This window comes from Veillonella sp. AS16 (genome assembly GCF_000517785.1).
Lineage (GTDB): Bacteria > Bacillota > Negativicutes > Veillonellales > Veillonellaceae > Veillonella > Veillonella denticariosi.
Genome location: NZ_AZYX01000021.1, coordinates 1 through 57,671 on the forward strand (window position 1 = coordinate 1; position 57,671 = coordinate 57,671).

The window sequence follows — 57,671 nt, forward strand, 5'->3', positions numbered from 1 at the left end:
GTTGGCAGGGGTGGCTGGGATCGAACCAGCGCATAACGGAGTCAAAGTCCGTTGCCTTACCACTTGGCGACACCCCTACATTGATTATGATGTGTAGGTTATGGGGTGAGTAGTGGGGATCGAACCCACGCGTAACGGAGCCACAATCCGCCGTGTTAACCGCTTCACCATACCCACCACCTTGTAGGTATCAAAGGCATGTTGCCTTTGTAACAAAAAGAATTATATCGGTTTTAGAGAGTAGTGTCAACACCTTTTTATAACTTTCTCATATTTTCCGGGCGCACAAGGAGTTGACCTTTTATACATAGAAAATCCTCTTTTATATATTTCCGCCTCTTACTATGAGAATTGTTTCATTTCAATACTCAAAGACTCGTACCAATATATAAAAGAGGATTTAACTATTTATAGGTTATCACTTCTTAGGCAAGTATGCTTTCACAAAATTAGGCAATGCAAAAGCCGCCTTTTGAATATCCTGATTATAATATTGAGTTTCAAAATTTTGTTCGCGATTAGGCGTCCACGTTAAAGGATCAAAGGTTTTAGATCCCAACGTAAAGCAATGCATGCCCGCCGGATAAATCGGAATAAACGCCATGTAGAGTCGCGCAATCGGAAAATGGCTGTTAACATATCCGAACACCTTTTTCACCAGCGGTTGATGCAACATAGGTGATTCTGTCTGTTGCACAAATAAACCGTCCTTTTTTAGCGCTTTCAGAGTATTCTTATAAAAATCTTCAGTAAACAGGCCTTCCCCCGGACCGATCGGGTCGGAGCAGTCCACGATAATAACATCATAGTAGTCTTCGGCTTCCGCCATGAATCCTATACCGTCACCGATTTTCACTGTCAGCTTAGGGTTGTTCTCAATCATAGCTTTAGCGATGGTTGGCAAATATTGTTTTGCCAATTCCACAACCTTGCCGTCGATTTCAACCATTGTTACTTCTTTCACACAGTCATGGCGCACACATTCCCGTGCCACACCGCCATCGCCGCCGCCGATAATCAACACGCGTTCCGGACTAGGATGTAAAAACAAAGGTACGTGACTCATCATTTCATGATAGATAAATTCTTCGCGCTCGGATGTTTGGAATACACCGTCCAACGCGAGCATCATTCCATATTCTTTGGACTTAAATACTTCGATTTTCTGAAATTCAGACTCACCGGAATATACGACCTCTTCCGCCTCGGCACTGAGACGCAAATAAGGTGTCTGCTCCTCTGTAATCCATTGACTCACGATAAATACCTCCTACTGCTTACAACCTACTGTTAAAAACCTATTTGACTATAGAAAATTAATACAATTACATAATAGTGAACTTAACTATATATACTCGACTAATTAATAATATAACGCATCGCAGAAAGCTGCGATGCGTATAGAACAATATCGATAACCTTATACGCCCTATCCCTTGCGACTGATATAGCAGAAGCCGCCACCTAAAATGGTATCTTTCATCCAATTCGCTAATGAAAAGTCACGAATTTCACCTTCGTCAAAGATGCCGCAACGAATATCGTCACCAGCGTTAAAAATCTTATAAATAGGAACCCAATGCCATGTGTAAAGAGCTCGTTCCTTACCTTTATGACGATTCAAAAATGCTACGGGCACATCTTGCGCCAACGCATCACGGATAAATTTAGCTGCCGCTTCCACCTCTACACGAGAGGCACAGAACGGAGAGACAGTAAGCATATGTACCTCATAAGGTAAACTTTCATCACCTAAAAGGCGATCCAGGCCACGTTCCATCCATTGCGTTTTATATAAACCGCCACCAAAACGCGGTTTAACATAATTCCACACCAGATTCATGCGTTCTAATGCAAGCGCCTGATCAGATGTAGTCGCAACATCGAGCAACCCATCTCGAAACTGTGAATAGCTCAATACTTGTGTGGCCGTCGTCGGACCGCAACCGGCCAAACGTTGCCACTCGTCCTTAAACCATTCCTGATCATAACCATGTGATATCTTACCGTTCACATCGATATATAACCACTCAGGATGTTTAATCGATACATCAGTCATCTTACTAGCCTTCAATTACTTCTACGGTTTCCATAATATCTCCTTGATGGATACCGTCCACAACATCCATGCCTTCAATCACTTTACCGAATACGGTATGCACGCCATCTAAATGAGGTTGCGGTTCATATACGATAAAAAACTGACTGCCGCCCGTATTAGGACCGCGATGTGCCATGGACAAAGCGCCTCTTTCATGTTTATGAGGATTACCGATCAATTCGTCTTTAATTGTATAGCCGGGACCGCCTGTACCATTTCCCATAGGACAGCCGCCTTGTGCAACAAAGCCGGGAATAACACGATGAAATGTAAGGCCGTTGTAAAAGCCCTGCTTAATCAGCTCAACAAAATTTTCCACCGTACCAGGTGCTTCCTTATCAAATAGTTCAATTACAATATCGCCGCCATTAGCCATATGAATTTTTGCTTGTTTCATTGTTCAGGTACCTCCAAAATCGTACGCAACACATGGGCTGCTAATATAAAACCCGCCACAGGTGGCACAAAACTGCATGTACCGGGGCTCGTTTCATCGCCCCGAAACTGTGGCTTCGTCGGTTTTTCTGCAGAAAATAAAACTAACTGTTTTTTTATGCCTCGTTTTTTTAGTTCTCGCCGCATAACGCGTGCCAACGGACACGTATGGGATTTAGAAATATCGGCAATCATCAGTTTTTCAGGATAAAAACGGTTTCCCCCGCCCATGCAGGAAATTACGGGGATACTTTCACGTTGACACACCTCGATAATATTGATCTTTGCCGTCACCATATCAATGGCATCGATAACATAATCGACACGCAAACTTTCAATAAAACCGGGATGCGATTCCTCCGTATACATTATATCGTGTATTTCAACGACTGCATCAGGATTAATGGAAAGAGCGCGTTCCTTAGCGACCTCCACCTTGCGTCGACCTATGGATGCATAGGTCGTAATCATCTGACGATTTAAATTGCTGGGTGCAACCGAATCCCCGTCGATTAAAACTATACGCCCCACACCGGCACGAACAAGTGCCTCTAAAGCACCGCCTCCGACACCGCCTACCCCAAACAGGGCGACAGATGTATCTTTCAACGTGTCGATTTTATCCGCTCCCACTAACCATTCGAGACGCGTCAGCATATGTTCCATTAATATTTACCTGACGGAATAATCTCCGTCCAATACCCATCAGGATCCGCAATAAAATAAATACCCATATCCGTATTTTCATAAGCTACGACACCCATGTCTTTATGTTTTTTGAGCGCCGCCTCATAATCATCCACATAGAAGGCCAAATGGAATTCATTATCCCCTAAATTATAAGGGCGATCCCAATCGCGCAACCATGTGAGTTCAAGCTCATGTGCCGTATAAGGGCTCTTCAGATACACGAGGATGAAAGCACCGCTTGGATCCTCCAGCCGACGGGACTCCTCCAATAGTAATGCTTCTTTATAAAAAGCAAGACTCTTGTCTAAGTCCTTCACATTGATATTATTATGAGCAAAAGAAAACTTCATAGAAACTCCTTTATAAATACAGTATGTTTTTGTAGGAATTATCCTTCTATAATAGTATCACATTTAGCAATTCCATACCATATATTGTAAATCACGGTATCTGTCATATTCCACAACGGATATAACCATTTTTACATCAAATATATAATCCGCCTAATTAATAACGAACCGCGCCGTACTGCCAGCATCGCCACGAGTTACTTCAAGATGTGCCGGTATACGGGATTTCAACTCAGGCACATGGGATATAATGCCGATGAGGCGTCCCGACGATTGTAGTTGCACCAAGGTTTCCATCGCCAGTTCCAACGTATCCGGATCCAAAGTACCAAACCCTTCATCGATGAAAATCGTATCCATATGGATTCCGCCTGCATAACTTTGAATAACATCCGCCAAGCCTAAAGCTAGCGCCATAGATGCGAGAAATGTTTCTCCGCCGGATAATGTATTCGCCGGCCTCGACTGACCCGTGAAAGCATCCATCACGGCTAAATCAAGCCCCTGCTTACCTCGTCCGCCGCCGGTATAGTCGGACCGCTCTAATGAGTAACGGCTGCGACTCATTCTCTGCAATCGTAAATTCGCCGCGTATACCACTTCATCCAAGATAGCACCTAATACATAACGCTCAAAGGTAACATTTTTAAAGCCTTGTGCTCCGCCATTCGCTAAATCATTAAGACGTCCGAGGAATTCCACTTCATCACGAGCTTCACCCATAGCCGCATCAAGGACTTCTAATTTCCCGAGAGCATCCTCTATTTGTTTTGATTCCTTGTCCCATGTGGCAAGAGCGCCTACTATATCATCACGGGATTGTACCGCGGCTTCATACATTTCATCAGATACCATATCTTCAGGCTTTACTGTTGAATCCGATTTCTTTTGTGCCGATTCATATACGGCTTGTGCCTTCTGATAATCATCATCTAATATTTTTAACTTCTCACGATACGTATCGCATTGTTCATAGTCCGCCAATTGTTCTTCAAATTCAGACTCTACCAAGTCTATCGCCGCAAGAGACTGTTCGTACGCTTTACGAACAGTTGCTAAAGATTCTGCCTCCTGTTTAACCTGAGATGTGAACGTATCAACACGACCTTTATCACCGCTAACCGTTTGTCGTGCGCTTTCCAGTCGCGTTCGAGCCTTCGTGACATCCTCATCGTATGTGCTTAACTCCGCCTTCAAGTTCGTCAACTTTGTCCGCCAAGTATCGATATCATCTATACGCAAATTAACCGATAGCGTATCCGTCTTCGCCTGAACTGTTCCGATTTTCACATCTAATCGGTGAGCCTCTGATGCAACAGTATCCTTAGCCTTTTCTAAATCAGAAACCTCCTTCTCCGCAGCAACAAGTTCCTCTTCTTTGTGGCGAAGTGTATCCTGCAGTACCTCGGTATCCGTACGCAACGCTTCCAATCGAATCACATCAGCTTGCAAAGACGTATAGGTATCATCGAAAGCATCAGCAGAAAATCCGTCGATCATAGAAGCAATATCATCTTGTTGTTTATCAAGAGTTGCTTCAGTTTCAGCTATTCTCTGCACCAAAAACTCTTTCGCGCCCTGCTCCTTCGCCAACGTTTCTACCAAATCCTGATATAACTTCCGAGCCGCGTCCACTTCTTTCTTCGTAGGATATAACTCCGGCTTCTTCGCCAGCGCAGGATGTTCCAACGAACCGCACACAGGGCACGGTGCGTTATCTTTTACAAGGTCTGCCAGTTCATAAGCGCGCCCCTCCTGTAACAAATGTTCCAAGCGCTCCAACTGTACTTTAGCGGAATGCACCTCATTATCTAATTTAGACAATCTCTCGACTTTACTATCCATAGCATGTGAAAGTGTCTGCCATTCAGACTGTACTGTTTTAAAAGTATCCAGTACAGACATTCTGTCCTTTACGGTATGAATCCGATCAGTTTCTTTTATATCTGAACTTATCTTGTCCCGCAAAGTTTGTATCTCATGTTGTAGATTTTGAACGTTCTCCCGTCCGATCAAAGCGGCTTTCTCAGCTTGTACCACATCATACTCGGCACGTTTTTTTATTAAAGAATCAAGTTCCTTTTGAGTCGACTCTAATTCTATCAAGCTTTCAGCCTGCTGTTCCCAGTACGTCAACGTTACCCGATTTTCCTGCATCACATCCGACTGCGCCTGTAGCACCTCATAAGCTTTACAACATTGGGCCTCAACCGCTTGAGCTGTAACCAGTGACGTCTGTGCCTCCGCCAAGGTCTTCTCTAACGTATGTAAGTTGTCCGCCTTATTTTTATATTGTTTATATAATTCATATACAGGCGTTAAGGCCGTCAAGAACTGTACTTGCTGAGCCAGTTTACATCGCTCCGGTTCTTTCGCTTTCACCTTATCCAGAGCGGTTTGTGCATCAAGCAAAGACTGTTCTACCTGATTATATAAAGCCCATCTGTTACGCAATGCATCATGATCCGCAACAATGCGCACCGCCTCATCACGTTGTTTCTCAAGTACATCGCGTTGCGGTACGCGGGACGCCAATAATTGCCGTACATGCTCTATCGTCAATATCGGTGTATCTTCATCGTGGGGAATCGATTGCAAAACAATCTGCTGTTTAGTCAGATTTTCCTCAATTCCCTGCTTGGCCGATTCGTACGCCTCCTTTAAAGCCTCTTGTAATCTTCGGTACAACTCGGTTCTAAACAGCGTATGCAATAATTCTTCACGTTCACCCGTAGACGCGACCAGTAATTTTCGAAATTCTCCTTGCGGTAAAAGAACAACCTGTAAAAATTGGTCCTTCCGAAATCCGATAATGCTTTGAACGGATTCACGTACAGCTGCCGCCGCTGTGGCAATCACCTGCCATTCACCGTCCTTCATGGCATACACGGTCGCACTGGCACTCTGTTCACGCATACCGGTGCCCCGTTTCTTTGCCACCAACTGCTTCGGTAATCGCTCTATGCGATATTCTTTTTCTCCGATGGCAAAGGTGAATTCAACGCGCGTCATCGTATGAGGTTCCGCAAAATCGCTACGTATGGCATCCGTCTTGCGTACTTCTCCGCTGGGCTCGCCATATAACGTATATACGATGGCATCCAGAATAGATGTTTTCCCCGCCCCCGTAGGACCGGAAATGAGAAACATCGAATGACCTTCCAGTGTATTAAAGTCCAATGATATCGTATCGCGATACGGACCGAAGGCCTGCATAGTCAATGATATAGGCTTCATTTAGTCCTCCTTTACGATACGATCCCACAAAGAATTGATATAGGATGTTTCCCGCTCCGTCAACGGCTGTTGCCAGACAGACTCGGCGAATTGATTGAACAGCTCCCGCTCATTAAGCGATTTAAAAATAGGATCCGATATTTCCGCCGTCGGCATTGCAACTCGGCCGACCAGCTCAATAGTCATACACTGATGATACACTTGCCGCAACTTTGCCATTCCATCCATTATTGGCATCGTATCGAGCAGGCGAACCTGTACATAATCATCACGATGTGCATTTTGAAGAGCTGTACTATTCAACAAATCTTCAAAATATCCTTCAAGAATCACCACATCCCGCTTCGCCTCAACAGGAATGGTATCAACCTCAACACGTCCTTTCCCATCCATATCGACAATGGTGAAAGATTTTTTCTGCGCATGTTCATCAAAGGAATACTTTAATGGAGATCCGCTATAACGAATATAGTCCGCCCCCATGCGTTGCGGTCCATGCAAATGACCGAGAGCCGTATAGTGAAAGTCTTTAAATACAGCCGAATTAACCATCTCGCTGCCCCCAAGCGATAAGGTGCGCTCTGAACCGCCTACATCGCCACCCATCACAAAGGCATGACTAAGTGCGATAGAACGCATACCGTTCGGAACCTGACTCTGCAGATGTTCACTCCAGGCCTGATACATATGGTCATAACTATGAAGATTAGTAACCGGCTCCTCGGCAGGTATACTTTCACCAAGTCCTAGACTAGCCGCTATACGCCTCGGCTCGCTAAAAGGCATCGGACAGATTGCCACCGCCCCATCGGAAGCCTCGAAAACATAGGGTTCCAATGAACGTTGCGGAGCCCCCCAGATATGAATACCGGAACGGCCGAGCATCGAACGGCCGACCTCGAGCCGTTCCGCCCCATCGTGATTTCCGCTGACCACAAACAAGGGAATCTTATAATCCATGGCGAGGCGGGTAATGATGGAATCCCATAATTCAACAGCCTCCACAGGCGGTACCGCACGATCGAATACATCGCCCGCCAAAAGCACTCCATCTATTTTTTCATCACGAAGGATATGGAAAAACTGATGTTCTAACACATGGGCCTGATCATCTGTTAAGTATTGACCGTAAAAGATACGCCCCAAATGCCAATCCGCCGTATGTAACAAACGCATAACAAGCCGCCCTTCCCCAAACTAAAATAACAATCGATTCATTACCCTTATTATACAATGAACGCCATCACAATACATCTCGCTAAAATCATGACGTATACTCTATAGGCCTATATGGCCTGTAGACATTATATGACCTGTAAACATTATATGTACTTCTTAAATACTGTATCTGCTTTGTGTAACTCTTTTATCAAAACGTTAACCGCTACATATAAAATCAAGATTAAGCATTTTCAACGATGGAGCGAAGCATGCTGATTTCTCGTGCATATCCGTCCAATTCATTAGGCGTCTCCAAATAAAACGGCAAATTCGTCAACTTCGGATGGGTGACAATTCTTGCGATAGCATCGATGCCGATATGCCCTTCTCCGATTTTTTCATGACGATCCTTATGAGCACCGCGAGGATTTTTAGAATCATTGAGATGAATTGCCTTTAAACGGTCTAGTCCTACAAATCGGTCAAATTCATCAAGCACGCCGTCCAAATCATCTATAATGTCATAGCCTCCTTCGTGAATATGGCAGGTATCGACACAGACGCCCATATATTCTTTCAGTTTAACGCCATCGATGATGCGGGCAATTTCTTCAAAACGGGAACCCACTTCAGTACCTTTCCCCGCCATCACTTCCAGCAGAACCGTGGTCTTCATGCCGGGAAACAGCATTTCGTTCAAACAGTCGACGATATATTCAATTCCTTGATCCACGCCTTGCTTCACATGACTGCCCGGGTGAAAGTTATACATCTGCCCCGGCAGATATTCCATGCGCTCCAAATCCTCCATCATAGACTGTTTAGCAAAATTTCGTAAATTCTCCTTCGCCGCACACGGATTATATGTATACGGCGCATGTGCTAAAATCGTTCCGAAGTTATGTTCCTTCATATATGCATCAAGAGCGTTCATATCTTCAACATCTAATGCACGCATGCCGCCACCACGAGGGTTGCGGGTAAAATATTGGAACGTATTGCCACCGATAGCGGTCGCTTCTTTCCCCATATGTAAATAACCTTTACTGATTGATAAATGACTACCTATAACGAACATAAAACACCTCTAACCTGAAAAATTCTTAAAATCTTACAATCTATCAATAATACACCTAACATAAATCTATAAACCAAAATGAATCGTCCCTGTATTAAAACTATAAAACCCCTACCGTGAAGGCAGCCCTTCAACGACAGGGGTTATGTATTAATGACTTTCTTTTTTAGCACAGGCCGGGCAAACACCTTCAAAGGTAATGTGTTGACCTATAATTCGATAATCGCTGCCTTGATTAGCAATCTCCGAGATAGCTTTCAAATCGACGCCCATTAAATCCTCCACCTTGTTGCAGCGAATGCAACGGATGTGGCAATGGTCCTCCGTATCCCAATCGTAATGAGCCCGTTCATCACCGACCTCTAAAATTTTCACAAGACCGATTTTTTCAAAAATCTCCATTGTCTTGTATACGGTGGCTAAACTCATGCTTGGATGTTCCGGACGCAATGTATGATACAACATTTCTGCCGTCGGATGATCATGATGAGCACGCAAAGCATCATAAATCGCAATACGCTGTGGTGTTACCTTAAACCCCTGACTACGTAAAATCTGTGCGATATCCATAATAATCTACCTTTCTCCACTTGGAAATCTACAAGGTATTGGCCATTATCGGCCATTTACAAGAAATAATTGTTCTTTATTATAGCAAAATTCTCACCATTTATCAAGATAAACAGTAGCAAGTATTAGGTAATAAAAAATGTGGATTGCCCAAAAGCAATCCACATCATATCAATCTTTAAAGTACGGCTTAAAGCCTTCCCCTTGATGGCGTTGTTTCTTCTCACCGCGTGGACGATCAAACTTTCGATCATCACGGCGACGGTCACTTCTACGATCACCTTTGCGGTCATCACGACTGCGACGAGAACGATCTCCATCTCGACGACGATCACCGTCACGACGGCGACGGTCGCTGCGACCGCGACTGCTATCACGGCGACGACGTACGCGCAACGGTTTTTCCTCCGTAATATTAACAGGGGTCGTATCCGGTTCCTTTGTCAACAATTTAAGAGCCGCTGCTAACAGCGTTACGGAATCCGTATCGTTCAACAACTCCTCGGCACTCGTTTTAAACGGCGCCAATGCCTCTAAATTATCCGTCATTTCAACGAGGCTTTCAATTGCCAAACGTTGTTGACCTTCAAGGACTTCACCTAAGGAAGGTGCACGACGGCGTGCGATTTTACGTTTCGTTAAACGCTCGATAGCATGTAAATGCTCCATTTCACGAGGAATAACGAACGTGAAAGCTTGACCCGCCTTACCGGCACGGCCTGTACGACCTACGCGATGTGTATAGCTTTCAGGATCTTGAGGCATATCATAGTTATATACGTGAGACACGCCGGAAATATCAAGACCACGAGCCGCTACATCCGTAGCGACAAGAATATCGATAGTGCCTTCACGGAATTGGCGAATTACGCTGTCCCGTTTTTGCTGAGACAAATCGCCATGGATGCCTTCCGCCATGTAACCGCGTTTCTTAAGACCTTCCGTCACTTCATCAACACGGCGTTTCGTACGCGTGAAAATGATAGCGAGGTCAGGTGTCTGAATATCAAACAGACGGCAAAGAACATCAAATTTTTGACGGTCCTGTACTTCGATATAGTATTGTTCAATCAAGTCCATCGTCACTTGAGTCGGTTTCATGCGAATCAAGATCGGCTCTGTTAAATACGTTTCAGCCAATTGTTGAATGGCTTTCGGCATCGTAGCAGAGAACAACAATGTCTGATGATCTTCCGGGATAGCCCCTAAAATTTTATTGATGTCATCAACAAAGCCCATGTTTAACATTTCATCGGCTTCGTCCAATACGACAACTTTCACATGGTCAAAGTGGATGGAACCGCGATCCATATGGTCCATCAATCGGCCCGGTGTGGCAACGATGATTTGAGGGTTCTTTTTCAATGCACGGAACTGACGACCGATATCTTGACCGCCGTAAATAGGCAAGGCCGTGATATTCGTGTACTGAGCCATTTTGTTAAGCTCTTCAGCTACTTGAATAGCTAATTCTCGTGTAGGGGATAAAATCACTACTTGAACGTGACGCTCGTTCCCGTCTACGCGTTCCAATACAGGTAAGCCGAATGCGGCTGTCTTGCCGGTGCCTGTTTGAGCCTGACCGATCATATCTTTACCGCTCATGGCTACCGGGATAGCTTCCTGTTGAATTGGCGTAGGCTCTTCAAAGCCCATATCGTTTAACGCTCTTAGAACAGGTTCGCTAATCATTAATTGTTCAAATTTTTCTAACATCTAAATGTGTTTCCTCCTATCGCGCACGAACTATGCGCATTTGAATAGTATAACATATTTCGATGGTGAGCGCTATTAAATTAATAGCCATTTTGAAGTATACCTTTACTACTTGAAAAGTATATTCTTTAATGCATAAGCAGAACCAGCAATACCAAATAATATAGAAAAAATAGCAAAAAGGCCGCGTTTATAATACAAACTATTCCGCTTTTGATAAAAACCTGTACACATTGTAAAAAGCACGAATATGCCCCAAGCAACACCAAAGCGGGCCATAAACGCATAATCTTTGTCAATTAGAAATTTAAAATTTAATAGAACTATACTTATAATTGCAATTATTGCTAAATACTTGGTTAAATCGCCAAAAGCCCTATGCCTTTTGATATATTCATACTCTTCATCAATGACACGTTTACTGATCTCAAGTTTATATAACCCCATAGATAACATCATAGATGTGAAAATCCAAATATATCCTAACATTTCAAGTTTGCTCATTGTTTATCAACTCTCTTTTACAATACACATTTACATGGTCTAAATTATAACATACAGGGCTTTCCCATATATAAACCGACTTTTCTCTTATTAAAAGCAAAGAAGGCACCTCCTAAGTGGCGCCCCTTTATTATGTTTTATTGGAAAGTAGTGTAGTATTAGCCTAAGATAACAAAAACAATATACAGTTTCTATTTAGAATAGTACCTTCCTAAACGCATAAGCAAACACGATCATCCCCCATAATACAGAAAATATTGCAATAAGACTCCGTTTAAAATATACACTATCTTTCTTCTGACAAAGCCCTGTAAGCATTGTAAAAAAGAAGAAAAACAACCAAACACTGCCATAACTGACTATAAATTTATAATCTTTGTCGATTATAAATTTAAGATTTAATATTATTAAGCTTATAATAGAAGTTATAGATAAATACTTTGTTAGGTTACCAAAAACTCTATGCTTTTTTATATATTCAAACTCCTCATCAATGACAACTTTACTAATCTCAAGTTTATATAACCCTATAGATAACGACATAGACATAAAAACAAAAAAATATCCTAATGTTTCAAGTTTACTCATTTTCCCACCATCCACTATATAACTACTTACTCAAATACTGACGAAGTGTTTGATTTTCTAATGGCCCTAATTGTAACGCCTTCCGATTTTTAATTGCATTGATGGCTAATGCTTCAAAAGTATCTTTATCAAACTCAGAAAACTCGTTAAAGGAATTAAACACTATAAATCGTTGATTCAATAAATTAGGTAATACCTCCAAATCTTTCGTTCTTACTCTATCTAGCTCATTTCGTGCATAAGATTCATATCTCTCATCATCTGCATTATTCTTGCTAAACCGACCTATATCAAGCTTATCAGAATAATAGCTATATATAGCCTTCTGATAGAAATCAATTTTAGTCAATTTTCCGAATTCAAAATTATAATAAGCATTATTTCTTAAAATATGCTCACTACCATGCTCACCAATAATAGCCCCTGTAGAAAGATCTACTATATCATTATGCTTAATCTGATTTTCCTTTCTATACGATACATAGAAAGGTAGCTTTATAGGATGTCCAGCGTATAAACTTGTATATCGTTGTTTACTATCAAAAAAGATTTCATGCCATATATCTCTATCACTTTCATCAAGACTAGAAATATTAGGGTATAACTCATCAAGACTCACATTAAATTGCGTTTCTTTAGCATCTATCCGAGGAATGAAAGTGTTATATTTATTTATATCTTTATTCCAAGCATCTAGCAAACTTACATTTTCATCAAAAATACCAATACCGTCTAAAGTTATGTAATAGAGTTTATTATTCACCTCATGAACAGCAACTACATTATCAGCAATCTTACGATTTTCATTGCCATAGTATAATCCGCTCTCTTGAAGTTCACTTAAATGAATCAAACTATTTTTAAAGTCACCACCTACCAAGAAATATATCAATAATCCCCATATGAGGATATAAAGCACTACTATTATGGCAACAATATATCCGATCCATTTAATTACTCTCTTCAAATTCATAATAGCCCTCTATAAATAACACGATTTCATATGGCTACAATTATAACATACAGTATACTTTCACAGACAATAGACTTGTTACATACAAAATAGGCACCTCATTCGAGGTGCCTCTTTATTATAGTTCATCGGAGAAGTTTATATGTTATTAATCTAAATCATAGAATCCCGAAGGTTTATCGCTCAAGTTTACGATGATATTTTTCATTTGAGTATAGTGCTCAAGGATAACTTTGTGAGTTTCACGGCCGATACCGGATTGTTTATAGCCGCCGAACGGAGCGCCTGCAGGGATGGAATTATATGTATTTACCCACATACGACCTGTTTCGATACCGCGAGCTACGCGGATAGCACGGTTGATGTTTTGAGTGAATACGCCACCGCCAAGGCCGTATAAGCTGTCATTTGCTTGTTCGATAACTTCTTCTTCGCTGTGAAATTTGATGACAACGGCTACAGGTCCGAAGATTTCTTCGCGAGCTACGCGCATATCATTTGTAGCATCTGCGATAAGAGTAGGTCTTACGAAGCACCCTTTACCAAGTTCACCATCAGTAACACGCACACCACCGGCTACGACGCGAGCACCTTCTTCTTTTGCAAGGTCTACATAGCTAAGTACTTTGTTAACTTGATCTTCGTAGATCAAGGAACCGAGTTGAGTGGATGGATCCCATGGCAAACCGACTTTCACCTTATCGAATAGTGCGGCAAGTTCAGCTACGAATTTATCGTAAATTGTATCTTGTACGAAGATACGGGAACCGGCACAGCATACTTGACCTTGGTTGAAGAGGATGCCGAGCATTGCCCCATCAAGAGCTTGTTTCCAGTTCGCATCATCAAAGAAGATATTCGCAGATTTACCACCTAATTCCAATGTAGCAGGAATCAAGCGTTCAGATGCTGCTTTATATACATCTAGACCTACCTCTGTAGAGCCTGTGAAAGCAAGTTTGCTGAAACCAGGATGATCAAGGATATATTGACCGGATTTAGAACCTTTACCAGTGATGATGTTTACGACACCTGGTGGCAAGATTTCTTTCAAAATATCGCCTAATACTAAAAGGCTAAGAGATGTGTGGCTAGAAGGTTTGATAACAACTGTACAACCTGCTGCAAGAGCTGGTGCCAATTTCCAAGCGGCCATCAGGAATGGGAAGTTCCAAGGCACAACTTGACCTACAACGCCAATCGGTTCGCGAACAATAAGGCTTAATGTATTTTCATCAAATACTTGTGCAGAACCTTCTTCGGAACGAAGCACGCCAGCGAAGTAACGGAAATGGTCAGCCCCAAGTGGAATATCCACATTCAATGTTTCACGGATAGGTTTACCATTGTCGTATGTTTCAACTTGCGCCAAATGTTCTTTATGCACATCGATAGCATCCGCAATTTTTAACAAATAATCAGCGCGTTCTACTTGAGATACTTTTTTCCATGTTTTGAAAGCTTCTGTTGCAGCCTCTACAGCTCTATCAACATCATCATTCGTCGCCTCTGCACAGATAGCGAGTTGTTCGCCATTAGCAGGGTTATATACATTAAATTCAGCACCGTCAGATGCCTTTACCCATTCATTATTAATTAAAAGTCCATATCTTTCTTTAAGGTTCAAGCTCATTGCATTACCTCCTCTTTAGGAATATGATTTGGAAATTTCCCCTCTGTGATTTCATCATACTCCTTACATCTAAAATTTTCAATTAGATATATTGTTTTCGATATATCTGTTCTGCATTAACATGCATAATTTTTAGCTATATAGAGAAACCGCACCCTCTAAAACCATAGAGGGTGCGGTTTTTGGTATAATGACTTTTAGTCAAGAATGACTATCATTTAAAATCTGTTAATGTAGATTAACTAGATTTCTAATAAATTATGATTTACGACGATCCCCATTGTTACGAGAACCATTATTGCGATTATCATTTTGGCGTCCACCATTATTACGGTTATTATTACGGTTATTATTTCGGTTATTATTTCGGTTATCATTATTTCGACGCTGACCATTGTTATTTCTATGACGATTATTATCGTTATTCTTAGGCTTTTCCGGTTGCAATGCTTTTACAGATAAACCGATACGATTGCGTTTTACGTCAACAGAGATGATTTGCGCTTCGATAATATCACCTACGGCAAGCACATCAGATGGGTGTTGACGGCTGTTGCAAAGCTCGCTGCGATGTAATAAACCATTCGTTTTAAGACCAAAGTCCACGAAAGCTCCGAAATCAACTACATTATGAACGGTACCTTTTACAACTGTACCTACCTTGATATCCTCAAGGCTCACTACGTGTTTCCTGGTCAATGGAGCCGGTAAATCTTCCCGAGGGTCGCGACCCGGTTTAGCAAGAGCCGCTAAAATATCCCGAACAGTCGGCACACCTGCATCAAGTTTTTTAGCTAACCGCTCCGCATCAGCCAACGGAAGTTTCACTTGTAGCGCTTCCAGTTGTGATTTATCCTGAATATCTTTCAGCGTAAACCCCAATTCACCGATAATGCGTTCCGCCAATTCATAAGACTCTGGATGGACAGATGTATTATCTAACGGATTTTTACCATGCTGTAAGCGGAGAAAACCAGCACATTGTGTAAAGGCTGCAGGACCTAAACGAGGTACTTTTAACAATTCCTTACGGCTTTTAAATACGCCGTTCTCCTGACGGTATGCAACAATATTTTTAGCCACAGCACTAGAAATGCCTGCAACATGCTGCAAGATAGCCGGGGATGCCGTATTTAGTTCTACCCCGACGTGGTTTACCACGGTTTCCACCACTTGATCCAATGTATGGGTCAATTGCTTCTGATTTACATCATGTTGGTATTGACCGACGCCGATGGATTTCGGATCGATTTTAACGGATTCCGCCAATGGATCTTGTACACGGCGTGCAATAGATACGGCACCGCGAATGGTTACATCCAGATCCGGTAGTTCATCGATTGCCAATTTCGATGCGGAATACACGGATGCCCCCGCTTCATTGGTGATGATATAGTGACAATCCAGTTTTTCCTCTTCAATCATGGTAGATGCAAACTGTTCCGTCTCATACGACGCCGTTCCGTTACCGATAGACAAGAGCGTTACCTTGAACTTGCGAATCTTATCCGCTAACACTTTTTGCGCTTCTTTACGAAGCTTTTCACTGTTCGTTAAGTAGTAAGCACCATAGTCCAGCACATTACCCTGTTGATCGATGATGGCCATCTTGCAACCCGTGCGGTATCCCGGATCAAGTCCCATGATAACATGCCCTGCTAATGGCGGTTGAAGCAATAAGTTTTTAAGGTTTACGCCGAACACCTTAATAGCTTGTTCATCGGCATGCTCCGTCAATTCATTGCGTATATCACGTTCCAATGCCGGGAAAATAAGACGCTTATAGGCATCCGCTACGGCAGCCGCCTTATATTCACTAAATATGGACTTCGGATTTTTCTCTAACTTTTGAACCATGTAAGCAACATAGGTGTCTCCTGGTACAGTTAGAGCTAATTTCAAAGCACCTAATTTCTCACCGCGATTAACCGCCAAAATACGATGGGACGGCATTTGGCGTACAGGCTCGGCATAGTCCGCATACTGCAGAAATTGCTGCTGTATGTCCTCTCCACCGGATAATTCGGCCTGAATATAGCCTTCATTCCACATCTTTTTACGCAGATATGCACGAAAATCCGCACTGTCGCTGACGATTTCCGCTACGATATCCGATGCGCCTTGAAGAGCCTCTTCCGCGGTCGGTACCTCTTCCGTAATATAGTCCGCAGCAATTGCAAATGGGTCGCCGCTCGTTTCCGTATCCTCGAGCATCATCATCGCCAACGGCTCAAGGCCACGTTCTCGTGCAATCATAGCGCGAATCCGCTTTTTCGGACGATACGGCAGATACAAATCCTCTAACTCTTGTAATTTCGTAGCCGACTCCAAGGCTTTCATCAATTCATCAGTCATCTTCTCCTGATCCGTGACGGATGTGATGATTTCCTGACGGCGTATTTCCAGATTACGCAAATACTTTATGCGCTCCTCAATCGTGCGCAACTGCTCATCCTGCAGCTCTCCCGTCACCTCTTTACGATACCGCGCGATAAACGGCACCGTATTTCCTTCGTCCAACAACTCTACTGCCGCCTGTACCTGCTTCGGCTTAACATTTAATTCACTGCCGATGATGGCAAACATTCTTTCACTCATTTAGCTGCCTTTCTACGATACGTTACAAAACGATGAGGATATTGATTTTTCTCATCTACGATGCCATCCATAACGGATTCAACAAGGAAATCATCCTTTGAAAATTCCGGGAAAAATACATCCCCGTCAAAGTCGTGATCAACCTCGGTGATGTACATAATATCTACATATGGCAAAAACGCTTCATACACCTGGGCACCGCCGATGATATAAGCCGCATCAAGGGTCTTCGATGCTTCCACAACCGCTTCGACGCTATGGAATATATGAACGCCTTCCGGCGCATTAAAACCTTTATCACGAGTAATGACCCAATGCTCCCGATTTGGTAATAAGAACGGTAAGCTTTCAAATGTCTTACGTCCCATGATAATGACATGCCCCGTCGTTTTTTCCTTAAAAAATTTCAAATCATTCGGCAGATGCCAAATCAGTGAATTATCCTTGCCGATGACACGATTACGCGCTACGGCCACGATTAATGCTAACATAGTATTCCTCTTATACAGCCACAGTCATAGATAACTTACCTAAATGCTCATACCCTTCGAGCAAAATATCTTCCGGTGTGAAAGCGTAGAAATCCTTCACCTCCGGATTGATGATAATCTTAGGTGCAGGCAATGCCTGTTCTCGACGAGCCAGCTGTTCACGCAACGCATCCACATGGTTTTCGTAAACATGAGCATTATTAATGACATGAGTAAATTTTCCCGGTTTAAGTCCCGTCACCTGCGCAATCATAAACACAAGAGCCGCATATTGCGCCGTATTGAAAGGGACACCGAGGCCCATATCACCGCTCCGTTGAATGAGCATACAGTTCAAATAACCATTTCCTACATCCCACAGTGTTTCATACGCACAAGGCTGAAGCGCCATATCCGGCAGATCTTCGATATTCCAGAGCGTAACGATCATACGACGGCTGTCAGGATCCTCTTTAATCGTTTTAATAAGGTTATCCAGTTGCTTGTATTTCGCGATTTGATACCCATACGCCTTTCCGATAGTGCCATCTTCGCGCATCCATTCGTCCCACACGCGAACATTCATTTCCTGTAGTTTACGCACATCGTTGGATTGCATTTGCCAAATCCACAACAATTCTTTTACAGCCGTTTTGAAAGCGACGAATTTCGTCGTTAAAATCGGAAATTCCTCCTGCAAATCAAACTGCATGATCTGATGCGGTAATTTGTAAGTCGCCACACCGGTACGATTCTGACCGTAAATCCCATTATTCAAAATATTTTCAATAATACCGAGGTATTGTGTATCTGCTAAACTCATAAATCCCCCTTATATTCAGAAATGGCCTGCAAAAATGAAAGACCATATTTTTTAAGCTTCGCTTCCCCTACACCTTTTACATTAGCGAATTCCCCCAATGTAGTCGGTCTTAAATTAGCTAAATCGATGAGCACCGTATCGGGAAAAATAAGGTACGGTCTGAGGTTTTCCTCTTCAGACAACTTTTTGCGATGTTGCCGTAAATACTCAAAGAGCCCACCTGCAGCATTCCGTGTCCCCGCCGTTCCCGTACGCGTAGAAACTTTGCTGCGGCGAGATGGCACGGATACATGTTGTCTGATTTCCTCCACCTCTTTACGTCCCGCCAAGACCTCTTCAGCACCGGCCGTCAATGACAGAACCGGATATTTTCCACCGGAACTGTGCAGATAACCGGATGCTACAAATTGCTGGATAAGGCCTTTTAGAGATTTTTCATCCACATCGCTGAGAGCACCGAACACCGGCAATGCATCGTGTCCGGCACGTGTAATCCGCTCCGTCCGTTCGCCTCTGACAATGGCGACAATCATCGTCGCCCCGTAGTGTTCTTCCGTTCCCATAATAGCACGGAAAACGGCCTTCGCCTCTCGCGTCACGTTGACGCGCTCATTATCCCCCTTACAAGAACTGCAGTTATCACAAGATGTCCAGACAGTGCTTTCACCAAAATAGCTAAGCATATATTTACGCAGACAGGAACTGCAGAAACAGTAATCGATCATGGCCTGCAACTTACGCATCTCTATCTCTTGCCGGATCGGGGACTCAATGGACTGCTCAATCAGATATTTATGCACCTGCACGTCTTGACCGCTGTAGAGAAGAATACATTCCGCCGGCGCTCCGTCACGGCCGGCACGGCCCGCCTCTTGATAGTAGGATTCCATATTGCGCGGCATCTGGTAATGCAATACATAGCGCACATTACTCTTATCGATACCCATGCCGAAAGCGTTAGTCGCCACCATGACCTGTAACGTATCATCTGCATACGCATTTTGCATTTTATGACGCACCTCATCGGACAAACCGCCGTGATAGTAACCGGTCTTGATGCCGGCACGGGTCAAATTATCATAAACACGTTCCACATCCTTACGGGTGGAACAATAAATAATGCCGTTTTCACTCATATGTTGACGCACATAATGCACCACATAGTCCATGCGCTTCGGCGTGCGAATAACGGAAAATGACAAGTTCGGCCTGTCAAATCCCGTTACATACACATTCGCCTCCTGCAATCCCAGCAACTGCTTAATATCATTTTCTACGGACTTTGTCGCCGTCGCCGTGAAAGCGCCGATAACAGGTCGTTTCGGCAACGAACGCAACCATTCACCGATGAGTCGATATGACGGTCTGAAATCATGGCCCCACTCGGAGATACAATGCGCCTCATCCACGATGACCTGTGCAATCGGTAACGCCCGCAACACATTACAGAAAAAATTGGATCCCAATCGCTCCGGTGCAATGTACAGCAGTTTAATCTTACCGCTTCGCACCTCATACATGGTCTTATTGAACTCGGCCTGCGTCAAAGTACTGTTGATGAGAGCCGCCGGAATATTCTGCACCACCAGGCCGTCCACCTGATCTTTCATAAGTGAAATAAGCGGTGAAAACACAATAGTCAGCCCCGATTTGCAAAGGGCCGGTATCTGAAAGCAAATAGACTTCCCTGCACCTGTCGGCATGATACCGATGACGTCCTCATCGCGTAAAAGAGAAGCAACCGGTGCTTCCTGAGCCGGACGGAAAGAGGTATACCCGAAATATGTTTCCAACATGCGCAAGGCCTGTTTAGATATCATTTCGTTCATCCCCCCTTTCATCGCTATTTACGGTACATCGTCAGAACGAAAATAATTCAATATACCGTTATTTAAATCATCTCATTGTATTATTTTAGCATATTACAAGTAATTCTTTCAGCATATCCGGATAATTATCTTTCCTGAAATATTCTATCCGAATGCAAAGTAGCCAGCCCCTATCGATTGAGTACTTTCACAGTCATAAGAGTCAAAACGTTGCGGCAATATGCATTTTATCCACTGTAAAAGCTCATTATATGGTACAATAATAACTACGTATTAATACTATAGAATACAAAACACCTAAGGAGGTCTTATATAGGCATGACACAGGACAATTTAATGATCATAATCGCCTTTGCCTTGTATTTAGGACTCATGATGTATATCGGGGTCTATTATTATCGCAAATCGAACAGCATCGGGGATTACATTCTCGGGGGACGTCAGTTAGGACCATGGATTACCGCCCTCAGCGCAGAGGCATCGGATATGAGCGGATGGATGCTCATGGGGGTACCGGGACTGGCGTATACAACGGGGATTTCCGGTGTATGGATTGCCGTAGGGCTCACCTTAGGAACCTGGGCGAACTGGAATTTCGTATCGAGACGACTGCGCAATCACACCGAAGTGGCCAGCGACAGTTTAACCTTGCCGGATTATCTGAAGAACCGATTTCACGATCAATCTCATTCGGTAGCGGTTATTTCCGCACTATTCATCCTGATTTTCTTCTTGATTTATACATCATCCGGCTTTGTTGCGGGCGGCAAATTATTCAATACAATCTTCGGCCTGGACTACACCACGTCTCTATTTATTACCGCAGGCATCGTCGTATTCTATACATTCCTCGGCGGATTTCTCGCCGTATCCTGGACGGACTGCATTCAAGGGGCACTGATGTTCTTCGCCATTCTCGCCGTGCCGATTACAGCGGCTATGTACCTCGGCGGTCCGATAGAAACATTCCAGCTCATTCAACACGAATTTCCTCAAGGATTAAGCCTGTTCGGAGATACAACGGATTTGTTCGCTTGGGTAATCGGTCTGATTTCCGCTCTCGGCTGGGGGCTCGGATACTTCGGGCAGCCTCACATCTTAGTTCGCTTCATGGCCATCTCCGACGCGCGTGAACTCAAAAAATCTACAAACATCGCCATGGTATGGGTTATATTATCCCTCTTGGCGGCGATTTCCGTAGGTCTCATCGGCCATGTATATCTGTTGCCTGATAAATTAGTCGGCACCGATGCGGAAACGATTTTCCTCATCATGACGGAACGCTTATTTACACCATTTATAGCAGGTCTCATCTGGTCCGCCGTTCTCGCCGCCATCATGAGTACCGCATCCGCGCAGCTCTTGGTAACCGCTTCGGCTATCGCCAATGACTTTTATGCCAACCTCATTCATCCTAAAGCATCGGATAAAGAGCTCGTCCTGGTAAGTCGTGCAATCGTGCTCATCGTAGCACTCATCGCCATCTATATGGCGATGGATCCGAACAGCTACATCTTGACGATGGTCGCCTATGCATGGGCAGGCTTCGGCGCCGCCTTCGGTCCGGCCATTCTGTTCTCTCTATTCTGGAAACGCATGACTCGTCATGGCTGTCTTGCAGGCATCATCGTAGGCGGTCTGACGGTCCTTATTTGGAAACAATTTGAGCCCTTCGGCCTTTACGAAATCGTACCGGGCTTTATCTTCTCCTCCATCGCCATCTATGTGGTAAGCTTGATGGGCAAAATACCGCCGAGACCTGTTTTAAAGGATTACAAAGAGGCAGAAAAAATGCATGTTCTATAATTTAAAATAGCGATTTATTATACCTATAAAATATGCTGTATAACAAAAAAGATAGTCGATTCTCCGAACTGAATCTCCCATATCAGAAATATAAATCTGACATCGGACATTCAGTTCATCATGAATCAACTATCTCTTTTTATTTTATACAGTTTTTACAACCGAACCGCATCATATAGCCGGCAATCGGTGTCTACACAACACAACTTAACACAATACATATTCATATTCATATTCATATTCATTTACATATTCATGATAATGATAATGCAAATGGTATCGTTACAATGTATGTCATTCTACGAATATTGGTTAAGCCCTTCCTGAATGGCCTGCTTTATCTCGGTTACCAACGACTTAGGTGTAAGCACCTTCACACTTTGCATGTATTGAAGCGCCCAATACTTAAACGCCTCACGATTAACCCGCACATGACATACAACCTTTGACTTCGTCACTTTCGTGAAATTCACATTCCCGTCAAACCAGTCCAGGATCTGATTAACAATGTCTCGCTTTGCCTGAAAGCTGACTGAAATCGACTCTCCGCCGAACATATAAATATGCTCTTTCATATATTGAGTCACATTAAATACACGTAATTGTTCGTATCCTTTAATTTGACGTAACAGCTTCCGGTTCATAGGCAAAATCTTAACCTGACAGATACGATCCATACGCAATGTAGCCATGTCATCATGATTATCATGATTACCGACAAGATAATATTGTCCGTGGTTCATAACCAGTTGAAAAGGATTGAACACATACTTTTTCGGCTTGCCGTCGGAATCGAGATTTACATGTAATTTCTTATCCACATCAGGTTGGCAATAAGATAATGAAATTTTCCTCCCTGTTTGTATCGCCGTTTCTATGAGGTCAATATTAAGGAAAAGCTCCTGTCGTTTAGGCAGATACCCCGTAGGACTTTCAATATTGTTACCATGAGAAATAAAATGCGGACTGCCTAATTTCGATACGCGTTCAATCAGGTCCTTCCTCTGTGCCGCCGAAATATGACGCGATGCCAAAAGACCATCTACCAACAAACGCAATTCCGAATCCTCAAAAGGATGAATCATATAAAAATCGGTCCGTCTGACAGTACCGTCCGTCCCCATTGCAGACTCTTCACATTCGATACCGAAATCACCGGCTTCATAAAGATCATTTAGGTGACGGCCTAATGTTTTCCGATCCACAGATACTTCATACTTCGCGATCAGTTTATTGCGTATCTCCTCCTGAGACAACGTATGATTAGCATCTGTTTCACTTCTCAGGATTTCCAGTATATATACCAGAATAGCCTTCTTAGATGCCATAAAAACTCCTTTTACAAATATACAATTTATTGTATCATTCCCAACACGCGAATGATGTACACAAAAATACCCATACATAGTATACCATACGCTTCATGATTAATTCATCTATTTTTCATGAACTTTATCGATTGATTTATATTAATTTGTCATTCTATAATACCTAAATGTAATAATGATTTAAACCACGGGCAATACAAAACCCGCTATAGCGATAATTAACAGCTCATGCAACTATCACTATAGCGGGTTATTCCCTCTACTAAGGCCTTATACAGTTATATCAGGAAACGGATTCAGTCTGCTTATTTCTAACGTAACCTAATTGTTCCATACGCTTTGTCAGTTCCGTGTAAAAGGCCTCAGCCATGGCGGTCTGATTTTTTCCCGACTGCGCCTTATCCGCATTAAAAAGAACATCCTTAATTTGACGAATTACGGTAGACCTGGACTTCGGCCGACTCAACAATTCCATAAAGAGCAAGTCCTCCGAAGAAATGTCCCCGATAGCATCGTTAAACAGATTCGCCCCATATACATACTCATCGCCGCCGTCCACAATAGCTTTCACAAATCGCGTAAAACGTTCCGGGATGTATGAAAGTCCATCCATAAACTCCTGTTTCTGCGGGAAGGTCTTATAGAACCGGATACCTCCGCGCACCATGTGTTCTACAATGGCCTTATACAATGCGCATACTTCACCCTCCAATGTAGTATCATCATCATGTAAGGCATCATGTGCAGCTTTTAAAACGGCAAGTGCCTCGATCATAGTAAAGGTTCCTCCGTCCTTTATAAGGGCTTGGAATGTATCGCGCACAATGTCATTATCAAACATCGCCAATGCCTCTTCATCAAAAAGGATTTGAAATGTAAATCCATTAATGATGGTCCGCACAGGTACACTATTGACCTTCGACGGGTCGGACACATCATAGTTAAGATTCTTGGCGGCCTCAGCCTTACAGAGAATAGACTTGCGGAATGTGGTATCCAAAATGAAATCCAAATACTGTTCCTGTACCACATGATTTTCCGGCGCCAATTTCTCCAGCTGCTCCGCCATGCTTTCATCATAGGTACGAACCATGGACAGTGTCAAATCAGCATCACATACATAGGCGAGATTATGACGTTCCAAGTGATCATTGAATTGATAAAAATAACACGGATTGTTGTGCGGTTCCAAATGGTCATGCCCAACGTAATAATCGTCCTTTTGCATAACGGACTTTAGAGCGCCAAGAAACTTGATATTCCGCTCTGTTAAATTTTCGTAGTTAAGGATTTGAGATCCCACAAAACTGCCCACCGTTTTACCGCGCTTCACCTTCTCCTTATGAGTCAGTTGAGCCTGATCACGATTTGCAAACACCATCAACTGACGAACCTCGTCCATCGTATGCCATCCCGGATAAGCATTGTAAGATACATAAGCAAGACCGTCATCCGTCAAATGATTTTCGATAATTTCAAGAATCTTGTCCTTCATCGCGTCATCGACCCATGAATAGAGGCCATGCGCAATAATATAGTCAAAGGTGCCCATGGATTCATCAAAATTCATGATATCACCTTGAACCAATGACACATTATCAAGGCCTGCATCAGCTATAATCTTATTTCCTTTCTCCACCTGATCCTGTGAAAGCTCAACGCCTATAAAGGTTGCCTCAGGATTATGTAATGCTTGAGAAATAATATTTCCGCCATACGTAGCCCCCAGCTCCAACACGCGTGCAGTCTTTGCCGCCGGCACGGTAAGCCCTGTCAAGGTACCGTAAGCCTCTAAATAGGTCGGTGTCGTAAACGGAAACGGATATGATTTATATCCCAGTTCCTTATATATTGTTTGTTGTGTATCGGCCTTCACCTTCGCTGTATTCTTTGACATACCGCACCTCTATTTAATCAATACTATCATCAAATGTATCATCGCATATGGTTCTTATAAAATATCATTTCGATTTATAATTTATTTCATTATACCAAATTGCTTATGTAATACCTATGAGTAAAGATGGGAATTATACAAAAAAGAGGCACCCTCGAAAGGGTGCCTCATATAGGTTACGTCGTCAATAATGAATTATTTTACGTCGTCAAAACCTTTTTGTAAGCGAACATAGCTCAAGCGACGTTCTTTAGCGTCTTGTTCAGTTTTAGCGAACAATTCTTCTGCCACATCAGGAGCAGCTTTTGCCAAGGAAGCGTAACGTACTTCACCTTTAAGGAAGTCTTGGAAGCTTTCAGTCGGTTCTTTGGAATCCAAGGAGAATGGATTTTTACCTTCTTCTTTAAGTAGAGGATTGTATCTGTAAAGATCCCAGTAACCAGCTGCAACAGCTTTGCGTTGTTCTTCTTGAGCTTTACCCATACCGGCTTTGATACCATGGTTGATACATGGGCTGTAAGCGATGATTAGGGATGGACCTGGATAAGCTTCTGCCTCTGCCAATGCTTTCATCAATTGGTTTTTGTCAGCGCCCATAGCTACTTGTGCTACGTATACATAACCGTAGGACATAGCCATCATGCCAAGGTCTTTCTTCTTAGTACGTTTACCGGAAGCAGCGAATTGAGCTACTGCAGCAACGTGAGTGGATTTGGAAGCTTGACCGCCTGTGTTGGAGTAAACTTCTGTATCGAATACGAAGATGTTGATGTCTTCGCCGGAAGCTAATACATGGTCAACACCGCCGAAGCCGATATCGTAAGCCCAACCGTCACCACCGAAGATCCAGTGGGAACGTTTAACCAAGAATTGTTTCTTTTCAAGAAGTTCTTTAAGTTCAGGAGTTGTAGCACCTTCAGCTTCGATTGCCGCTACCAAACGAGCGGAACGTTCACGGCTGGAAGCGCCAAGGTTAGCAAATTCTAACCATTGTTCCAAAGCTTCTTTCAATTCGCCGGTTGCAGTTTCAGCAGCTTTTGCAGCTACTTCCGCCAACTGAGCGCGAATCTTTTTAACACCGATGTACATACCGTAACCGAACTCAGCATTGTCTTCGAACAAGGAGTTTGCCCAGGAAGGACCTTGACCAAGTTGGTTAGTAGTGTATGGAGATGCAGGCATGGAAGCACCCCAGATGGAGGAACAACCGGTAGCATTCGCAATCATCATACGATCACCGAACAATTGAGTAATCAATTTAGCGTAAGGAGTTTCACCGCAACCTGCGCAAGCGCCGGAGAATTCGAACAATGGTTGTTCAAATTGGGAGCCCTTAACAGTATCCTTCTTCATAGGATTTTCTTTTACAGGAAGGTTCACACCGTAATTCCAAGCTTCTGCTTGTTCGATTTCGGAATCGATGGAAGTCATTACGATAGCTTTGCCTTTTGGTGCAGGACAGATATCAACACAGTTACCGCAACCCAAGCAATCTAATGGGGATACGGCGATACGGAATTGAAGGTCTTTAGCACCAAGTGCAGGGATTGTATCGAAATGTTCAGGAGCCGCTGCCACTTCTGCTTCAGTTGCCAAGATTGGACGAATGGTAGCATGTGGACATACGAAAGAACATTGGTTACATTGGATACAGTTTTCAGGTAACCATTTCGGAACGAACAATGCAGGACCGCGTTTTTCGTATTTAGCAGTACCGGCAGGTAATGTACCGTCTTCGTAACCAGCAAATGTGGATACAGGAAGATCATAACCAGCTTGTGCATTGATTGGTTGTGCAATATTTTTAACGAAAGATGGGCAAGATTCGCAACCAGGTTTAACTTTTTCGTGACCTTCGTCAACAGCGTTTTTCCAGTCTGCAGGAACGTCTACTTTCACCAAAGCGCCAACGCCTTGATCGATAGCAGCATTGTTCATGTCGACGATGTTCTGACCTTTTTTACCATAGGAAGTTACTACGGATTCTTTAAGGTATTTAACAGCGTCATCTACAGGGATGATTTCAGTCAATTTGAAGAAAGCAGCTTGCGTTACCATGTTGATACGACCGCCCAAACCGATTTCGGAAGCGATTTTCGCAGCATTGATGATGTAGAAGTTCAATTCTTTTTCAGCGATTTCGCGACGTAATTTAGCTGGCAAGTGTTCGGACAATTCTTCTGGAGACCAAGTACAGTTCAATAAGAACGTACCGCCCTTTTTAATGCCACGGATAAGATCGTATTCATGTACATAGGATTGACGATGACATGCTACGAAATGTGGTTCAGTTACCAAGTATGGTTGGTTGATTGGGTTTTTACCAAAACGAAGGTGAGACATCGTTACGCCACCGGATTTTTTGGAGTCGTAATCGAAGTATGCTTGAGCATACATGTCAGTGTGGTCACCGATGATTTTGATAGCGGATTTATTCGCACCTACAGTACCGTCAGAACCGAAGCCCCAGAATTTACATTCAGTTAAGCCTTCAGTGTGAACGTCTACGTCTTTAGCGCGTTCCAAGGACAAGAATGTCACATCGTCATTGATGCCCAATGTGAAGAATTTCTTGCCGTTTTTATCTGCCAAGTTATCGAATACAGCAACGATGTCTGCAGGGATAACGTCTTTGGAGCTCAAACCATAACGACCAGCGATAACTTTGATGTTACGGCCACCGTCAACTACAGCTGCCTGTACGTCCAAGAACAATGGTTCAGCCAATGCGCCAGGTTCTTTAGTACGGTCAAGAACTGCAATGCGTTCAACAGTTTTAGGAAGTACTTTCAACAAACGATCTGTTGCGAATGGACGGAACAAGTGAACGTTGATGAAACCGACTTTACGGCCCAATTTGTTGAGGTATTCAACAGTGGATTCTACTACTTGAGCGGAGGAACCCATAGTTACAACAACGTCAGTCGCATCAGGAGCACCTACATAGTTGAACAATTGGTAATCAGTACCAGCCAACTTGTTGATTTCGTTCATGTAATGTTCTACAACGTCAGGAACGTTCAAGTAGAATTTGTTAGCTGCTTCGCGATGTTGGAAGTATACGTCAGGGTTTTCTGCAGTACCACGAGTTACAGGAGCATCAGGATTCAAAGCATTTTTACGGAATGCTTTTACAGCGTCCATGTCAACCAATGGTTTCAAATCTTCATAATCCCAGATTTGAATTTTTTGAATTTCATGGGATGTACGGAAACCGTCGAAGAAGTTGATGAAAGGTACACGAGTTTTAATAGCAGTCAAATGAGCAACTGCAGACAAGTCCATTACTTCTTGTACGGAGGATTCAGCAAGCATAGCGCAGCCAGCTGCACGAGCAGCCATTACGTCCTGATGGTCACCGAAGATAGCCAATGCATGTGCAGCCAAAGCACGAGCAGCTACTTGGAATACACCTGGAAGTAATTCACCTGCAACTTTATATAAGTTAGGAAGCATCAATAACAAACCTTGAGAAGATGTAAAAGTTGTTGTTAATGCGCCAGCTTGCAAGGAACCGTGGAATGCGGCAGCAGCACCTGCTTCAGATTGCATTTCTACAACTTGAACAGTGTTGCCGAAGATGTTTTTACGACCAGTTGCAGCCCATTCGTCAACGTGTTCCGGCATTGGAGAAGATGGCGTGATTGGATAGATCGCCGCTACTTCTGTAAAACCGTAAGAAACGTGAGCAGCCGCTTGGTTGCCGTCCATAGTTTTAAATTTACGACTCATGTGATTATTGCCTCCTTAAGCATTTAGCAAAAATAGAACACTTGCTTAATCTATCATTATGAATAGGAATAACAACCATTACAAACTTGCGTACATGAAAAAATAATGCAATAATATATATGTTATATATAATATGGCATTATGTGCGTGTGCATACTATATTGTAATGGGCACAACCATAATTCCTAATATCATAACTTGATATAGCCCTATAAATTCATTATAACGTGAGGGCCCTATCAAAGCAATACATACAGTGACTGTCGCTTTGCCAATATCGCTATCCATGCTTTACATAAAGTAATAGCTAATTGCATTTCAGTAATAACTATTCTCAGTTAGTCAAGTCACTTCCTATAGCTAAGTTTTCTAATTAGGGGGTTAATTATGGATTTTCATCATTTGAAATACTTCGTAGAAGTAGCTGATCAAAAAAGCTTCAGTAAAGCTGCGAGGAATTTACATATTTCTCAATCAGCAATTAGCCGCACCATTAAAGCTCTTGAGGATGAATTAGGCGTAGTGCTCTTCATGCGAAACGCCAAGTCCGTAGAGCTCACTGACGGGGGCACGATTTTCCTCACCCATGCTAAACGCGTTGTATTCATGTTTGAACATCTAAAAACAGATTTTGAAAACGAATTTCGTTTAGAACAGGGTTCCATTCGAATCGGTATTCCGCCTATTACAGACGCACCGATTTTTGCACAACTTTTAGGGGAATTTAAAAAAGTATATCCGCAAATCGAATTGGAACTCTACGAACAAGGTTCCAAAAAAGTGGAAATCAGTGTCCAGGAAGGTTTAATCGATATCGGGATTATCTGTACGAAACCTAATCCGAAGGAATTTGAATCGTTCTATTTAACCAGCGATCCCCTCTCCGTCATCATTCCAAAGTCCAGCCCTTTGGCTAAGGAAAAGGAAATCCGCTTGGAAATGCTGGCTGACGAATCTTTCGTACTGCACAAGGACGACTTCAACCTTCATGATGAAATTATCAAGGCATGTAAACATACAGGCTTCCAACCTCATATCGTATTCGAGACAAGCCAGCGGGATCTCATGTTGCAGACGGTCAGTGCCGATCTTGCGATTGCATTATTGCCGTCCCGTCTCTGCCCTGAGGTCGGTGAAAGCTCCGACGTCAGCTCCAAGGTTGTCGTAAGACCGCTAGTGCCTGAAATCATTCATACCCTCTACGTAATTTGGAAAAAAGGTCACTACCTCTCCCATGCATCTCGCTTGTGGTTAGACTTTGTAAATTCCAAACTACCATTACCAGGATTACAACTTGAGGAACGCCAATAATGAATAAACCATCTGGGCTCGCTACTAAATTGCGAGCCCTTTTGAAAGCTAAACAAACACCCATGTGGGCGGTTATCATCGTGCTGGTTACCGTCATCATCATGCAGCAGATTCAGATAGCGGAACTGCAATGGCGCGTCGACGAGGATCACGATGGCTCCACGATTGAAAGCGTGGCTGGACGCCTATATATTTTGGAAGGAATGGCGAACAAGCACAGCGATCAGATTGATGACATCCAGAAAGATATACGGTACCTGCAAAATGAAGGTGCCCGATACGACTGGGAACTGAAACAACTGCAATGGCTTCATCCGGACTTGAAAGTACAGCCGCCGGATGCCAATCCATACCAATTTAAATCGACGGATCTAAACCTCGATATGAATCCGGGAAAAGTACCGGATGTAACAAAACAAAATCAATAAAGAAATCAGGAATAAATAAAAGCACCTTATATACCTACAAAAGTCATCACGAATGACTCTTCTCATAGGATATAAGGTGCTTTTATCGTTATTCTATTATAGATTTAATTACTAGTTTTCCCATACGTCTCTGCAATGACAAGTTGCTTCTACTTGCGATACGCTTCTAATTTATATGCATATTCACTTAAAAGATCCTTTGAATAGATTTTTTCATTTTTTGAATCTCTAACTTCTTTCCAAATAATAGATGCTACTTTTAATTTATTCGAATAATTGCCACTACATTCGTCTGCACAAAAATCCTTAAAAAATTGATTCCATTGACAAACCGAGTCGTCATACTTTGCATAATCTGATTCACCATAATATACTTTCAGCAAATCTCCAATGGTAAAGCTTATATTTTTTTCACTTTTTACTTTTCTCCAAGCAGTAGCCATATCAGCATTAAATTTAAATCGTGAAACACCTATTAAATCAGAGAAATATTCTCTAAACTTCGAATTAAAGGAAAAATTACATTCAAGTAATGATGTATCTAAAGTAATATTTTCCACCTGTTTTTTTCTATTTTTTATTGATGATTTCTTAATTAAATTGCCGTTAAAGTACTGCTCAATAATATGATTAAGTTCTTGTTTTATTCCCCTATACTCTAATCCTAGTGATTTACATATTTGTGAAAGTTCATCACGATACCAATAATATTTTTTAAATTCATCAAATGATGTAATTTCATCAAACTTAGGTCTACACTCTTTCAATATTCTGTCTCCTCAAGTTTAAATAATACTATTTTGTAAATTGTAACATAAAATTGAACAGTATCCAAAATCACACTATTGAAGCATTCGTTAAATTTTTTCCTATGAAATTATCTATAATCTAGTTATCTATAATATAGCTCTACTTAATCCTCTTTATGCTCCATAGTTTTTGGAAGTGTCAAAATTAATAGACCCGCAAGGAACATGCAAGCCCCCATCACATAGTAGCCATAAGCAAAGCTACCAGTGTGACCATTGATGAATCCAAGCATATAAGGGCCTACCCAGCCCCCCATGTTACCTGAAGAGTTAATGAGTCCCATCGCCCCCGCTGCAGCAGCGCCAGATAAGAAGGTTGTTGGCATGGTCCACCATACACCCATACCACCGTAAACACCTACAGCAGTTAAGCATATAAAGAATAAGCTAACTTCTGGAGACGGACTGTGTGGTGTTGCTAAGAAGCCAACAGTACCAATGAATAATGTAGTAGCAACGTGCCAACGTTTTTCATTGCGCTTTTCAGACGAGTAGCCACAGTATACTTGTACAAGTAAGGCTGCTGTCATTGGGATAGCAATAGACCATGCTACCACACTTGGTGACCAACCAGATAAGCTTTTAAGAACTTGAGGCATCCAGAAACTAAAGCCCCAGAAGCCAATCACCCACAAGAAATAGATTAACGCTAAGCGCAATACCTTTGGGTCTTTCAACGCTTGCCAAGTAGTATATTTCTTTACAGCTTGCTTTTGTTGCTCTTCTTTTTCAAGCTCATCTTTAATATATACCTTTTCTGCACTGGTTACCCAAGATGCATGTTCAGGACGCTCTTTCATCCAGAATGCGAAAATGAACGCAAAGATCACCGCAGGAATGGCTTCAACAATAAAGAGTGTACGCCAACCATGTAGACCAAAGAATGTTGTATCCAGTAGAATACCTGCCAATGGTCCACCGATGATGTTAGAGAACAATAAAGACGTTAACATCAAGGAGATTGCTTTCGCGCGTTCCTTTGGCAAGAACCAATTTGGAATGAGTAATGAATAAATTACAGGATATAAAGAAGCCTCACATAGGCCAAGTAAAAATCGATAAACATAAAATTCCAACTCGGTGGTCATCGTCGTCATAAGAATACATACGAGACCCCAACTAAACATGATACGCGCCACCCAATGCATAGCATTACAACGAGCTGCAATTAAAGATGCAGGCACTTCAAACAAAACATAACCAATAAAGAAAATGCCTGCCCCCATACCAAATACTTCTGGCGTCAACCATGGTAAATTCTCCTTCATAGTCAAACCTGCATAAGCAATGTTAACACGATCCAAGAAAGCAATGATAGAAACAATAAACAATGGTAAGACTACGTGAAGCATACGACGCTTCGTAAAGTCTCTGAAATTGATATCCCCACTTTGAGGCTCTAGTGTAGATGAGTTCATATAATTCCTTTCTGCTTATTAAAATATTACATACTTCACCATATTAAAAGAACAAACGTCCTCTGTCAATAGAATTATATAAAATATAGAAAACAAAAGCACCTTATATAGTGTCAATACATCTCTATTAAGAGATCATAAACACTACATAAGGTGCTTTCATATTTAATAACAATTACCAAATTATACTACCGAGTTCCAGATGCGTATTCACCCATATTAATATCTAGAACCTCTCGAACGGGCTGGATTAAAGAATCCTCATATTGAACCTTCCATTGAATGTCTGGACTCATATCTCCATTTTCTAAGCCGGCAATCGTTTCCCCATCACCGATAGGATTGTCGTGCTCAAAAATATAATACAACACACTATACGCATGATTAACTACCTCATCAGGATTCATACCGTGAAAGTGATACTGAACATCAGGCAAGAATAAGGTACTCATACATAGAGAATCAACCATCATGTCTTCGGTACCTTGAATGCTAAAATAACGCACATTTACAGCATAATAAATAAACCGAGTTACCGCTTTATCTGAATGATTTTCTATCGATTCACGACTTAAAAACTTATGAGACGGTCCAAATACAACGGCTTTACAAGACGGATATAACTCTAGCAATGCATCTACATATTTTACAAGCATATCTGCACGTTCTTTGGCCTCTAAACCAGAGGCTAACATATCCGTAGCAAACACCCTGTATTGACACTCTACTAACAACTCATCCACATTAGGACAATCCCACACCTGACTACGTTCAAAATCATCTAATACAGGTTTATCAATTTTCTCACAATCCATCACCATTAACGTCGGTGAAATATCTGCATCAGTATCCTCGTAATGGACCTTATAATTCTGAGGGGAGAAACCAGCAGACTCACGACGGTGATCAAAACAATCAACAGGTCCTAGATGCTTCGTGAATATCTCTATCATTGTATCCCGGTCAGGCATATCACACTGCTTCGGCATTAATAACTCAACGAAAAAGATACCACCTGGTCGGACTGAAGTATCTGTTAAATCTTGTTTAAAAACTTGACTCATATGCTCTCTCCTATAGTTAAATCGTAATATAAAATGCATCCTTTACCTTATAGTATATCGGATGTTTATAAGTACTACAATTACGTAACCACCGTTTTATAAATACAAAAAGGCCCTCCCTATGAGTCCGAGGACCATAGGGAGGGCCTTTATAGTATCTAATCAGCATAGGATGATGAGTTGACAGCGGAACCCAAACGGATTCTACCGGACTCCAACCCTTACTCAATTATAGAGGTTTGCGAACCACGTCTATGATAGAACCGTCGCGGTATTCTACGATAGCGATGATATCTTCATCTTTATCAGATACAGGGATATCTTGTGGTTTACCTACTAAGTCGAATGCTAATTGTTGTAATTCTTCAATTGTGTAGATAGGCAAATTACTGTCTTTGAAGCGTTCAATCAAATCGGTACGGGCCGGATTGATGGCGATACCGTATTCGGTAACGAGTACGTCAACGGAGGAGCCCGGTGTAATAACAGTAGCGACTTTATCACGGATCATCGGCAAGCGGCCGCGGATCAACGGGCAAGTGATAACTGTGCATTTAGCACCTGCCGCTGTATCGGAGTGACCGCCGGAAGCGCCCATCAATACACCGTTGGAGTCTGTCATTACATTTACGTTGAAATCAAGGTCGATTTCAGTTGCACCGAGGAATACTACGTCGAGGTAGTTTGTAGTGCAGTCAGTCCATGGGTTAGCGTACATGGAAGCGGACATTTCGATGTGTGCAGGGTTTTTATCCAAGGAAGCCGCTGCAGTAGTATCGAATGTTTGAGTATCATAAATCGCTTTAATTAATCCATCTTCAAGCATACCGGTCAAGATACCTGTAGCGCCGCCGATAGCGAAACCGCCTACTTCACCGCGTTTACGAAGTTTTTCAGCGATGAATTTCGCAACGGTCAAAGGAGCACCGCCGGCGCCCAATTGGAATACGAAACCGTCTTTGATGATGCCCGCCTGATCAAGGAATTCACCGGCCAATTCAGCAATCTTAATCTGGATAGGGTTTTTAGTGAAACCTACCGCACCGGAAGCGATACCTTCCGGATCACCGATGCTTTCAACAGGAACAACATAATCTACGTCAGTTTGAGGAATTGCATAGTTATGTACGTAATCAACCAAGTTATCCGTAATGATAACGGTTGTATCTGCATAGTGAGAGTCAACCTTAGCATAACCGAGTGCGCCACATGCGGATTTACCCATACGACCGGTTGCATTACCGCGAGGGTCCGCTGTAGGTGCGCCCATGAAAGCTACGTCAATATGAACCTCCCCGGATTCGATAGCGCGTGCACGACCACCGTGGGAGCGAATCACTACAGGACGTTTCAATACGCCGGGGTTTTGAGTCAAGAATTTACCGAGGCGATCACGCAAACCGGATGTTTCGATAGCTGTTACAGTGCCGTCCTGAATCATTTCCACCAGGAATTCATGGCATGGGGACAAGGAAGAAGATGCGATGGTAATGTCTTTAATACCTTTCGCCTGAACGCGTTCCATAACCATTTTCATTACATAGTCACCGTTGCGCAAATGATGATGGAAGGACAATGTCATGCCATCTTTTACGCCGGCTTTTTCGATTGCTTCATCGATAGAAGCAAGTACTTTATTGGTACCCACGCGGCTCATATGTACAGGTTTGCCTGCGCGATGAGCTTTAGGTTCGATTGCGAATTCACCTTGATATACTTCGCGACCTTTTAATGCGGGAATATTTGTCGGGATATCGCGACCTACTTTATTTAACATCGTATTCTGCTCCTTCCTCTAATTCAACTTTAATGCCTGCAGCCCGTGCTTTATCGACTACGCGCTGCGCACGTACTACGATAGGTCCATCGATCATTTTACCATCTACGGAGATTACGCCTTTATTGTTGCGCAATGCATCGGCATAGCTGTTCAATACCTTAACGGAATGAGCAATTTCTTTTTCATCAGGAGTGAATACTTCGTGGATAATTTTGATTTGGCTTGGATGAATACAGGACTTGCCGTCATAGCCCAACGCTTTAATGAATTCAACTTCTTCGCGGAAACCTTGAGGATCTTTCACGTCGGAGAATACTGTATCGATTACGCGGATGCCTGCTTCACGCGCCGCATGAAGAATGGTTTGACGAGCGAACAACAATTCGACAGCAGGTTTATGTTTTCCCGTGCGAAGGTCAGCACGATAATCTTCAGCGCCGAGAGCGATAGCCACTACGCGAGGACCGTGACAGATTTCACGAACATTGTACAAGCCTCGAACGGATTCGATAGCCACGATAATGTTGATTGTGCCTTCCGGCCAGCCGTTAGCTTTTTCCACTTCTTCAATTTTCTTCGCTACGATTTCAACCTCGGATACATCTTCAGTTTTAGGTAAACGAATCATATCAGGTTTAGCAGGAACGATGACATCAAGATCATCATAACCATAAGGAGTCTGTGTAGGATGGTTGATACGCACGACCGTTTCAGCTCGGAATTTACGGGATTTTAATGCTTCTGCCGTCAAAAGACGAGCTGTGTCTTTTTCCGTAACAGGCACGGAATCTTCAATATCAATCATGATGGAGTCAGATCCGTGAATATCTGCACTGTTAATCATTTTAGGTGTATTACCCGGTACGAACATCATGGAACGGGACAAACGTTTTTTAGCCGCCTCCGTTAATGGGTTTGTTTTAACTTCTGGGAATGTTTTATCGTTAGCCATTATGCTTTGCTCCCCCTTTCCAATGCGCCCAACACGCGGGCTTTAATCGTGTAATCCCAAGCATTTTTATCTTGTACGATTACTTTTACGCCATCAAAACCGGCTTCTTTCACCGTGTTCAAGATAACGGATTTAATTTGGTCGCCGTATTGGCGAATAACTTTGGATGTTAATTCGATTTCGATACCGCTAGCAATCGGTTCCACCGTTACTAATGCATCATTTTTTTCGTCGAAACCCGCTTGCGCAGCTTTTACTAATTGTGCCATGTTGCATCCTTTCCACAAAAAATATATCAAATGGCAAAGACCAGACGTGTCGCGAATGTCTGGCCCCTACCGATAAAACAATGAGTATTATAAATTTATATGATTAACCGATCATACCGATGAAAGTCCACCAAGGTATACCAACAACGAAGAGTAGAATCCAGCTCAAAATAGCAAGGATCCCACCGGCAGTCCACCAGTCTTTCAAGTTGTTGTAACCTGCGGAGTAAATGATAGGTCCAGGAGATGCGCCGTAGTGAGTTACGAGACCGCCGAACGCATTTGTTGCAAGCAATACGAGACCGAACATAACCGGATCTACACCTGATGCCATACCTACCGTCAAGAATACAGGAAGCATGGATGCGATGTATGCGGTACTGGAGGCGAACAAGTAACGGATTACAACACTGATAGCGGACAGAATCAATACGACTACGAGTGGTGAAAAATCGAGCGCCAAGTTTGTTTGCATAAACGTTGCAAGCCAAGCGAAGAATTTAGCTTTGGTCAACGCTGTGGATAACCCGAGGATGGCACCGAACCAGATGAACGTATTCCAAACAGCTTTAGTTTGAACCATGTCATCCCAAGTGATGATGCCGCTCAAGAATACGATAGTCATAGCGACTAATGCTACTGCGGTCGCGCTTAAATCAACGCCGATGGAAGGCAATGCCCAACCGATAAGAGCAAGGATGAATACAACAGCCAAAATCTTTTCAGATACCTTCATAGGTCCCAATTTAGCAAGACCGTCAGCAGCCAATTTCTTGTTGTCGATTTCCACGCTTTCAGGGCGGTCAATCCAGTAACCGATAAGAGGAACAAAGATCAACATTACAAGGCCAGGAAGTGCCAAAGCTAATGCCCACTCGCCCCAAGTCATGCTGAGACCTGTAATCTTGGTAACGAAGTCCAGTGCCAACACATTCGGAGCCATAGCAGTTAAGAACATGAAGGATGTAATCTTTGTTACGAAGTAACCGTTCATCAAGATGAAGGAGCCGCCGCGTTTCGCCGTATCACCCGGATAAGAACCGATGGATTCGGCGATGGATAAGTTAATCGGATAAATAATACCGGCCGCACGTGCCGTGTTAGAAGGTGTTGCGGGAGATAGAATCAAATCAAGAAGTGCTGTTACATAACCCAAACGCAATACGGTAGAACCGAATGCACGAATCAGGTGATAAGCCACGCGGTGACCAAGGCCGGTCTTACCAAACGCTACGCTCAAGGAGAACGCCGCGATGATCATCCACAATGCCGTGGAGCCATAACCTACTAAAATTTCTTTCGCATTGTCCAAGAATAATGCGGAAGCGGATAATACAGCTAATAAAATAATTTGAATTGGATACGGTTTTAAAATCAAACCTAAGATACCTGCAATGTAGAAACCAAATAGGCGCCAAGCGGTATCTGAAAGTCCTTCCGGCGGAGTCGTGAACCAGAGGATAACCGGAATTAGCACGATAACGGCTAATTTTAGAATTCTTTCCATGTCGTTTCCTTTCTTACTAAACAAGGCATTAAAATCAATACTAACACTATCCAAGATATCCGTAACACGCGACTGTTATCTATGAACCCTGGTCTAAGTCTATCTTTATTATAAATGGACATAAGGATTATGAAAAATAGATTAGTTTTATAGGGGTTATAAAAACTTTTATACCTTCATCTCATACCTTTTATGCATTTTAATTATAGATTTTCATATCAAAATGAAAAAAATGCATGTATACATACACAATTTGATGTATACATGCACTTACATGATTTTATGCTTTATATTCTCTCAATATACTCTTATCTACTACCGTATGTTGCTTGTAATAATTACGTACGTATTCGATGAAAGTTTTCACCGCCACAAGGTTTGCCGCATCCTTCGTGTACACCATATTGGTATCGCGCGTAATATACTGCCCTTCCCTATTGCGCAACGGACTCACGTAGATATCTTTATCCTTACAGGACCCGAGGCCCATATAGGTCAAGATGGACCATCCCAGTCCGGCGCGCACAAAGTGACGACACGTACTCATGGAGTTGACCTCCATCGCAACCATTGGAGGCCCTTCAAAATGTTCGGCGCACCAGTTTTCGATAATATTGGCTACGGATGCGTCCGTCTGATACCGAATGAACGGTACTTTCTCAAGCGACTCCGGAGCCACCAGCTCCTTGTAAACCAGGCAATACGGCTCTTTCAGGAGCAGTTCCGATTCACCGGACACCTCGTAACCACCGCGGGCAAAGGCAACCATACAGTCACCGGTATTGAACATCTTCACCACCTGATGGCTGAAAGCCGTCTTAACCTGAATGTGAACATCAGGATATTGTTCACGGAATGATTGCAGCAGAGTCGGCAATTCGTAATCCGCAAAATTAATGGATGATGCGATTTTCAAGGTACCTTGAATCTTGCCGGATGCGGAATTCATCGCATTTTCCAAGGTCTCCTGTTCCTGCAGCATACGCTTACAATATTCATAAAAAATTTCACCTTGTGCCGTCAGAGCAATGCCGTCGGCATTACGCAATAATAGAGAATGGCCCAAAGCTTTTTCCATATGTCGCAACCGATAACTCAAAGCCGGCTGCGATAAAAATAATGTTTCGGCCGCTCTCGTAATGTTCCGCTCGTTGACGACAGTTACAAAAGTACGCCATTCTCTATCATCCATAATGACTCCTTTATATATTATCTTTTATTGCCGAAAATCCGCAGTAAGGAAAGGAATAGATTAATAAAATCCAGATATAAACTCAAGGCGCCTGCAATTTCAACGCGATCAAGAATGCTTTCATCCTCTGTTAAAGCCAACTCGGTCACGGTATTTTTGATGCGATTCACATCGATAGCCGTAAAGATGGAGAATACCACAACGCCGACATAGCCGAAGATAAGGCTTACCGTGTCGCTATATGCACTGAGAATTGCCACATTAAAATAACGACCGACCATCATCACAACGGATACGATGATCATCCCCAGTAAAGCAGCCAACACGTAAGGCGTAAGGGACGATAAATTGCGTTTCGTCATCGCCCCTACAACGGCAAAGGCGATAAAGAACGCCAACGTACCGATCAGCGCAGGAATAACCACCTCAAATATATTATAGCTCAATGATACTAAGGTTAAAGTAAGTCCGTTCAAAGCGCTATAGATAAAGAACATCGCTCTTAAAGTCATAACGTTGGCACTGTAAGCGCGAGCACTGAATAAAAACACCACGCCCAGTTCAACCAATAATATAATACTGAAATGTTCATAGGTGAATCGTAACCAGTTCGGCTGCATGAGAGATGCTAAGCCGACGCCTATAGTTGTAATCAGACCTACGATCATCCACAAGAAAGAACCTTTCAGACGTTGAGATACGATATATTCAACCTGCGCAACACCGATATTGCTAGGTTGAGCCGTATTGAATTGATTCATAATAATCGCTCCTCCTGATAAATTATAAACATATATGCTATACCAATATAGCGCACGCCTTCTATATACAATATATTATCGTGCTACATAATTATCGTGCATTCGCTATGCCCGCAAACACCTTGCCCCGTTCGCCGTCGATTGTCACCTCTTGACCTTCAAGCAACACTTCGTGAGCATTTTTTGCACCTAAAATGACAGGGATCCCATAGGTAATGCCTGCAATGGCGCTATCCGATGTATAGCCGTCCTCCACGGCGATGATTCCGCCCGCCTGTTTGGCCAGGGCCATCAATTCCGGCTCCATCGTTCCTACCACAAGAATATCTCCGGACTTGAAAGAATTATAATCACCCTTATGATTTGCGGCGATAAAAAGATTGCCTGTAACGGATTTTCGCAAAATACCGTTGCCGGACAGGAGCACCTGCCCCGCGATATGAACGCGAATCATATTCGTCGTCCCCGTTGCACCTGACGGCACACCGGCAGTGACCACAACAAGATCTCCGGACTCAATGGCACCGGCGCTGAGGGCTCCGGTAATAGCCCGCTTAACCATATCATCGGAATTGACGATTTCATTACCTTTAATGGCCTCTACGCCCCAGCATATCTGCATGCGGCGAATCGTTTCCTCATGAGGTGTAACGGCGATAATCTTACAATCCGGACGATGGCGGGCCACACTGATTGCCGTATGTCCCGACTCGGTACACGTAAGGATTGCAGATGCGTCCAGATTATGAGCAATGCGTACGCTCGCTGCACAGACCGCATCGGTAGTGGTCATATCAGCCTCGTTGCGGGCCCGCCCCTTACTGTCATAAATAGCGGCACGTTCCGTCACCTCCGCAATGCGTGTCATCGTCGTTACCGCTTCTACCGGATAGGCACCGTTTGCGGTTTCCCCTGAAAGCATAATCGCATCAGTTCCGTCGAGGATAGCATTGGCCACGTCACTTGCCTCCGCGCGGGTCGGACGAGGATTCTGAATCATGGATTCAAGCATCTGTGTTGCCGTAATCACCGGTTTACCCAAAGCATTACATTTTTCAATCATCATCTTTTGCAGTACCGGCACCTCTTCGGCAGGAATTTCCACACCCAAGTCACCGCGGGCCACCATAAGGCCGTCGGCAACTTTTAGAATTTCGTCAATATTTTTAACGCCTTCCGCATTTTCAATCTTCGCAATGATTCTGATATCTTTTTGCTCGGACTCCAATATTCGACGGATGGCTACGATATCCTTGGCGCGTTGCATAAAGGATGCCGCAACAAAGTCGATACCTTGTTGACAGCCGAAGCGCAAATCCGCTTCATCCTGCTCGGACACGGGCGGTAGGCTGAGCGCCACACCCGGTACGGCCACGCGTTTACGGTTGCCGATTTCTCCGCTATTTTGAACGGTTGTAACGATATTATTTCCGTCAATAGCATTGATGGTAAGCGTCACAAGGCCATCCGCTAAGAGGATTTTATCCCCTACGGATACGTCCTTTACAAGGCCCTTATGATTAACGGAACTGATTTCTTTAGTCCCCTCCACGTCATCGGCGGTCAATATAAATTGTTGCCCCGCTTCGAGGAACACCTTTCCCTCCTTGAATAATCCGAGTCGAACCTCAGGCCCCTTTGTATCGAGCATGAGAGCAATCGGTTTATTCACAATCATCGCCGCATCACGCACCATCTGCATGCGTTCCGCCTGCTCTTCATGAGTACCGTGAGAGAAGTTAAATCGAACCACGTTCATGCCGGCCCGCATCATATCTTCCAATATACCGAATTTATCCGTCCCCGGACCCACGGTACATACGATTTTGGTACGTTTCATAATCTCTCCTAATCGAGTATATCTCTTCACATTAAGTAATAAATTTATAACATCATATTTACATTATTATATCAATACATAGAGTTCTAAGATGTACCCTATGCAACACGAATAGCCATATGAATTTACTGAATTTCCACAGCACCTTCGCCTAAAACGGCCTCGATAGCCTTAATCGACTCATCACTGGGATCGAAGCACATGCTGGCCGGCAAGTTGATGCGCTTTCTCTGACGATGCAAGTATAACGACGTCGGCACGCCACCATCGGTATTCACCAAAATGCGTTTTAACGCCTCACTGTTTTCAGGTGTATCGTATTGGCTGTGAATATGGATGGCAATATGCTTCGCCTGACCATAATTTACCTTCAGAGGCGAAATCCGGTCAGCAATGATTTGCACACCCTTTTCATCGGCATCGACACGACCTTTTACCTTTACAATCATATCGACGGCAAGGAATTGCTGACATTGGCTGAACACCTTTGGAAAGGCCACCACATTGGCCGCACCGGAATAATCTTCGATGCGCAAAATGGACATAACCTCATTGCGTTTTGTCATGCGGTCCGATTTATTTTCGATGAGGCCGCCGAATGTAATGGTTTGTCCGTCATATCGCTCAGGATTTTCCATCAACGCCCCTAATTCAAAGAGTCCATCCAGTTCCTTCGCATATCCTTGCAACGGATGCCCCGTAATGTAAAAGCCGGTATATTCCTTTTCATCCTTCAGCTTATCGTCCTCAGGCAAATCCTCCAGATCCGGTACGGCGATGAAATCCGCCGATTCCTCCGTTTCACCGAAGAGACTCACGGTGCCCATGGCCGCATCCTTCTGCTCCTTGGCACCTACAGCCTGAGCGCTTTCATACATATGGAGCAACTGATTGCGATTTTCCTTGAATCCGTCCATCGCACCGCAACGGATTAAGCTTTCAAGAAGACGTTTATTCACGACCTTATTATCAACGCGTTTGCAGAAATCCACAATATCCGTATAGAGGCCATGCTCATTGCGCTCACGAATCAAACGATCAATGGCATTATCCCCGACGTTCTTGATACCGCCAAGGCCGAAACGAATAGAGTCATCTTGTACGGCAAAGCTGCGCTCAGAATAGTTAATATCTGGACCTAGTACCTTAACATTGTGCTTCTTGCAGGCGTTGATATAGTAGGTCAACTTCTGCATGTTCTGCATGAAGCTCGTCATCGTAGCCGCCATGAATTCAGGGAAATAATGGGCTTTCAAATATGCCGTCTGATACGCGATGTACGCATACGCCGCACTATGCGATTTATTAAAGCCGTAGCCGGCGAAGTATACGAGCAAATCAAATACTTCATTCGCCACGGATTCATCGATACCGTTTTTAACGGAGCCCTGAATAAAGGACTCGCGCTGTGCTTTCAGAACAGATTCCTTTTTCTTACCCATGGCGCGGCGCATCAAATCCGCCTGACCGAGGGAGAATCCGCCCATGGCGGACGCAATCTGCATAACCTGTTCCTGGTACAGAATAACACCGAAGGTATCTTTCAAAATCGGTTCCAAAATAGGATGTAAATAGGTAACCTCTTTTTTACCGTGACGACGGTCGATGAAGTCCGCCACCATACCGGATCCTAACGGACCCGGACGATAGAGCGCCACCAACGGAATCAAATCCTCGAAGTGCTCCGGCTTGAGGTCCATAACGAGTTTTGTAATCCCCTCGGATTCAAGTTGGAACACGCCGGATGTGTCACCCTTTGTGAGAAGCTCACAAGCCGCCGCATCATCGAGCGGTATCGCATCCAAATCCAAATCAATTCCGCGATTCGCCTTGATGAGCTTTAAGGCATCCCCCATAACAGTCAAGGTACGGAGCCCCAAAAAGTCCATCTTCAAGAGTCCCAGTTCCTCGATATTATCCTTATCGTACTGCGTAACAAAGCCTTCATCATTGGCATTTTGTACCGGTACGTGGTCATCTAGAGGATCCGCAGAAATTACGACGCCCGCCGCGTGGGTGGACGAATTTCGCGCAATCCCTTCCAGTTTTTTACCGAAATCAAACAGTTCTTTTACATTTGAATCCGATTCGTACAGAGCCTTTAAATCCTTGCCCTGTAAAGCCTTATCCAAGGTAATACCCAATTCGTTGGGAATCATCTTGGCGATGCGGTTCACCTCGGCCAGAGGCAAGTCCAAAACGCGACCTACGTCACGGATAACGGCACGCGCCGCTTCGGTACCGAATGTAATAATCTGCGATACCCGCTCCTGTCCGTATTTTCTCGTTACATACTCGATAGCCTGCCCCCGCTTTTCATAGCAGAAGTCGATATCAATATCAGGCATGCTGACACGTTCCGGATTGAGGAACCGTTCAAAAAGCAAATCGTATTTTAACGGGTCAAGGCCCGTAATGCCTAAGAGATACGCCACGACAGAACCCGCTGCGGACCCGCGGCCGGGGCCTACTAAGATATCGTGCTCCCGTGCATATCGCACATAATCCCACACGATGAGGAAGTAATCCTCAAAGCCCATCGTACCGATAACGCCCAATTCATAATCGAGGCGCTTCATCAATTCATCTGTAGGTTCACCGTAAAGGCGCGGAATTTCTCGTTCACAGACGGTACGCAAATAAGACGCCGCCGTTTCCCCTTCCGGCACATCGAAATGAGGCAAATGATGTTCATCGAAATTGAACACCACATTGCATCGATCCGCAATTTTTAAGGTATTTTCAATGGCCCCTGGAATATGTCCAAATAGCTCTGCCATTTCATCCCCAGATTTTAGATAAAACTCATCATTAGGGAACTTTAATCGATCCACCTCGGCATGACGACGTCCTGTAGAGATACAAACCTTGATATCCTGTACATCCGCATCCTCTTTTAAGACATAGTGAAAATCGTTGGATGCGACGATACCGAGACCATATTCCTTACTGAGCTGGATGAGTTCCTCCTGCGCCTTCAATTCCTCTGGCAATCCGTGATTTTGAATCTCCAGAAAGAAATTATCCTTGCCGTACGTTTCGATATACCATTCAATGGAGCGCTTAGCCCCTTCCATATTATCCTGTAAAATATACTGAGGAATCTCGCCTTGAATACAGGCACTGAGGGCAATAATACCCTTACTGTATTGCCTTAACAGCTCGTGGTCCGCACGCGGACGGTATAACATTCCCTCCGTCGACGCCTTCGACACGATTTTAACGAGATTCCGATACCCTTCCATGGTCTCTGCCAAGAGGATCAAATGCTTCAAACGCTCCCGGCTGCGCCCCTCCGGACGGTCAAATCGGCTGTTTTCCGTTACATACACTTCACAACCGATAATGGGCTTAACGCCCTGCGCTACACATTCTTTATAAAAGTAAATGGCCGCATACATATTGCCATGATCCGTAATGGCTAAGGCCGGCTGATTCAACTCCTTCGCACGACGTACCATGTCAGGCAAACGGCTGATGCCGTCGAGCAGGCTGAATTCCGTATGGCTATGTAAATGTACAAATGGCTGCATGGTACACCTCCTTTAAGGGCGATGAGCAAAATACATATTCAATGATTTCCTGCGAACCTTCCAATCCGGCAGAAACTGGGCAACCAGATTGTGAAAGTTCTTTGAGTGATCCAGATATTTAAAATGAGCAAACTCATGAACCATAACATATTCAATATATGCCTGCGGGCCTTCCAACAGGCGCATATTCATCTTGATGAGCTGCTTTGACGGCGTACACGAACCCCAACGGCTCTTCATGCGCTGCTGCTTTACTGTCGGCTTAGGCACATCGATTTGTTGCTGGTGAAAGCGTTTGTACACAACCTGTGCCCAATGATTGAACACCTTGTCCCCCAGTTGACGCCAAAAAGCCTGCATCAGTTTGTGTTTGTGCTCGTAAGTCGCCTCATGAGGCACATACATCATGAGATGTGCCTTGCCGTCAAAGCCGATATGAGGCTTTCCGTCCTGCTCGATTACATGCAACGTAATGGGCAAGCCCAGAATAGATAAACTTTCACCGTCTACATACTGTAACGCCTCGATCCGCTTGGCATTGAGCGCATCAATCTTGAATCGGGCCCGCTCAATGAACGGCATATTATCCATAACAAAGGCGTCAATGCGATGCTTCGGCACATAAGCATTCGCCGAAACATGGACGACACCATCCTTTGTAATACGCAGATTCATGTTCTTCACGCGCTTGATGGTCAACTCGTATTCAATTCTGTCGCCATTATAGGTAATAGACCTAGTTGTTGAAGTATTCATACCTTTTATTTTATCATAAAACGCTCATAATGACGTAGAAATCTGGTGAATTTGATAGAATCTCTCGATATTTATAACATAATAAAAAACGGAAGATAGTTAATTAAAGCGAATCAACCATCTTCCATTAAAGATACAAACATCAAGTTAAACATAAGTATAATATTATTATAGTTATACAGTAATCAACGCCCTAACTAATAAGATAATAATAGATTAATACAACAATTAGATACGCTAAGATTTAATAACCTCTTTTTATTTACTAACTACTTCTCTGTCGTCAAAACTACAACGACCCTATTATCAAGAGAATTTTCCTCAAGTTTAACAGTAATATCATTATTTAAATCGTAGCCTATTTTATAACTTTTTTTATCTTCACGGCACTTCATTCTCTCATGTGAAAGTAAAGCTTTGACTTTTTCAAATTCAATATTCTTATATGTGATTTTAAAATTATAAACCTGACCATTCCTACCTGTAGCATAATGTTCTTCACTTACCTTATGAGAAGATATACTTACAAGCTTTTGCTCATATAATTGAAGCTTTTGAATTTGATTCGGTCTATTAAAAAAAGCAGCCATTGTCAATAAAGAAATGATAATCACACATATAAGGGTAAAGCCGAAAATAAGTTTAACCGATAAAGGCAATAAATTAAAATAAGAAACCATTTTTTTCATAATTAATCCTCTATTTCAAATTGAGTTCTCATAGCTCGAATACCCAACTCTTTTGGACTCAGAAGATAAAACCCACTACCAGGTGCATTACCGGCTATACGGGTTGCCGATTCATCAATTTTCTATTTATCAAAGACTTTATTAAGTTGATATAAGGTAAATACCATCAATTACCATACATTTTACTAATATTATTTCCCCTAAGTAGACTCTCACTTAGTTGAAATAACATAATACTTTAATCCGCCTGATTTACTAAAATCAAAATCAACATTTATTTCATCTTTCTTTATACAAGCGAAATAATCTCTTATATTAATACTTATTGTCTTTAAATAAAATTTTTGGCGTTTAACATTCAATATGTCATCATTAATATTAATCCTATTGAATTGCTCCATCACTTCAACAAAATACTCAGAGTACTCATAATTTAAATTCATAATGCCATTGACAATATTATTTTTAAAAGCAAGAAATGTCTCAGAGAATTGATCATCGAGCTCTATCAAAAAATAGGTATAGCCTAACATAAAAATAGTCATAATATATTCAAAACTCAATAATGAATTAAACTTAATAGTAAGACTAAACTTATTCCCATGCATTTTATCAAATAAGGTAAAAGACTTGAAGCAAGAACGATATACAGGATCTAGTAACAAAGCTTTACAATCATAATCAATACCATTTATGGTATCCACTAACAGAATGGTCGGTATAACTCCACCAACCCAAGATTCAACATCCTCAAGCGCCATCCCTTGAAAAGTAATCTCCTTCAGTTCAGATGATAAATGTTCTTCATTGATTATTTGTAACATATCCATCCTGTAGAATAAAGACTCTAATATATTTAAGTCAATACAATTATATCTATAAGCTTGAATTGTCCCCAATGCAATGATTAGAAAATAAAATTCAACATTTCTTTTTTCATTAATTATTATCTCCATATGTCTTCCTCTATTATAATGGAATATTTAAAGCTCTAAGGTTATCGATTTCCTTAACAATACCAACTATATAATCTGCTCAATCACCAATTTAACTATAAATTTTTATATCCATATTTAATACCGTTCCCAATACATTGAATTAACATATTTATCAAAATCACTAAACCGCCATGGCCACCAATATCTAGGCATCAAAACAAGTTGATTATAAATGTAATATTTCCAACCAGTTATTATGAGTTAGAACTACAATATACCCATCATCTTGCGTATTCTTTGTTACATATATTCTATATGATTGACTTTCATAGACACAACGAGACTCATTTTGTTTAATGAGAGTCCAATTCCCACTTAAGGGTACTATTGATTTTAAATCTGTATGTTGTGAGTCTTTTTTTATATTAATTGATTGACCTATTGATAAAAGATTTCTTCTATTAGAATCATAAACCTCTCCATCAATCATATAATAATCTCGAGGGAAATAGAGATTTAAAGCTTGTGTCAACTCTGACCTAGACTTCTCAACAGCATCATAAAAAAAGAATTTATAACCTAAACCACAAATCAGCCACAAGCTAAAGCAACCTATAAACATATACCAAATGATAGAATAAATAGTTCTAAATTTCATCCCTACAAATCCTCTATGTTGTTACCTATATACAAAATATACGCTCCCTATATTAAATTTAATTTGCCGCATTAACTCATCCCCATCAGTTGTATAACCAATAATTTTATTATTAAGTTCCTCTCTCCTTTTATATCACTTCCATCTAAATATTAACTTATTAATTCGATTATATCTCTCAAAAAAACATAAAATCAATATTTTTTGTATAAATATGTTTTATATAATCAAGAATTCTCACATCTATAGTCCTATAAATTAAGGCCTATACTTTTGCAGCGACCGTAGGTCACGAAGAGCAAAGAAGTATAGGCCTTCCTTTTATTTAAATGTAGTTATGTACTGAACCCCATCAATATACAAGTACAACAATCATCTATCAAAAATGATTACTTCTTTGTACCACGACGCGCAGCAAGGCTTCCTGCCGTATTTGCCAGACCGTTACGGTTAATATGAGGGTTTCCGTGTTTATAGGTCTTCGGCTTCGTACTGCTGCTTATCTTCGACCGTTCAAAGTCCTCAAACAGGCGGTCCAGTTCACGGAACAGAACGCGTTTTTGAGATTCTTTCAGTTCGTATACATCACCTTTATAGGCAATATATCTGTTTTTCAAAATCGGATTGAGATCATAAATGGGATTATGAACCGTATTATTCACGTCCAACAGTTCATCCAAGGTCAGTCCATAGTAACGGGACAGGGAACAGAGTGTATCTAAATCCGGTTCGCGATACCCTGTTTCGTAATTTGAAAGCGCCGCATTACTGATACCTACGGCCTTTGCTACTTCGATTTGGCTCTTACCCATGCGCACGCGAGCACGCTTTAAGTTCTTATAAAACTGCATGTTCATCACCTATATCGAGAATACACACATACCATAATCAAGTTAGCCTTGATTATGGCTATATTTTAATTACAATGTATCACTGATTTTTTTGAAAGCTTCCTCAGCCACCGCCAATGTACGCTCAATTTCACTGCTCTTATGACAGATAGACACGAAGTTGCTTTCATAAGGGCTCGGAGCATAATAAATGCCGTGACTCAAGTTATGATGGAAGAACAGTTTGAAATGTTCTTCATTGCAGGCCGCTGCATCGTCGAAATTCACGACCGGTTTATCCGTAAAGAACAGTGTGAACATGGACCCCACGCGTTGCACCGTAGCAGGCACATTATATTTTGCAGCCAACTGCTTGAGTCCGTCACAAAGTGCAATGGTCGCATCCTCCACCTGCTTGAAGATGGTCGGGTCCCGTTGCAAGATGGACAATGTGGCAAGGCCGGAAGTTACGGCAATCGGATTGCCGCTCAACGTGCCGGCTTGGTAAATCGGACCGGACGGAGCGACTTGACTCATGATTTCACGAGCACCGCCGAATACGGCCAACGGCATACCGCCGCCGACAATTTTGCCGAGGCAGGTAAGGTCAGGCTTAATCTTGTACAGTTTTTGAGCTCCGCCGCTGCTCGCTCTGAAGCCGCACATGACTTCGTCAAAAATCAAGAGCGCACCATGCGTCTTTGTCACATCCCGCAAGGTTTCAAGGAAGCCTGCTGCAGGAGGCACGCAGCCCATGTTGCCCGCCACAGGTTCCACGATAATAGCCGCGATGGTGTCGCCTATATCATCGAATAGTGCACGCACCGCATCACTATCATTATACGGCAACGTAATTGTATTTTCCGCTACCCCCTGCGGCACGCCCGGGCTGTCCGGTACACCGAATGTAGCGAGGCCGGAGCCTGCTTTCACCAAAAGAGAATCGCTGTGACCATGGTAACAGCCTACGAATTTAACGATGCGGTCGCGTCCCGTATAACCACGAGCCACGCGCAAGGCGCTCATGGTCGCCTCCGTACCTGAGTTCACAAGGCGAATCATTTCCATGGACGGCATGAAGGCCTGAATTTTCTTCGCCAATTCCGTTTCTAACAGCGTAGGCGCCCCATAGCTGGTACCGCGCGGAATCGCCTCCTGCAGGCTCGCGATGACCTCAGGACTTGCATGCCCCAGAATCATAGGGCCCCAGCTCAATACGTAGTCGATGTATTCGTTATTATCGATATCATAAATGCGGCTGCCGCTGGCACTGCTGATGAACGGCGGGTTGGAGCCCACACTGCGGTACGAACGCACCGGACTGTTCACGCCGCCCGGCATATACCGCTTCGCCTCATCAAAAGCTTTTTCAGATTTACCTAACTGTAACATGGCTTCTCCTTATTGTTGTAACCATTTTGCAATATCAAGGGCATGGTATGTGATGATGATCTTGGCCCCGGCCCGCTTCATGGATAGCATCGTCTCCATCACGAGTCGTTCCTCGTCGATGAGGCCTGCCGCGGCTGCGGATTTAACCATCGCGTATTCTCCGGACACATTGTATACGGCCACCGGTAATTCATAGCGGTCGCGCGCTTCACGGACGATATCCAGATAGGACAATGCCGGTTTAATCATGATGATGTCCGTGCCTTCCGCAATATCGAGTTCGATTTCTCTGAAAGCTTCCAATCGATTCGCCGGATCCATCTGATAGGATTTACGGTCCCCGAATTGAGGTGCGGAGTTTACGGCGCCACGGAACGGACCGTAATAAGCGGACGCATATTTCGCGGCATAACTCATGATGGATACATTTTTATATCCCGCCGCATCGAGGGCTTCACGGATAGCGCCGACACGGCCGTCCATCATATCGGACGGCGCCACCATATGAGCACCTGCTTCCGCCTGGCTTACCGCCACCTTACAAAGTAGCGGCAACGTTTCATCATTCAGGATTTCGTGATCTTCGATCATGCCGCAATGACCTGTCGATGTATATTGGCACAAGCATACGTCAGAGATAACCAAAAGATTAGGCACCGCCTGACGAATCGCTTTAATCGCCTGTTGTACAGGCTGCGACATATCCCATGCTGAGGAACCCTGTTCGTCCTTATAGGTAGGAATGCCGAAGATTTCTACGCCGCGAATGCCGAGATCGTATGCTTCCTGAGCAACTTTCACGGCCTCATCAACGGACAAATGGTATTGCCCCGGCAATGTGTCAATTTCTTTTTTGATACTTTCACCGGGAACGATAAATAACGGATAAATTAAATCGGATACGTCGAGTGTCGTTTCGCGCACCAAATCCCGCATTTCAGGATTGATACGCAAGCGGCGAGGACGATATGTTAAGTCGTACATGTAATCCTCCTATCGCCCTGTACGGGCTAATTAAAATTGAACGCCAGCTCATAAATATGCAATAGAGTATTACCGATTTCATAAACAGAAACCAGCTATGTCCTATCCCATTCAGGCATTAGCATCCTTTACAATGGCATTAACCAGGCCATCGGTTGTATATACGTCGCTGATAATGTGCGGACTAAGACCCGCACTCATAGCGGTGGCAGCCGTAATCGGTCCGATGCAGGCAATCCTGGTATTAGCCAATAGTTTTAATGCATCTTCACCCAACAGCTGAATCGTATTTGTCACCGTAGAGGAGCTTGTAAACGTAATGTAATCCACAGAGCCCTCAGTCAACGCATTAATCAAGGCCTCCTGTTGAGATGTATCCTGTGTCGTTTCGTACAGGCGCAAAATGTCTACATTCATATCGCGGTGACGCAAGCAACGCGGAATGACATCACGTGCCACCTTCGGTTGAATCAACAATACGGAGTCGCCCGCATTCAGTTCTTCTTCAAGGGCCTCAACGGCGGATTCCGCCTTGTAATCAGCAGGGATAATATCCGGCACGATACCGTATTTACCAAGTTCACGGGCCGTCGCACAACCGATGGCTGCCACCTTTGCATAGCCTAAGGCACGTGTATCCTTGCCTTCTTTATAAAGTGCATCGAAGAAATAGCGAACACCTTCACCGGATGTGAATACCACGCATTGATATGTATTGGCATTCGCGATGATACGCTTATCCTCATCGAAAAGGTCCATCGGTATCGTCTTGATAGCGGCCGCTTCAACCACATTGGCGCCCTGTGCCATCAACTTTTCACGAAAAGCGCTCGCTTGAGCACGGGCTCGGGTAACAACGACGGTTCTACCGAACAGCGGTTTATTATCGAACCATTGCAATTTCTCCCGAAGATTTACCACATCGCCTACAACGATGATGGCAGGGGCTTTTAACTGAGCCTTCTCCACATCCTCCACTACATGTTCAAGGGTAGACACCAATACCTCCTGTACGGGCTTCGTGCCCCAACGAACGAGCGCGACCGGTGTAGACGGCGCGCGACCGTAGGTCATCAATTTCTCCGCAATAACAGGCAAATTGCCGACACCCATTACAAAGCAAAGTGTATCCACCGCAGTCGCAAGGCCTTCCCAATGAATGCCGGAAACGGATTTTGTCGGATCCTCATGGCCCGTAACAACCGCAAAGGATGTGGCCATAGCCCGTTGCGTTACAGGAATCCCCGCATAAGCAGGCGCCGCAATCGGCGAAGTAACACCGGGAACAAATTCAAAGGGAACACCGGCTTCGCCAAGGGCCATAGCCTCTTCTCCGCCACGACCGAACACGAGAGGATCGCCGCCCTTCAGACGGGCCACGATTTTACCTTCTTTCCCTTTTTGCACCAATAATTCATTGATTTCCCATTGATGCATCGTGTGATCCTTACACTGTTTACCCGCATAAATAAGTTCCGCATCGGGACGAGCCCATTCTAACAGATGAGCATCCGCCAAATAGTCATATACAATTACATCTGCACGCTCGATGCACTCTCGACCTTTTACGGTAATTAATTTTACATCACCGGGGCCTGCACCGATTAGATATACCATACCTGTCATTTTATGATTCCTTCCTCTATAAGGGCTTCCACAATATGCTTGCCCCCTTCTTCATATAAGGCTCTCGCAAGATTTTTCCCGAGAATTTCACCCTTTTTAGCGGGACCGGAAATCTCACCTTCGTATACGGTCCTGCCGTCAAGGGATGCAATCATCGCCCTTAATCGTAGCTGCCCCTTTTCGATGGTGCCGTGAACGCCCATCGGCACCTGGCAACCGCCGTTGAGTTGACGCAGAAAACTGCGCTCCCCTTCTACGGCATAACGCGTCGCTTCATCATTGATAGGCGCCAGCATTTCGAGCATTTCCGAGTCATCCGCACGGCACTCGATAGCAAGCGCCCCCTGGCCCACAGCGGGAATCATTTCATCCGCCGTAAACACCTGCGTAATCTGATTCTCCAGACCTAGCCGTTTAAGACCGGCCTGCGCCAACACGACGCCATCCAGATTGTCCGTCTCAATCTTACTGAGGCGAGTCTGTACATTGCCGCGGATAACCTCTACGCGTAAATCGGGACGCACATGAAGCAGCTGTGCCTGACGACGTAAACTGCTCGTACCGATGCGGGCACCTTGAGGCAGTTTATCGAGTGTCTTATACTCAGGACTCACAAGGGCATCATAGGGAACTTCACGAGCGGAGATAGCGCCTAAGGTCAAGCCTTCCGGTAATTCCGTAGGCATATCCTTCAGGCTATGTACGGCAATATCGATGTCTCCGTCGTGCATAGCCGCTTCCAGTTCCGCCGTGAATAATCCCTTGCCGCCCACTTGAGCGAGCGGTTTTTCCAAGATACGGTCCCCTTTTGTATTAAAGTGAACCAGCTCCACTGAAACGCCGGGATACAGACGCTTCAATTCCGCACTAATATGTTCAGCCTGCCATAGGGCAAGGGCACTTTTTCGCGTGCCGATACGAATATGATCTCTCATGGCATCAGCCTTCTTTCTCAAGATTAAACATATCTTTGAATAATTCCCAGTACAGACCTTCTTCCTCCGTACCTGCGATTTCATTGAAGTGAATCATAGGTTCCCGTAAAATCTTACGGGTAATCATACGACTCATGGAGTCCATAATGCGTCGCTCCTTATCGGAAATATCCGGTAATTTCGCGAGCGCCCTGTGTAATTCACGACTTCGTATGCGCTCAGCCTTCTCCGTCAATAAGGCCATCATAGGACGAACGGATAAATAACTTAGCTTATCCAATAAATCTTCGATGGCTTCGTGAATGATCGGTTCAGCCCGGCGCGCCTCTTCCTCGCGTTGCGCCTTATTTTCCTCTACGACGCTTTCAAGAGAGTCAATATTAAATAAATAAATTCCATCGATATCAGCCACAGCCGGATCAATATCGCGCGGTACGGCGATGTCAATCATAACAATCGGTTCTCCCTCGCGCAGTTGAACGATTTTTTTCGCTTCTTTAGGGGTGATGATATAATGTGGCGCCCCCGTCGATGTGATGAGAATATCCGCATTCTTCGCCTGTTCCACGAAATGATCGAGCTTGACCGCCTTGCCGTTAAAGCGTTTTGCCAACGCTTCCGCCTTAGCAAAGGTACGGTTCGACACGAATATGGTCTTTACCCCTTTTGCCTGCAAGTGAGTCGCCGTCAATTCGCTCATCGTTCCGGCCCCTAAGATGAGGACCGTCGCCTCGGATAACGGTTTATCCAGACTGTCCTCCGCAAGATTGACAGCCGTATAGCTGACCGATACCGGCGTATTCGCAATACCCGTATTGGTACGTACCTTTTTACCGACACCAATGGCACGTTGAAATAGAATATTAAAAATTGTACCTGTACAGCCTGCGCTATACGCCTGAATATAAGCCCCTTTTAACTGACTCAAAATCTGGCCTTCCCCCAACACAAGGGAATCGAGACTGGCGGACACGCGGAACAGATGCTCAATACAATCTCTTTCCTCATAGAAAAAGAATGCTTTCTCATCAATTGCCTCGGCGCCCTTCAAGTCTTGTAACAGCCTTAACATATACGTCTTCGGGCAGTCCACATCCTCTAAAACGGCATAAATTTCCGTTCTGTTACATGTGGATAATATAACGCATTCTGAAATAGAATCATACTCATAGAGGCGGTTCAGTGCTTCGACTACCTCGTCCTTTTCAAACGAGAAACGTTCACGCACCTCCACAGCGGCACTTCTATGATTTAGACCTAATACCACTAATTGCATGGCGTAGTTTCTCCTCTATACTTCTCCACTCTCCCTTGAGAATGGCTTCAAATGTATCCTCCGTTAAATGGTCCCGCCAGAACTGCTGACGGGCCTCCGGTGTGGGAAGCAGTAACTTTACTTCTTCTCTAAATATTTTAAGTCCGGGCATAGCCTTTTGCAACTGATCATAACGATTCATCATATCTCGTCTCACCAGCCGATTGATACGCGGCCCCGCATGATTGGCACCGATGGCGATATGTAAATCACCCAGATCCAGCGAGGACGGCACTGTGAAAGTACACGCTGACGGGTTATCGCTACGATTCGTCCACACGCGATGGGCCTGACCTAATTCATATAATCGATCATTTAATTCATGATTATCCGTGCAGACAAACAACAATCTGCTTTGAGCGATGAGTGATTCATCATCTTCCGTGAAAGCCCTCTCATGCCAGGTGAGACGTTTTTCTCTGTCCCAGGTACCGACCGCTGCCGTCGCAGACGGCGCTATAACCACAATCCGGCAGGGCTCATCGATAAATAGTCGAATCCGTCTCTCCGCAACCTCACCGCCGCCGATGAACAAAATCATATCTTCAGTTGTGGGTTGAAATGTGATGGATACCATAACTCACCTGCTATAATAAAAAAATCGGCTTGATGGTCAAGCCGATTTTTAATTGCCTACATAAATCGTTTAAGGTATACGCCGATACGCCCCTTTCGGGATGTACCTGTAATGGCTTCCACCTTCATTCGGCCACGACCGCGCATGGAAATGACATCTCCCTCTTTTACCTCTTGAGATGCCCCCTTAGCCGGTTGCCAGTTTACCTGCAGTAATCCGGCGTTGATAGCGCTCACCAATTTGGTTCGGGATACGCTGAACCCGGAACTTGCCACCGCATCTAAACGCAAAGATGCGACAGTAGTACGTACTTCTTTAATTTTTTCTTCCTTCGGGGCAATGTCCGCAAGCTCAATCGGCTCTACAGACACGGAAACCATAGCAATCTTCGTAAAGTTCTGAATGACAAAGTCCGCTACGCTTTCATCCACCAGGATTTGAGCGCCCCCCTGCTGTACGATTACATCACCGAATTTGGAGCGATCAACACCGAGACCCATCAAAGAGCCCAGCACATCGCGATGAGTGAGCAATCGGAACCGAGGGTCCCAGTTCACCTTTAACGCGCGGATACCCATGTCCACAGTA

General features: G+C 43.6%; 47 protein-coding genes and 2 tRNA genes (1 of these 49 running past the window's edge). 3 read left to right on the top strand and 46 right to left on the bottom strand.

Features of this window, described 5'->3' with window-relative positions; all coding sequences use genetic code 11:
* Positions 1-2: 2 nt before the first annotated feature.
* The 20 genes from HMPREF1521_RS07510 to recQ form a co-directional block, all read right to left on the bottom strand.
* Positions 3-77: transfer RNA gene (locus tag HMPREF1521_RS07510), tRNA-Gln, on the bottom strand.
* 24 nt (positions 78-101) lie between these two features.
* A tRNA-His gene (locus HMPREF1521_RS07515) sits at positions 102-177 on the bottom strand.
* A 241-nt stretch (positions 178-418) separates the two neighbouring features.
* Positions 419-1,258 (bottom strand): polyamine aminopropyltransferase, encoded by an 840-nt coding sequence (gene speE / locus HMPREF1521_RS07520; RefSeq protein ID WP_038117715.1) that lies wholly within the window; start codon positions 1,256-1,258, stop codon positions 419-421.
* Between the two features lie 171 nt (positions 1,259-1,429).
* Positions 1,430-2,059 carry a hypothetical protein gene (locus HMPREF1521_RS07525; protein WP_038117719.1) on the bottom strand — a complete coding sequence of 210 codons (630 nt, stop codon included), beginning with the start codon at positions 2,057-2,059 and terminating at the stop codon, positions 1,430-1,432.
* 4 nt (positions 2,060-2,063) lie between these two features.
* Complete coding sequence (locus HMPREF1521_RS07530; RefSeq protein WP_038117722.1) at positions 2,064-2,498, bottom strand: peptidylprolyl isomerase; 435 nt, start codon at positions 2,496-2,498, stop codon at positions 2,064-2,066.
* Complete coding sequence (locus HMPREF1521_RS07535) at positions 2,495-3,202, bottom strand: ThiF family adenylyltransferase (RefSeq protein WP_038117724.1); 708 nt, start codon at positions 3,200-3,202, stop codon at positions 2,495-2,497. Before HMPREF1521_RS07535 ends, HMPREF1521_RS07530 begins: the two co-directional genes overlap by 4 nt.
* Positions 3,202-3,576 carry a VOC family protein gene (locus HMPREF1521_RS07540; RefSeq protein WP_038117725.1) on the bottom strand — a complete coding sequence of 125 codons (375 nt, stop codon included), beginning with the start codon at positions 3,574-3,576 and terminating at the stop codon, positions 3,202-3,204. The genes HMPREF1521_RS07535 and HMPREF1521_RS07540 overlap by 1 nt, the downstream gene beginning before the upstream one ends.
* Before the next feature lie 153 nt (positions 3,577-3,729).
* The gene (locus HMPREF1521_RS07545; RefSeq protein ID WP_038117728.1) at positions 3,730-6,813 is read right to left on the bottom strand and encodes an AAA family ATPase; all 3,084 of its coding nucleotides are present in this window, start codon (positions 6,811-6,813) and stop codon (positions 3,730-3,732) included.
* On the bottom strand, positions 6,814-7,989 hold the full coding sequence (locus HMPREF1521_RS07550) for an exonuclease SbcCD subunit D (protein WP_038117731.1): 1,176 nt from the start codon (positions 7,987-7,989) through the stop codon (positions 6,814-6,816). It abuts the gene before it with no gap.
* A gap of 226 nt (positions 7,990-8,215) precedes the next feature.
* The gene (locus HMPREF1521_RS07555; RefSeq protein WP_038117734.1) at positions 8,216-9,052 is read right to left on the bottom strand and encodes a deoxyribonuclease IV; all 837 of its coding nucleotides are present in this window, start codon (positions 9,050-9,052) and stop codon (positions 8,216-8,218) included.
* A 150-nt stretch (positions 9,053-9,202) separates the two neighbouring features.
* Positions 9,203-9,622, bottom strand: a complete 420-nt coding sequence (locus tag HMPREF1521_RS07560; RefSeq protein WP_038117737.1) for a Fur family transcriptional regulator — start codon at positions 9,620-9,622, stop codon at positions 9,203-9,205.
* Between the two features lie 171 nt (positions 9,623-9,793).
* The gene (locus HMPREF1521_RS07565; RefSeq protein WP_038117739.1) at positions 9,794-11,338 is read right to left on the bottom strand and encodes a DEAD/DEAH box helicase; all 1,545 of its coding nucleotides are present in this window, start codon (positions 11,336-11,338) and stop codon (positions 9,794-9,796) included.
* A gap of 108 nt (positions 11,339-11,446) precedes the next feature.
* Positions 11,447-11,842, bottom strand: coding sequence for a hypothetical protein (locus HMPREF1521_RS07570; protein ID WP_038117740.1), 396 nt, complete (start codon positions 11,840-11,842; stop codon positions 11,447-11,449).
* A gap of 195 nt (positions 11,843-12,037) precedes the next feature.
* Positions 12,038-12,430, bottom strand: a complete 393-nt coding sequence (locus tag HMPREF1521_RS07575; protein WP_038117743.1) for a hypothetical protein — start codon at positions 12,428-12,430, stop codon at positions 12,038-12,040.
* A gap of 22 nt (positions 12,431-12,452) precedes the next feature.
* Positions 12,453-13,403: a hypothetical protein gene (locus HMPREF1521_RS07580; RefSeq protein ID WP_038117746.1), complete on the bottom strand. Its 951-nt coding sequence runs from the start codon at positions 13,401-13,403 to the stop codon at positions 12,453-12,455.
* 148 nt (positions 13,404-13,551) lie between these two features.
* Positions 13,552-15,036: an aldehyde dehydrogenase family protein gene (locus tag HMPREF1521_RS07585; RefSeq protein WP_038117748.1), complete on the bottom strand. Its 1,485-nt coding sequence runs from the start codon at positions 15,034-15,036 to the stop codon at positions 13,552-13,554.
* A 258-nt stretch (positions 15,037-15,294) separates the two neighbouring features.
* On the bottom strand, positions 15,295-17,634 hold the full coding sequence (locus HMPREF1521_RS07590; protein ID WP_038117753.1) for a Tex family protein: 2,340 nt from the start codon (positions 17,632-17,634) through the stop codon (positions 15,295-15,297).
* A complete protein-coding gene (locus HMPREF1521_RS07595; RefSeq protein ID WP_038117756.1) occupies positions 17,631-18,125 on the bottom strand; it encodes a dihydrofolate reductase in 495 nt (164 codons plus the stop codon). Before HMPREF1521_RS07595 ends, HMPREF1521_RS07590 begins: the two co-directional genes overlap by 4 nt.
* A gap of 10 nt (positions 18,126-18,135) precedes the next feature.
* Positions 18,136-18,927 (bottom strand): thymidylate synthase, encoded by a 792-nt coding sequence (locus tag HMPREF1521_RS07600; protein ID WP_038117759.1) that lies wholly within the window; start codon positions 18,925-18,927, stop codon positions 18,136-18,138.
* Entirely contained in the window at positions 18,924-20,747 is a 1,824-nt protein-coding gene (gene recQ / locus HMPREF1521_RS07605) for a DNA helicase RecQ (RefSeq protein WP_369759716.1), read from the bottom strand. The genes HMPREF1521_RS07600 and recQ overlap by 4 nt, the downstream gene beginning before the upstream one ends.
* A gap of 327 nt (positions 20,748-21,074) precedes the next feature.
* Here recQ and putP point away from each other — a divergent pair, with 327 nt between their 5' ends.
* Entirely contained in the window at positions 21,075-22,562 is a 1,488-nt protein-coding gene (gene putP, locus HMPREF1521_RS07610) for a sodium/proline symporter PutP (protein WP_038117763.1), read from the top strand.
* A 299-nt stretch (positions 22,563-22,861) separates the two neighbouring features.
* Here putP and HMPREF1521_RS07615 read toward each other — a convergent pair whose 3' ends face one another.
* From HMPREF1521_RS07615 to nifJ, 3 genes are all read right to left on the bottom strand, one after another.
* On the bottom strand, positions 22,862-23,890 hold the full coding sequence (locus HMPREF1521_RS07615) for a YafY family protein (RefSeq protein ID WP_038117765.1): 1,029 nt from the start codon (positions 23,888-23,890) through the stop codon (positions 22,862-22,864).
* A 283-nt stretch (positions 23,891-24,173) separates the two neighbouring features.
* Positions 24,174-25,787 carry a methyltransferase regulatory domain-containing protein gene (locus HMPREF1521_RS07620; protein WP_038117768.1) on the bottom strand — a complete coding sequence of 538 codons (1,614 nt, stop codon included), beginning with the start codon at positions 25,785-25,787 and terminating at the stop codon, positions 24,174-24,176.
* A gap of 195 nt (positions 25,788-25,982) precedes the next feature.
* The gene (nifJ, locus tag HMPREF1521_RS07625; protein WP_038117771.1) at positions 25,983-29,519 is read right to left on the bottom strand and encodes a pyruvate:ferredoxin (flavodoxin) oxidoreductase; all 3,537 of its coding nucleotides are present in this window, start codon (positions 29,517-29,519) and stop codon (positions 25,983-25,985) included.
* A 387-nt stretch (positions 29,520-29,906) separates the two neighbouring features.
* Between nifJ and HMPREF1521_RS07630 the strand changes: the two genes are divergently transcribed.
* Positions 29,907-30,830, top strand: a complete 924-nt coding sequence (locus tag HMPREF1521_RS07630) for a LysR family transcriptional regulator (RefSeq protein WP_038117774.1) — start codon at positions 29,907-29,909, stop codon at positions 30,828-30,830.
* A complete protein-coding gene (locus HMPREF1521_RS07635) occupies positions 30,830-31,258 on the top strand; it encodes a hypothetical protein (RefSeq protein WP_038117777.1) in 429 nt (142 codons plus the stop codon). Before HMPREF1521_RS07630 ends, HMPREF1521_RS07635 begins: the two co-directional genes overlap by 1 nt.
* Positions 31,259-31,407: 149 nt before the next feature.
* Here HMPREF1521_RS07635 and HMPREF1521_RS07640 read toward each other — a convergent pair whose 3' ends face one another.
* From HMPREF1521_RS07640 to HMPREF1521_RS07750, 23 genes are all read right to left on the bottom strand, one after another.
* Positions 31,408-32,025, bottom strand: a complete 618-nt coding sequence (locus tag HMPREF1521_RS07640) for an SAP domain-containing protein (RefSeq protein ID WP_038117780.1) — start codon at positions 32,023-32,025, stop codon at positions 31,408-31,410.
* 146 nt (positions 32,026-32,171) lie between these two features.
* Complete coding sequence (locus HMPREF1521_RS07645) at positions 32,172-33,485, bottom strand: MFS transporter (protein WP_038117783.1); 1,314 nt, start codon at positions 33,483-33,485, stop codon at positions 32,172-32,174.
* A 188-nt stretch (positions 33,486-33,673) separates the two neighbouring features.
* Positions 33,674-34,549: a DUF4261 domain-containing protein gene (locus HMPREF1521_RS07650; protein WP_038117786.1), complete on the bottom strand. Its 876-nt coding sequence runs from the start codon at positions 34,547-34,549 to the stop codon at positions 33,674-33,676.
* Between the two features lie 229 nt (positions 34,550-34,778).
* Positions 34,779-36,326 (bottom strand): citrate lyase subunit alpha, encoded by a 1,548-nt coding sequence (gene citF, locus HMPREF1521_RS07655; protein WP_038117789.1) that lies wholly within the window; start codon positions 36,324-36,326, stop codon positions 34,779-34,781.
* Positions 36,316-37,281 carry a CoA ester lyase gene (locus HMPREF1521_RS07660; RefSeq protein ID WP_038117792.1) on the bottom strand — a complete coding sequence of 322 codons (966 nt, stop codon included), beginning with the start codon at positions 37,279-37,281 and terminating at the stop codon, positions 36,316-36,318. Before HMPREF1521_RS07660 ends, citF begins: the two co-directional genes overlap by 11 nt.
* Complete coding sequence (gene citD / locus HMPREF1521_RS07665; protein WP_005385629.1) at positions 37,281-37,550, bottom strand: citrate lyase acyl carrier protein; 270 nt, start codon at positions 37,548-37,550, stop codon at positions 37,281-37,283. Before citD ends, HMPREF1521_RS07660 begins: the two co-directional genes overlap by 1 nt.
* 103 nt (positions 37,551-37,653) lie before the next feature.
* Entirely contained in the window at positions 37,654-39,057 is a 1,404-nt protein-coding gene (locus tag HMPREF1521_RS07670) for a DASS family sodium-coupled anion symporter (protein ID WP_038117797.1), read from the bottom strand.
* A gap of 280 nt (positions 39,058-39,337) precedes the next feature.
* Positions 39,338-40,249, bottom strand: coding sequence for a LysR family transcriptional regulator (locus HMPREF1521_RS07675; protein ID WP_038117799.1), 912 nt, complete (start codon positions 40,247-40,249; stop codon positions 39,338-39,340).
* 17 nt (positions 40,250-40,266) lie between these two features.
* Positions 40,267-41,010 (bottom strand): Bax inhibitor-1/YccA family protein, encoded by a 744-nt coding sequence (locus HMPREF1521_RS07680; RefSeq protein ID WP_038117802.1) that lies wholly within the window; start codon positions 41,008-41,010, stop codon positions 40,267-40,269.
* A gap of 91 nt (positions 41,011-41,101) precedes the next feature.
* Positions 41,102-42,850, bottom strand: coding sequence for a pyruvate kinase (pyk, locus tag HMPREF1521_RS07685; protein WP_038117806.1), 1,749 nt, complete (start codon positions 42,848-42,850; stop codon positions 41,102-41,104).
* A 125-nt stretch (positions 42,851-42,975) separates the two neighbouring features.
* Complete coding sequence (locus HMPREF1521_RS07690) at positions 42,976-46,383, bottom strand: DNA polymerase III subunit alpha (RefSeq protein WP_038117808.1); 3,408 nt, start codon at positions 46,381-46,383, stop codon at positions 42,976-42,978.
* A 12-nt stretch (positions 46,384-46,395) separates the two neighbouring features.
* The gene (locus HMPREF1521_RS07695) at positions 46,396-47,139 is read right to left on the bottom strand and encodes a M48 family metallopeptidase (RefSeq protein ID WP_038117811.1); all 744 of its coding nucleotides are present in this window, start codon (positions 47,137-47,139) and stop codon (positions 46,396-46,398) included.
* Positions 47,140-47,408: 269 nt separating this feature from the next.
* Positions 47,409-47,828 carry a hypothetical protein gene (locus HMPREF1521_RS07700; protein ID WP_038117815.1) on the bottom strand — a complete coding sequence of 140 codons (420 nt, stop codon included), beginning with the start codon at positions 47,826-47,828 and terminating at the stop codon, positions 47,409-47,411.
* Between the two features lie 212 nt (positions 47,829-48,040).
* Positions 48,041-48,784: a DUF3969 family protein gene (locus HMPREF1521_RS07705; RefSeq protein ID WP_038117817.1), complete on the bottom strand. Its 744-nt coding sequence runs from the start codon at positions 48,782-48,784 to the stop codon at positions 48,041-48,043.
* 208 nt (positions 48,785-48,992) lie between these two features.
* On the bottom strand, positions 48,993-49,424 hold the full coding sequence (locus tag HMPREF1521_RS07710; RefSeq protein ID WP_038117819.1) for a hypothetical protein: 432 nt from the start codon (positions 49,422-49,424) through the stop codon (positions 48,993-48,995).
* Positions 49,425-49,813: 389 nt separating this feature from the next.
* Positions 49,814-50,275 carry a helix-turn-helix domain-containing protein gene (locus HMPREF1521_RS07715; RefSeq protein ID WP_038117821.1) on the bottom strand — a complete coding sequence of 154 codons (462 nt, stop codon included), beginning with the start codon at positions 50,273-50,275 and terminating at the stop codon, positions 49,814-49,816.
* Positions 50,276-50,344: 69 nt separating this feature from the next.
* Positions 50,345-51,646, bottom strand: coding sequence for a glutamate-1-semialdehyde 2,1-aminomutase (hemL, locus tag HMPREF1521_RS07720; RefSeq protein ID WP_038117823.1), 1,302 nt, complete (start codon positions 51,644-51,646; stop codon positions 50,345-50,347).
* A gap of 9 nt (positions 51,647-51,655) precedes the next feature.
* Positions 51,656-52,630: a porphobilinogen synthase gene (gene hemB, locus HMPREF1521_RS07725; protein ID WP_038117825.1), complete on the bottom strand. Its 975-nt coding sequence runs from the start codon at positions 52,628-52,630 to the stop codon at positions 51,656-51,658.
* Between the two features lie 111 nt (positions 52,631-52,741).
* A complete protein-coding gene (cobA, locus tag HMPREF1521_RS07730) occupies positions 52,742-54,256 on the bottom strand; it encodes a uroporphyrinogen-III C-methyltransferase (RefSeq protein WP_038117831.1) in 1,515 nt (504 codons plus the stop codon).
* Positions 54,253-55,191: a hydroxymethylbilane synthase gene (gene hemC, locus HMPREF1521_RS07735; RefSeq protein ID WP_038117834.1), complete on the bottom strand. Its 939-nt coding sequence runs from the start codon at positions 55,189-55,191 to the stop codon at positions 54,253-54,255. The genes cobA and hemC overlap by 4 nt, the downstream gene beginning before the upstream one ends.
* A gap of 4 nt (positions 55,192-55,195) precedes the next feature.
* Positions 55,196-56,467 (bottom strand): glutamyl-tRNA reductase, encoded by a 1,272-nt coding sequence (hemA, locus tag HMPREF1521_RS07740; protein ID WP_038117836.1) that lies wholly within the window; start codon positions 56,465-56,467, stop codon positions 55,196-55,198.
* Positions 56,436-57,083, bottom strand: coding sequence for a bifunctional precorrin-2 dehydrogenase/sirohydrochlorin ferrochelatase (locus HMPREF1521_RS07745; RefSeq protein ID WP_038117837.1), 648 nt, complete (start codon positions 57,081-57,083; stop codon positions 56,436-56,438). Before HMPREF1521_RS07745 ends, hemA begins: the two co-directional genes overlap by 32 nt.
* A 56-nt stretch (positions 57,084-57,139) precedes the next feature.
* Positions 57,140-57,671: the 3' portion of an RNA-binding protein gene (locus HMPREF1521_RS07750; protein ID WP_038117838.1), read on the bottom strand. 254 nt of this gene lie beyond the right edge of the window; 532 of the gene's 786 nt are visible here — the last part of the coding sequence; its start codon lies off the right edge, out of view; its stop codon occupies positions 57,140-57,142.

Bases quoted from the DNA above. Each gene is read 5' to 3' on its own strand.
- nifJ (WP_038117771.1), bottom strand. From the start codon at position 29,519: ATGAGTCGTAAATTTAAAACTATGGACGGCAACCAAGCGGCTGCTCAC.
- HMPREF1521_RS07705 (WP_038117817.1), bottom strand. From the start codon at position 48,784: ATGGAGATAATAATTAATGAAAAAAGAAATGTTGAATTTTATTTTCTA.
- HMPREF1521_RS07645 (WP_038117783.1), bottom strand. From the start codon at position 33,485: ATGAACTCATCTACACTAGAGCCTCAAAGTGGGGATATCAATTTCAGA.
- HMPREF1521_RS07560 (WP_038117737.1), bottom strand. From the start codon at position 9,622: ATGGATATCGCACAGATTTTACGTAGTCAGGGGTTTAAGGTAACACCA.
- HMPREF1521_RS07575 (WP_038117743.1), bottom strand. From the start codon at position 12,430: ATGAGTAAACTTGAAACATTAGGATATTTTTTTGTTTTTATGTCTATG.
- HMPREF1521_RS07670 (WP_038117797.1), bottom strand. From the start codon at position 39,057: ATGGAAAGAATTCTAAAATTAGCCGTTATCGTGCTAATTCCGGTTATC.
- HMPREF1521_RS07700 (WP_038117815.1), bottom strand. From the start codon at position 47,828: ATGAAAAAAATGGTTTCTTATTTTAATTTATTGCCTTTATCGGTTAAA.
- HMPREF1521_RS07585 (WP_038117748.1), bottom strand. From the start codon at position 15,036: ATGAGCTTGAACCTTAAAGAAAGATATGGACTTTTAATTAATAATGAA.
- HMPREF1521_RS07615 (WP_038117765.1), bottom strand. From the start codon at position 23,890: ATGGCATCTAAGAAGGCTATTCTGGTATATATACTGGAAATCCTGAGA.
- hemL (WP_038117823.1), bottom strand. From the start codon at position 51,646: ATGTTACAGTTAGGTAAATCTGAAAAAGCTTTTGATGAGGCGAAGCGG.
- recQ (WP_369759716.1), bottom strand. From the start codon at position 20,747: ATGATATCTAAACAGGCCTTGCGCATGTTGGAAACATATTTCGGGTAT.
- HMPREF1521_RS07540 (WP_038117725.1), bottom strand. From the start codon at position 3,576: ATGAAGTTTTCTTTTGCTCATAATAATATCAATGTGAAGGACTTAGAC.
- HMPREF1521_RS07555 (WP_038117734.1), bottom strand. From the start codon at position 9,052: ATGTTCGTTATAGGTAGTCATTTATCAATCAGTAAAGGTTATTTACAT.
- hemC (WP_038117834.1), bottom strand. From the start codon at position 55,191: ATGAGAGATCATATTCGTATCGGCACGCGAAAAAGTGCCCTTGCCCTA.
- HMPREF1521_RS07710 (WP_038117819.1), bottom strand. From the start codon at position 49,424: ATGAAATTTAGAACTATTTATTCTATCATTTGGTATATGTTTATAGGT.
- putP (WP_038117763.1), top strand. From the start codon at position 21,075: ATGACACAGGACAATTTAATGATCATAATCGCCTTTGCCTTGTATTTA.
- HMPREF1521_RS07675 (WP_038117799.1), bottom strand. From the start codon at position 40,249: ATGGATGATAGAGAATGGCGTACTTTTGTAACTGTCGTCAACGAGCGG.
- HMPREF1521_RS07595 (WP_038117756.1), bottom strand. From the start codon at position 18,125: ATGTTAGCATTAATCGTGGCCGTAGCGCGTAATCGTGTCATCGGCAAG.
- HMPREF1521_RS07590 (WP_038117753.1), bottom strand. From the start codon at position 17,634: ATGAGTGAAAGAATGTTTGCCATCATCGGCAGTGAATTAAATGTTAAG.
- HMPREF1521_RS07600 (WP_038117759.1), bottom strand. From the start codon at position 18,927: ATGAGTTTAGCAGATACACAATACCTCGGTATTATTGAAAATATTTTG.
- citF (WP_038117789.1), bottom strand. From the start codon at position 36,326: ATGTTAAATAAAGTAGGTCGCGATATCCCGACAAATATTCCCGCATTA.
- hemA (WP_038117836.1), bottom strand. From the start codon at position 56,467: ATGCAATTAGTGGTATTAGGTCTAAATCATAGAAGTGCCGCTGTGGAG.
- citD (WP_005385629.1), bottom strand. From the start codon at position 37,550: ATGGCACAATTAGTAAAAGCTGCGCAAGCGGGTTTCGACGAAAAAAAT.
- HMPREF1521_RS07580 (WP_038117746.1), bottom strand. From the start codon at position 13,403: ATGAATTTGAAGAGAGTAATTAAATGGATCGGATATATTGTTGCCATA.
- HMPREF1521_RS07550 (WP_038117731.1), bottom strand. From the start codon at position 7,989: ATGCGTTTGTTACATACGGCGGATTGGCATTTGGGGCGTATCTTTTAC.
- HMPREF1521_RS07565 (WP_038117739.1), bottom strand. From the start codon at position 11,338: ATGTTAGAAAAATTTGAACAATTAATGATTAGCGAACCTGTTCTAAGA.
- HMPREF1521_RS07660 (WP_038117792.1), bottom strand. From the start codon at position 37,281: ATGGCTAACGATAAAACATTCCCAGAAGTTAAAACAAACCCATTAACG.
- HMPREF1521_RS07570 (WP_038117740.1), bottom strand. From the start codon at position 11,842: ATGAGCAAACTTGAAATGTTAGGATATATTTGGATTTTCACATCTATG.
- HMPREF1521_RS07715 (WP_038117821.1), bottom strand. From the start codon at position 50,275: ATGCAGTTTTATAAGAACTTAAAGCGTGCTCGCGTGCGCATGGGTAAG.
- HMPREF1521_RS07630 (WP_038117774.1), top strand. From the start codon at position 29,907: ATGGATTTTCATCATTTGAAATACTTCGTAGAAGTAGCTGATCAAAAA.
- HMPREF1521_RS07620 (WP_038117768.1), bottom strand. From the start codon at position 25,787: ATGTCAAAGAATACAGCGAAGGTGAAGGCCGATACACAACAAACAATA.
- HMPREF1521_RS07545 (WP_038117728.1), bottom strand. From the start codon at position 6,813: ATGAAGCCTATATCATTGACTATGCAGGCCTTCGGTCCGTATCGCGAT.
- HMPREF1521_RS07535 (WP_038117724.1), bottom strand. From the start codon at position 3,202: ATGGAACATATGCTGACGCGTCTCGAATGGTTAGTGGGAGCGGATAAA.
- HMPREF1521_RS07525 (WP_038117719.1), bottom strand. From the start codon at position 2,059: ATGACTGATGTATCGATTAAACATCCTGAGTGGTTATATATCGATGTG.
- cobA (WP_038117831.1), bottom strand. From the start codon at position 54,256: ATGACAGGTATGGTATATCTAATCGGTGCAGGCCCCGGTGATGTAAAA.
- HMPREF1521_RS07745 (WP_038117837.1), bottom strand. From the start codon at position 57,083: ATGGTATCCATCACATTTCAACCCACAACTGAAGATATGATTTTGTTC.
- HMPREF1521_RS07530 (WP_038117722.1), bottom strand. From the start codon at position 2,498: ATGAAACAAGCAAAAATTCATATGGCTAATGGCGGCGATATTGTAATT.
- HMPREF1521_RS07690 (WP_038117808.1), bottom strand. From the start codon at position 46,383: ATGCAGCCATTTGTACATTTACATAGCCATACGGAATTCAGCCTGCTC.
- pyk (WP_038117806.1), bottom strand. From the start codon at position 42,850: ATGAAACGTACCAAAATCGTATGTACCGTGGGTCCGGGGACGGATAAA.
- HMPREF1521_RS07695 (WP_038117811.1), bottom strand. From the start codon at position 47,139: ATGAATACTTCAACAACTAGGTCTATTACCTATAATGGCGACAGAATT.
- HMPREF1521_RS07635 (WP_038117777.1), top strand. From the start codon at position 30,830: ATGAATAAACCATCTGGGCTCGCTACTAAATTGCGAGCCCTTTTGAAA.
- HMPREF1521_RS07680 (WP_038117802.1), bottom strand. From the start codon at position 41,010: ATGAATCAATTCAATACGGCTCAACCTAGCAATATCGGTGTTGCGCAG.
- hemB (WP_038117825.1), bottom strand. From the start codon at position 52,630: ATGTACGACTTAACATATCGTCCTCGCCGCTTGCGTATCAATCCTGAA.
- HMPREF1521_RS07650 (WP_038117786.1), bottom strand. From the start codon at position 34,549: ATGAGTCAAGTTTTTAAACAAGATTTAACAGATACTTCAGTCCGACCA.